52 protein-coding genes (2 of these 52 cut by a window edge) are annotated in these 56,749 nt (G+C 60.9%); 22 read left to right on the top strand and 30 right to left on the bottom strand.

Features of this window, described 5'->3' with window-relative positions:
• The 8 genes from AADW18_RS11165 to AADW18_RS11130 form a co-directional block, all read left to right on the top strand.
• On the top strand, nucleotides 1-275 hold the 3' portion of the coding sequence (locus AADW18_RS11165; RefSeq protein WP_337343462.1) for a helix-turn-helix domain-containing protein. The gene continues 94 nt to the left of window position 1, outside the view; only the last 275 of its 369 coding nucleotides appear in the window; the start codon falls outside the window, past its left edge; its stop codon occupies nucleotides 273-275.
• A 324-nt stretch (nucleotides 276-599) separates the two neighbouring features.
• Nucleotides 600-1,208: a sigma-70 family RNA polymerase sigma factor gene (locus tag AADW18_RS11160; RefSeq protein WP_337343461.1), complete on the top strand. Its 609-nt coding sequence runs from the start codon at nucleotides 600-602 to the stop codon at nucleotides 1,206-1,208.
• Nucleotides 1,171-2,184: a FecR domain-containing protein gene (locus AADW18_RS11155; RefSeq protein WP_337343460.1), complete on the top strand. Its 1,014-nt coding sequence runs from the start codon at nucleotides 1,171-1,173 to the stop codon at nucleotides 2,182-2,184. Before AADW18_RS11160 ends, AADW18_RS11155 begins: the two co-directional genes overlap by 38 nt.
• An 89-nt stretch (nucleotides 2,185-2,273) precedes the next feature.
• Nucleotides 2,274-5,528: an outer membrane beta-barrel protein gene (locus AADW18_RS11150; RefSeq protein WP_337343459.1), complete on the top strand. Its 3,255-nt coding sequence runs from the start codon at nucleotides 2,274-2,276 to the stop codon at nucleotides 5,526-5,528.
• 168 nt (nucleotides 5,529-5,696) lie between these two features.
• Nucleotides 5,697-6,902 (top strand): hypothetical protein, encoded by a 1,206-nt coding sequence (locus AADW18_RS11145; protein WP_337343458.1) that lies wholly within the window; start codon nucleotides 5,697-5,699, stop codon nucleotides 6,900-6,902.
• Nucleotides 6,899-8,542 (top strand): alkaline phosphatase D family protein, encoded by a 1,644-nt coding sequence (locus AADW18_RS11140; protein ID WP_337343457.1) that lies wholly within the window; start codon nucleotides 6,899-6,901, stop codon nucleotides 8,540-8,542. The genes AADW18_RS11145 and AADW18_RS11140 overlap by 4 nt, the downstream gene beginning before the upstream one ends.
• Before the next feature lie 371 nt (nucleotides 8,543-8,913).
• The gene (locus AADW18_RS11135; RefSeq protein WP_337343456.1) at nucleotides 8,914-11,376 is read left to right on the top strand and encodes a TonB-dependent receptor; all 2,463 of its coding nucleotides are present in this window, start codon (nucleotides 8,914-8,916) and stop codon (nucleotides 11,374-11,376) included.
• A complete protein-coding gene (locus tag AADW18_RS11130; RefSeq protein WP_337343455.1) occupies nucleotides 11,376-12,506 on the top strand; it encodes a YdcF family protein in 1,131 nt (376 codons plus the stop codon). Before AADW18_RS11135 ends, AADW18_RS11130 begins: the two co-directional genes overlap by 1 nt.
• 52 nt (nucleotides 12,507-12,558) lie before the next feature.
• On the opposite strand, the gene AADW18_RS11125 is transcribed toward AADW18_RS11130, so the two are convergent.
• The gene (locus tag AADW18_RS11125) at nucleotides 12,559-13,449 is read right to left on the bottom strand and encodes a LysR substrate-binding domain-containing protein (protein WP_337343454.1); all 891 of its coding nucleotides are present in this window, start codon (nucleotides 13,447-13,449) and stop codon (nucleotides 12,559-12,561) included.
• Between the two features lie 99 nt (nucleotides 13,450-13,548).
• Between AADW18_RS11125 and AADW18_RS11120 the strand changes: the two genes are divergently transcribed.
• Nucleotides 13,549-14,418: an NmrA/HSCARG family protein gene (locus tag AADW18_RS11120; RefSeq protein WP_337343453.1), complete on the top strand. Its 870-nt coding sequence runs from the start codon at nucleotides 13,549-13,551 to the stop codon at nucleotides 14,416-14,418.
• Nucleotides 14,419-14,501: 83 nt separating this feature from the next.
• On the opposite strand, the gene AADW18_RS11115 is transcribed toward AADW18_RS11120, so the two are convergent.
• Nucleotides 14,502-15,143 carry a TetR/AcrR family transcriptional regulator gene (locus AADW18_RS11115; RefSeq protein ID WP_337343452.1) on the bottom strand — a complete coding sequence of 214 codons (642 nt, stop codon included), beginning with the start codon at nucleotides 15,141-15,143 and terminating at the stop codon, nucleotides 14,502-14,504.
• Between the two features lie 78 nt (nucleotides 15,144-15,221).
• On the opposite strand from AADW18_RS11115, the gene AADW18_RS11110 reads away from it, so the two are divergent.
• The 3 genes from AADW18_RS11110 (at nucleotide 15,222) to AADW18_RS11100 (ending at nucleotide 17,080) form a co-directional block, all read left to right on the top strand.
• Nucleotides 15,222-15,626 carry an aldehyde dehydrogenase family protein gene (locus AADW18_RS11110; protein ID WP_337343451.1) on the top strand — a complete coding sequence of 135 codons (405 nt, stop codon included), beginning with the start codon at nucleotides 15,222-15,224 and terminating at the stop codon, nucleotides 15,624-15,626.
• Nucleotides 15,627-15,667: 41 nt separating this feature from the next.
• Nucleotides 15,668-16,126, top strand: coding sequence for a GFA family protein (locus AADW18_RS11105; RefSeq protein ID WP_337343450.1), 459 nt, complete (start codon nucleotides 15,668-15,670; stop codon nucleotides 16,124-16,126).
• Nucleotides 16,127-16,216: 90 nt separating this feature from the next.
• On the top strand, nucleotides 16,217-17,080 hold the full coding sequence (locus AADW18_RS11100) for a hypothetical protein (RefSeq protein WP_337343449.1): 864 nt from the start codon (nucleotides 16,217-16,219) through the stop codon (nucleotides 17,078-17,080).
• A 76-nt stretch (nucleotides 17,081-17,156) separates the two neighbouring features.
• Here AADW18_RS11100 and AADW18_RS11095 read toward each other — a convergent pair whose 3' ends face one another.
• On the bottom strand, nucleotides 17,157-17,996 hold the full coding sequence (locus AADW18_RS11095; RefSeq protein WP_337343448.1) for a LysR family transcriptional regulator: 840 nt from the start codon (nucleotides 17,994-17,996) through the stop codon (nucleotides 17,157-17,159).
• Between the two features lie 110 nt (nucleotides 17,997-18,106).
• Here AADW18_RS11095 and AADW18_RS11090 point away from each other — a divergent pair, with 110 nt between their 5' ends.
• Complete coding sequence (locus AADW18_RS11090) at nucleotides 18,107-18,601, top strand: lipocalin-like domain-containing protein (protein WP_337343447.1); 495 nt, start codon at nucleotides 18,107-18,109, stop codon at nucleotides 18,599-18,601.
• A gap of 65 nt (nucleotides 18,602-18,666) precedes the next feature.
• On the top strand, nucleotides 18,667-19,011 hold the full coding sequence (locus AADW18_RS11085; protein ID WP_337343446.1) for a hypothetical protein: 345 nt from the start codon (nucleotides 18,667-18,669) through the stop codon (nucleotides 19,009-19,011).
• An 83-nt stretch (nucleotides 19,012-19,094) separates the two neighbouring features.
• Here the strand turns inward: AADW18_RS11085 and AADW18_RS11080 are convergent, their stop codons facing one another.
• From AADW18_RS11080 to AADW18_RS11035, 10 genes are all read right to left on the bottom strand, one after another.
• A complete protein-coding gene (locus tag AADW18_RS11080) occupies nucleotides 19,095-19,511 on the bottom strand; it encodes an ester cyclase (protein WP_337343445.1) in 417 nt (138 codons plus the stop codon).
• 374 nt (nucleotides 19,512-19,885) lie between these two features.
• Nucleotides 19,886-21,073, bottom strand: coding sequence for an ABC transporter permease (locus AADW18_RS11075; RefSeq protein WP_337343444.1), 1,188 nt, complete (start codon nucleotides 21,071-21,073; stop codon nucleotides 19,886-19,888).
• A gap of 8 nt (nucleotides 21,074-21,081) precedes the next feature.
• Entirely contained in the window at nucleotides 21,082-22,230 is a 1,149-nt protein-coding gene (locus tag AADW18_RS11070; protein WP_337343443.1) for an ABC transporter permease, read from the bottom strand.
• Nucleotides 22,227-22,430, bottom strand: a complete 204-nt coding sequence (locus AADW18_RS11065; RefSeq protein ID WP_337343442.1) for a hypothetical protein — start codon at nucleotides 22,428-22,430, stop codon at nucleotides 22,227-22,229. Before AADW18_RS11065 ends, AADW18_RS11070 begins: the two co-directional genes overlap by 4 nt.
• 334 nt (nucleotides 22,431-22,764) lie before the next feature.
• Complete coding sequence (locus AADW18_RS11060) at nucleotides 22,765-24,165, bottom strand: glycoside hydrolase family 27 protein (protein WP_337343441.1); 1,401 nt, start codon at nucleotides 24,163-24,165, stop codon at nucleotides 22,765-22,767.
• 254 nt (nucleotides 24,166-24,419) lie between these two features.
• Nucleotides 24,420-24,830, bottom strand: a complete 411-nt coding sequence (locus tag AADW18_RS11055; RefSeq protein WP_337343440.1) for a hypothetical protein — start codon at nucleotides 24,828-24,830, stop codon at nucleotides 24,420-24,422.
• A gap of 58 nt (nucleotides 24,831-24,888) precedes the next feature.
• Complete coding sequence (locus AADW18_RS11050; RefSeq protein WP_337343439.1) at nucleotides 24,889-25,281, bottom strand: hypothetical protein; 393 nt, start codon at nucleotides 25,279-25,281, stop codon at nucleotides 24,889-24,891.
• A gap of 364 nt (nucleotides 25,282-25,645) precedes the next feature.
• A complete protein-coding gene (locus AADW18_RS11045) occupies nucleotides 25,646-26,614 on the bottom strand; it encodes an ABC transporter ATP-binding protein (RefSeq protein ID WP_337343438.1) in 969 nt (322 codons plus the stop codon).
• Nucleotide 26,615: 1 nt separating this feature from the next.
• Nucleotides 26,616-27,695: an iron ABC transporter permease gene (locus AADW18_RS11040; protein WP_337343437.1), complete on the bottom strand. Its 1,080-nt coding sequence runs from the start codon at nucleotides 27,693-27,695 to the stop codon at nucleotides 26,616-26,618.
• On the bottom strand, nucleotides 27,692-28,885 hold the full coding sequence (locus AADW18_RS11035; RefSeq protein ID WP_337343436.1) for an ABC transporter substrate-binding protein: 1,194 nt from the start codon (nucleotides 28,883-28,885) through the stop codon (nucleotides 27,692-27,694). The genes AADW18_RS11040 and AADW18_RS11035 overlap by 4 nt, the downstream gene beginning before the upstream one ends.
• 111 nt (nucleotides 28,886-28,996) lie before the next feature.
• Between AADW18_RS11035 and AADW18_RS11030 the strand changes: the two genes are divergently transcribed.
• The gene (locus AADW18_RS11030) at nucleotides 28,997-31,063 is read left to right on the top strand and encodes a TonB-dependent siderophore receptor (RefSeq protein WP_337343435.1); all 2,067 of its coding nucleotides are present in this window, start codon (nucleotides 28,997-28,999) and stop codon (nucleotides 31,061-31,063) included.
• A gap of 115 nt (nucleotides 31,064-31,178) precedes the next feature.
• On the opposite strand, the gene AADW18_RS11025 is transcribed toward AADW18_RS11030, so the two are convergent.
• Nucleotides 31,179-32,135 carry a type II toxin-antitoxin system RelE/ParE family toxin gene (locus AADW18_RS11025; RefSeq protein ID WP_337343434.1) on the bottom strand — a complete coding sequence of 319 codons (957 nt, stop codon included), beginning with the start codon at nucleotides 32,133-32,135 and terminating at the stop codon, nucleotides 31,179-31,181.
• A gap of 379 nt (nucleotides 32,136-32,514) precedes the next feature.
• On the opposite strand from AADW18_RS11025, the gene AADW18_RS11020 reads away from it, so the two are divergent.
• The 3 genes from AADW18_RS11020 to AADW18_RS11010 all read left to right on the top strand — a co-directional run bounded on the left by AADW18_RS11020 (nucleotide 32,515) and on the right by AADW18_RS11010 (nucleotide 35,643).
• A complete protein-coding gene (locus AADW18_RS11020; RefSeq protein WP_337343433.1) occupies nucleotides 32,515-33,156 on the top strand; it encodes a DUF3011 domain-containing protein in 642 nt (213 codons plus the stop codon).
• A 681-nt stretch (nucleotides 33,157-33,837) separates the two neighbouring features.
• Nucleotides 33,838-34,653: a hypothetical protein gene (locus AADW18_RS11015; RefSeq protein ID WP_337343432.1), complete on the top strand. Its 816-nt coding sequence runs from the start codon at nucleotides 33,838-33,840 to the stop codon at nucleotides 34,651-34,653.
• Between the two features lie 228 nt (nucleotides 34,654-34,881).
• On the top strand, nucleotides 34,882-35,643 hold the full coding sequence (locus AADW18_RS11010) for an SIMPL domain-containing protein (RefSeq protein ID WP_337343431.1): 762 nt from the start codon (nucleotides 34,882-34,884) through the stop codon (nucleotides 35,641-35,643).
• Nucleotides 35,644-35,665: 22 nt separating this feature from the next.
• Here the strand turns inward: AADW18_RS11010 and AADW18_RS11005 are convergent, their stop codons facing one another.
• The 3 genes from AADW18_RS11005 to AADW18_RS10995 form a co-directional block, all read right to left on the bottom strand.
• A complete protein-coding gene (locus AADW18_RS11005; protein ID WP_337343430.1) occupies nucleotides 35,666-37,924 on the bottom strand; it encodes a glycoside hydrolase in 2,259 nt (752 codons plus the stop codon).
• 55 nt (nucleotides 37,925-37,979) lie between these two features.
• Nucleotides 37,980-38,318 carry a YciI family protein gene (locus AADW18_RS11000; protein WP_337343429.1) on the bottom strand — a complete coding sequence of 113 codons (339 nt, stop codon included), beginning with the start codon at nucleotides 38,316-38,318 and terminating at the stop codon, nucleotides 37,980-37,982.
• A gap of 82 nt (nucleotides 38,319-38,400) precedes the next feature.
• The gene (locus AADW18_RS10995; RefSeq protein ID WP_337343428.1) at nucleotides 38,401-38,877 is read right to left on the bottom strand and encodes a hypothetical protein; all 477 of its coding nucleotides are present in this window, start codon (nucleotides 38,875-38,877) and stop codon (nucleotides 38,401-38,403) included.
• A 441-nt stretch (nucleotides 38,878-39,318) separates the two neighbouring features.
• Between AADW18_RS10995 and AADW18_RS10990 the strand changes: the two genes are divergently transcribed.
• From AADW18_RS10990 to AADW18_RS10975, 4 genes are all read left to right on the top strand, one after another.
• Nucleotides 39,319-39,900, top strand: coding sequence for a TetR/AcrR family transcriptional regulator (locus tag AADW18_RS10990; RefSeq protein ID WP_337343427.1), 582 nt, complete (start codon nucleotides 39,319-39,321; stop codon nucleotides 39,898-39,900).
• A 145-nt stretch (nucleotides 39,901-40,045) separates the two neighbouring features.
• Nucleotides 40,046-40,912: an oxidoreductase gene (locus tag AADW18_RS10985; protein WP_337343426.1), complete on the top strand. Its 867-nt coding sequence runs from the start codon at nucleotides 40,046-40,048 to the stop codon at nucleotides 40,910-40,912.
• Entirely contained in the window at nucleotides 40,909-41,910 is a 1,002-nt protein-coding gene (locus AADW18_RS10980) for an NADP-dependent oxidoreductase (RefSeq protein WP_337343425.1), read from the top strand. Before AADW18_RS10985 ends, AADW18_RS10980 begins: the two co-directional genes overlap by 4 nt.
• A gap of 43 nt (nucleotides 41,911-41,953) precedes the next feature.
• Complete coding sequence (locus AADW18_RS10975) at nucleotides 41,954-42,742, top strand: SDR family oxidoreductase (protein WP_337343424.1); 789 nt, start codon at nucleotides 41,954-41,956, stop codon at nucleotides 42,740-42,742.
• Between the two features lie 297 nt (nucleotides 42,743-43,039).
• On the opposite strand, the gene AADW18_RS10970 is transcribed toward AADW18_RS10975, so the two are convergent.
• The 13 genes from AADW18_RS10970 to AADW18_RS10910 form a co-directional block, all read right to left on the bottom strand.
• Nucleotides 43,040-43,423 (bottom strand): VOC family protein, encoded by a 384-nt coding sequence (locus AADW18_RS10970; protein ID WP_337343423.1) that lies wholly within the window; start codon nucleotides 43,421-43,423, stop codon nucleotides 43,040-43,042.
• Nucleotides 43,424-43,686: 263 nt separating this feature from the next.
• Nucleotides 43,687-44,712 (bottom strand): diguanylate cyclase, encoded by a 1,026-nt coding sequence (locus AADW18_RS10965; RefSeq protein ID WP_337343422.1) that lies wholly within the window; start codon nucleotides 44,710-44,712, stop codon nucleotides 43,687-43,689.
• Nucleotides 44,709-45,725, bottom strand: a complete 1,017-nt coding sequence (locus AADW18_RS10960; RefSeq protein ID WP_337343421.1) for a chemotaxis response regulator protein-glutamate methylesterase — start codon at nucleotides 45,723-45,725, stop codon at nucleotides 44,709-44,711. Before AADW18_RS10960 ends, AADW18_RS10965 begins: the two co-directional genes overlap by 4 nt.
• Complete coding sequence (locus tag AADW18_RS10955) at nucleotides 45,722-47,950, bottom strand: hybrid sensor histidine kinase/response regulator (RefSeq protein ID WP_337343420.1); 2,229 nt, start codon at nucleotides 47,948-47,950, stop codon at nucleotides 45,722-45,724. The genes AADW18_RS10960 and AADW18_RS10955 overlap by 4 nt, the downstream gene beginning before the upstream one ends.
• Nucleotides 47,947-48,564: a chemotaxis protein CheW gene (locus tag AADW18_RS10950; protein WP_337343419.1), complete on the bottom strand. Its 618-nt coding sequence runs from the start codon at nucleotides 48,562-48,564 to the stop codon at nucleotides 47,947-47,949. The genes AADW18_RS10955 and AADW18_RS10950 overlap by 4 nt, the downstream gene beginning before the upstream one ends.
• Nucleotides 48,545-49,783, bottom strand: coding sequence for a CheR family methyltransferase (locus tag AADW18_RS10945; RefSeq protein ID WP_337343418.1), 1,239 nt, complete (start codon nucleotides 49,781-49,783; stop codon nucleotides 48,545-48,547). The genes AADW18_RS10950 and AADW18_RS10945 overlap by 20 nt, the downstream gene beginning before the upstream one ends.
• Nucleotides 49,783-50,244 (bottom strand): chemotaxis protein CheW, encoded by a 462-nt coding sequence (locus tag AADW18_RS10940; RefSeq protein ID WP_337343417.1) that lies wholly within the window; start codon nucleotides 50,242-50,244, stop codon nucleotides 49,783-49,785. The genes AADW18_RS10945 and AADW18_RS10940 overlap by 1 nt, the downstream gene beginning before the upstream one ends.
• A 56-nt stretch (nucleotides 50,245-50,300) precedes the next feature.
• Nucleotides 50,301-51,920, bottom strand: a complete 1,620-nt coding sequence (locus tag AADW18_RS10935) for a methyl-accepting chemotaxis protein (protein ID WP_337343416.1) — start codon at nucleotides 51,918-51,920, stop codon at nucleotides 50,301-50,303.
• Between the two features lie 571 nt (nucleotides 51,921-52,491).
• On the bottom strand, nucleotides 52,492-53,469 hold the full coding sequence (locus tag AADW18_RS10930) for a VacJ family lipoprotein (protein WP_337343415.1): 978 nt from the start codon (nucleotides 53,467-53,469) through the stop codon (nucleotides 52,492-52,494).
• Nucleotides 53,466-53,681 (bottom strand): hypothetical protein, encoded by a 216-nt coding sequence (locus AADW18_RS10925; RefSeq protein ID WP_337343414.1) that lies wholly within the window; start codon nucleotides 53,679-53,681, stop codon nucleotides 53,466-53,468. The genes AADW18_RS10930 and AADW18_RS10925 overlap by 4 nt, the downstream gene beginning before the upstream one ends.
• Nucleotides 53,682-53,764: 83 nt before the next feature.
• Entirely contained in the window at nucleotides 53,765-54,565 is an 801-nt protein-coding gene (locus AADW18_RS10920) for a MipA/OmpV family protein (protein ID WP_337343413.1), read from the bottom strand.
• A 497-nt stretch (nucleotides 54,566-55,062) separates the two neighbouring features.
• Nucleotides 55,063-56,406 carry a HAMP domain-containing sensor histidine kinase gene (locus tag AADW18_RS10915; protein ID WP_337343412.1) on the bottom strand — a complete coding sequence of 448 codons (1,344 nt, stop codon included), beginning with the start codon at nucleotides 56,404-56,406 and terminating at the stop codon, nucleotides 55,063-55,065.
• A protein-coding gene (locus tag AADW18_RS10910) for a response regulator transcription factor (RefSeq protein ID WP_337343662.1) crosses the window boundary here: on the bottom strand, nucleotides 56,399-56,749 show its 3' portion. Its footprint extends 330 nt past the window's final position; the window shows 351 of its 681 coding nt (coding positions 331-681); its start codon lies off the right edge, out of view; it ends in the stop codon at nucleotides 56,399-56,401. Before AADW18_RS10910 ends, AADW18_RS10915 begins: the two co-directional genes overlap by 8 nt.

Genomic DNA, 56,749 nt, shown 5'->3' with positions numbered 1-56,749 from the left:
TTATTCCGCTATTGGCGGAGCGCCCGGTTCGCAACAATGAATTCCTGCGCCTGATCGACGGCATCTCCCAGAAGATGCTGACACAGACACTGCGCGAGCTCGAGCGGAACGGCCTGGTGAAGCGGATCGACCATCACACCGTCCCGCCTCACGTCGAGTACCGGCTCACCCCACTGGGGCAGTCGTTGAACGAGATACTGGTTCCCGTCGATGATTGGGCGGAAGTGAACCTGGCGAAGTTGCTCGCGGCGCGAGAGGAATTTGATCGGCGGTGAGCTGGCCTTTGTAGGAGCGGCGTCCCGCCGCGAGCTCTTCCTGTGGCGGTTGGATCAAAAGAGCTCGCGCCGGGGACGGCGCTCCTAGATGAGGATTCAGGGGCATCAAGCAGGATTTTCCTTTCCTGCATTCAAGAATCCTGCAAGTTCCCTCGGGCAGAGATGGGCCGCGCGCGACGCAGGCTTTTGTTTGTCCGGCGGAATTTCCAGCCTGGAGTCGCTGCAACATACCTGTCATCCACACCAAATAGCATTTCACGACATTTGCCAAGTGGGCGGTGTTGGGGAACCTGGGTGCCTGATCGAACTGAAGCAAAGGGCGATATGGATGCCGCCTTGGATGATGTCGAAAGGACACGCTGGTTCATGCATCACATCCTGCCGCACGAACCCGCGCTCAGGGGCTGGTTGTCACGCCGGGCGCCAGCCGCATTCGACATCGATGACATCGTGCAGGAAAGCTACGCGGTGCTGGCCGAACGCGAGGTCATCAACGACATCCTGAATCCGCGCGCCTACCTGTTCCAGGTTGCCCACTCGTTGGTGGTTCGCAACATCCGGCGGGCGCGGATCGTGTCGATCCTTGCGGTCGAAGATCTCGGTTTTGCGGACTTCGCCGACGACGCGGCCACGCCGGAACAAAGCGCCATCGCGCATGACGATCTGCGCCAACTGGCCAAGGTGATCGCCAGCATGCCGGGACAGACACGCGAGGCCTTTGTTCTCCGCCGCGTCCGTGGATTGTCCCAGCGGGATATCGCCTCCCGGATGGGGCTTTCTGAGAACACGGTCGAGAAACACATCGTCCGTGGCATCCGCTGGCTGGCGGATTGTTTTGCCAGTGGCGGAAACCCACCCGCTAAAACCTCTAGTCAACTAGAGCGGGAAAAAAGGCGTGCCAGTGGAAGAACGCGAAACCAGCCAGGACATTGACCGGATCGCCGCGCAGTGGGTGGCGAGGATGGATCGTGCGCCTCTGCCCGCCAGCGAAGCCGGTGAACTGAAACAGTGGTTGGCGGGCGATCCGCGGCGGCGCGGCGCATTCATGCGCGCCAAGGCCGTATGGATGCGCAGCGAGTCCGCGCGTGCGTTGGGTCCGCAATACGATCCGGCGGACTTTCAATCCGAAGCAGCAGCACTGCCCTCTCCCCGCGTCAGGCGCCGCCGCCGCGTGATGGAATGGGCGGGTGCCATGGCCGCTTCGCTGGTGCTGGTTGTGACGCTGGCCGTGACGTTGCAGATGCCTACGGCGTACGCGACGGCCAAGGGGGAGATGCGCATGGTGCCCTTGGGCGACGGCGCCATGGTGACGCTCAACACCGACACCCGCATCAAGGTATACGACGACAAAGGGCAGCGACGGATACGTGTCTTGCAAGGCGAGGTGCTGTTTGACGGCGCCGGAACCGCCATGCCGACCGTGGTGGAGATCGATGAAACGCACCTGGAAGCGTCGGCGGCCACCTTCGTCGTACGCAAGCTGCAAGGCCGGCCTACGCAAGTACTGGTGCAGGAGGGACGCGTTGTTCTGGCTGACGCGAGGCGATCCAGCAGGATTCCGTTGACATCGAATACAGGCTTGTCGCTACCGGCAGGAAAAGAGAAGAAGTGGAGTCTGACGTCACTGCCTTCCGGACAGCTGGGGCGAGAGTTGGCGTGGCGAGAAGGAAAGATCGCCTTGCAGGGTGAAACCCTTGCCGAAGCAGCGGCTATCTATGCGCGCTATAGCGAAACGCCGATCGATATCGTCGGCCAGGATCTGGCGCAAATGCAGGTCACCGGATTATTCGCGGCCAACAATCCGCTTGGTTTCAGTCGCGCCGTCGCCGAAGTATTTGGTGCGGAAGTGCGGCAGGAAGATGGCCGGATCATCGTGTCAAAACCCAGGCATGCGGACGCTCCACATTAAATTTTTTTGACAGATAGCGGAAAGCGCGCCCGCCGGGACTCTTGTTTTCAATGCCGCTCTTTTTACGCAGCTCGTTGAGAACATAGACCATGAACCCTTACAAGAAAGTCCTGCTGGCTTGCGCCATTGCCGCCGCGTTGGCGTCCGCTTCCCAGGCAATGGCGCAACAGCGCAAGTTCGAAGTTTCCGCGCAACCTGCGGTCACCGCCATTCCGGAACTGGCCCGGCAGGCACAGCTGCAGATCATCGCGCCGGCAAGATCGTTGGAAGGCATCCATACGCCCGCCATCGTGGGCGAAATGGATGCGCGCAAGGCCTTGCAGATGTTGCTGGAAGGGACCGGCCTGGAAATCAAGTCGGATGAAGGCAACATCATCCTGCTGCAGAAAGCGGGCGGTAACTCCACGCAGCCGGAGCAACGGACCGGCAACGGTGTCGTACGCGGTCGCGTGCTGAATACCGCAACCGGCGAGTACGTGCGCAATGCCGAGATCCGGGTCGAAGGCACGCAGATCGTTACCTACTCCGAGGATGGCGGTAATTTCCGTCTTACCGGCGTACCGGCTGGCGAGGTCACGGTAGTAGCCAAGTACACCGGCCTGCAGGAATCCAAGGCGGTCGCCAACGTCACCGCAGGCCAGGTAGCGCCGCTTGATTTTGAATTGAAGGTGCCTTCCTACGCCGCTCCGGGTTCGAATGGCGATGCGGTTGAAATGGACATGCTGCTGGTCACCGCCAAGCGCGAAGGCCAGGCCAGCGCGATCATGGAGCGCCGCGCTGCGATGAACGCCAAGAACGTGGTCGCCGCCGACAACTACGGCGCGCTCACCATGGGCGACGTGGGTGAATTCATGAAGTCCATGCCGGGCATCTCCCTCGACTACACCGAGGTGGATGCCACCGCCGTGCGCATCGGCGGCCTCGACCCGAAGTACTCCACCTTTACCGTGGACGGCGCCCGCATGGCCACCGCCACCTCCAACAACAACAGCGGCCGGCAGAACTCCTTCGAACAGATGTCCATCACCGGCATCGAGTCGATCGAACTCAACAATACGCTGACGGCCAGCATGGATGCCGACTCTCCCGGCGGTCAGATCAATCTGCGCAGCAAATACGCATTCAATCGGACCGGCCGCCAGATCGTCGCCCAGCTCGGCGCGGTCGGCACGTCGGATTCCACCCTGGCGCGGAAGTACTTCCCCGACGACAGGAAGCACTCGACCATCTATCCCTCCGGCCAGTTCGGTTTCGCCGACGTGTTCCTGGAAGGTCGCCTGGGTGTCGAATTCAACACCAGCTATAACGCCAACTACGTGCAGCAGGATCGCATCCAGACCGATTGGTCCTATCTCGCCGATGGCCGCGTCATGCCGTACCGCGTCATGTGGCGACCGGGCCCGAAGATGACCAGCCGCACAGCCGCCAACCTGAGCACGGACTACCAGCTTACCGACGAGCTCGTGCTCTCACTGCGCAGCACCTATTCGTTCTATGACGTCGAGTACTTCAACCAGTACACCTTTCTTTACTTCGGTACGCCCACGGCGTCCTATGCCACGCCGCAATCCACGCCTACCCACATCGTGGTGAATCCCAACGGGACCAACACCCGTCTGAGAACCGAGTATTCGCATCGCTACGCCGGAACGCCCACCTACACGATTGCGCCGAAGATCGAGTTCAAAAGCGACACCCTGGAAGCGACGCTGCGCGGTAGCTATTCCCGGTCCGAGTTCAACTTCCGCGACAACAGCGAGGGATTCTTCCAGCGCACCGACAGTTGGCTGACCGGCATCGGCTTCACGCTTGATCGTCCCTCCGAGGGTTCGAACGCCTGGACGATCGCGCAGACCGCCGGCCGTCCCTGGGGCGACCCCACCAACTTCAATCGCGACGCGGATATCGGCAACAACGTCCGCACTTCCGAATCCGATGCCGTCAACGACCAGTACGGTGGCTATCTCGACCTGAAGAAGCACCTCACTTTCCAGGAGTTGCCGGTCACGCTGATGGGCGGTTTGGGCAGCCGCAAGAATGACTGGAGGACCAATGAAGGCTCGTTCCAGCAGTTCCAGTACGTCGGCCCCAACCGCGATATGACTCAGCGGGATCCCGCCGCGTTCATTCCGTGGACGCAGAACTACCAGTTCGAGATCAACGGCTTCAATGCCGGCAACATGAACGACCAGAACTGGCGCGCGGACAGCAACTACGCGATGTACGACATCTACAAGGAACACCCCGAGTATTTCGTCGCCGACACCGTGGGCAACCTGAAGCGCAGGCTCGACAACAACAAGCGCATCCAGGAGGAGATCGACGCTGCTTATGTCGAAGCCCAGACGCGCATCGGTGATGCCCGCTTCGACCTGGGCCTGCGCTACGAGAAAACCAAGACAGCATCGCGCGTCGCGAATATCCGCCCGGTAAGCGAAGTGACTGCGGCCGGCCTTTCGGTCAATACCGTCGAAGGCTTGCTATACCAGTACAACAACGGCGCGTATTCCACTCGCAACGGCGAGTATGAAGACTGGTTCCTCAGTGGCGGCATGAAGTACGACTTCACAGAGAAACTGGTCGGGCAGCTCGCCTTCAGCGAATCCATCCTGCGGCCGGACTACGGCAATCTCGGCGGCGTAGTTTCGGTGAACGACGACACCCTGATCGTTTCGGTGCCCAATCCCGAACTGAAGCCCGAGCACTCCACCAAGTATTTCGCGAGTCTGCAGTACTACCTCGAGCCGTCCGGCATCATCGGCCTGTCCTACTACAAGCTCGACATGAAGGACATGCAGGTCACCGGGATCACGGTCGAGCCGGAAGACGTCGGTTTCGATCCCGACGAATATGCCGGCTATACCTTCCGCAGCGCGCAGAACGTCCCCGGCACCAGCACCAACGAAGGCCTGACCTTCGAGTACAGCCAGCAGCTCACCTTCCTGCCGGGTGCGTTCAAGGGCCTCAGCCTGTATGGCTCGATCACCTCGATCAATCCCGACGGCGAACGCCAGAACGTGCCCGAGCAGGTGTCCAACTGGGGGCTCCGCTACAACCACGGCCGCTTCGATTTCCAGATCAATGGCAACCGGCAGGGCAAGTACCGCGTCAGTGCGCTGAGCAACACACCCACCACCGCCAACAACGGCGTTCTCTATCACACCGAACGCGAACTCTGGAACATCAGCGCCAGCTACAAGCTCACCAAGAACATCGAGCTGCAACTCGCAGGCCGCAATATCTTCAACGAGCCGGACATCATCTACTCCAACGTTCCCAGCCGCGTGCAGCAGTACACGATCTATGGCTCGATGTGGAATTTCGGGATCAAGGCGAAATTTTGATGTCTTATCAACGTAGAGCGGAGCTTGCTCCTCTGCTCTTGTTGCCGGTTGCGGAAGAGAAAAGCAGCGGAGCAATCTCCGCTCTACGTAAATCTGTAAGACCAAAAGCAGCGGAGCAAGCTCCGCTCTACGCAAAGCTGTCCGGCTCCCTTCGTACCGACAACAACCATGGCCCTTCCCACTAGTTTCCGGCTCACCGGTGCGCTGTCTACACACGGCGTCTTGCTGATCGTCCCCGCCTTCCTCGCCACGGCAACGCTGCTTGCTTCTTTTTTTTTGGCGGCAGCCCAACCCGCCGCCGCGGCACCATCGCCTCACCTACCTCTCAAGCAAAACGGCGGCACATGGTCCTCGGGTCACGTGCAAGGCATCGCCGTGGACCTGCGGGGTGGCTACATCTACTACTCATTCACCAACCTGCTGGCGAAGTACGACTTCAGCGGAAAGCTCATCGGCACGCTTGTCGGCTGGACGGGTCACCTGGGCGATCTTGATTTCAATCCGGCCGACGGACAGGTCTATGGCTCCCTCGAATACAAAGAGGACGAAGCGTTCTACATCGCCGTGATCGACGTGAACCGGCTCGACCGAGTCGGCGTGGAGGCGAGCAGCATGGAGATATTCCGCACTGTCTATCTTCCGGAAGTGGCCGCGGACTACGCCGCGGACATGGACGGCGATGGAAAGTTCGACGGCAACGTGGCGGATACACGGGATCACCGTTACGGCTGTTCTGGGATCGATGGCGTAGGTTTTGGCCCTGCATTCGGCCGGGCGGACGGCCCGCGTTATCTCACCGTCGCCTATGGCATCTACAGCAACGCCGAGCGCGTCGACAACGACCATCAAGTTCTTCTTCAGTACGACATCAGTGGCTGGGACAAGTACGCCAAACCGCTGACCGAGGCGGCTCCGCACCATAGCGGCCCAGGCACGCCGCAAGGAAAGTACTTCGTCCGCACCGGCAACACGACCTACGGCGTACAGAACCTTTCCTACGACGAAACGCTGCAACGCTGGTTCATGGGGGTCTACCCGGGCAGGAAAGCATCTTTCCCCCACTACTCATTATTCGCGGTCGATGCACGTACTCAGCCGACGAGGAGCGATCTGGTCGGCGTGCCCAGCGTGGAGGGTTGGGAACAAGGCCGGCTGCTCGCACTGGCGGACGACGGCCTGAAGGATGCCGCCACGGGCGTGCGTGGCTGGCATCAGAAAGCCGATGTGGGATTCCAACCAGTCGGGCACGGCTTGTTCTATCTCTCTGTGAACTCCGGCGCCAAGGGCGCGCAAACGTCCGACATCACGTTGATGCGCTGGACAGGAGAAGCGCAGACGCCGTTCGTTCCCGTGAAAGCAGAGGAAGTCCCATGACGGTGAACATCGAACGCCGGCGGCTGGTGGTTGGTGGTGCGCTTGGGTTGGGGGCGCTGGTGCTTCCGATAGGTCGTAGTCTCGCTGCCGAAATCTTGGCGTCCAAGGGTTTCACGCACAACGTCGCCAGCGGCGAACCTGGCCCCGATTCCATGCTGCTGTGGACGCGCTATGTACCTGCTGCCGGCGTCGATGAAGTTCGCTTGGAGGTGGAAGTTGCGCTGGACCGCGATTTCACCCGCGTGGTTTCCGGTGGAAGCATACGTACCGGTGCGCATCGCGATTGGACGGCAAAGATAACTGTCGACGGCCTGCAACCCGGCACGGCCTACTGGTATCGCTTCGTTGCGCCTGATGGCGGCAAATCGCCCGTTGGCCGAACCAAGACATTGCCTGTAGGCGATATCGATCGCTTCGGACTGGGTTTGTTCTCTTGCTCGAATCTGCCAATGGGCTGGTTCAATGCCTACGGTCATGCCGCCGCGCGCGATGATCTCGACCTGTGGTTACACGTGGGCGATTACATCTATGAGTACGGCATCGCTTCGTACAAGGACAACGACCTTGTCGGCGGCCGCGAAGTCATGCCCGCGCATGACCACGAGATGATAAGCCTGGTCGACTATCGCCTTCGCTTTGCCTGCTATCGCGCCGATCCGGATCTTCAGAAGCTGCACCAGATGGCGCCGATGATCGCGCTGTGGGACGACCATGAGATCACCAACGACAGCTGGGAAGGTGGCGCGGCGAATCATCAGCCCAAGTCCGAGGGCGACTGGAACACCCGCCGCGCGGCCGCGATGCAGGCTTATCGCGAGTGGCTTCCCGTGTCGGAGGAACCTTGGAAGGCTTACCGCATAGGCACGCTCGCTACGCTGTACCGCACTGAGTCGCGCCTGCTGGCACGCACGCGGCCGGCATCCTCGGAGTTGGCCAAGGCGCATCAGGCCAGCAATCCGGACGTGGCATTGGCCAATTTCCGGGATGGCGCCTGGCGGGATCCTACGGCCACCATGCTCGGCTCCGAGCAGGAGTCCTGGCTGGCACAGGAACTGAAGCGCAACGCGACGACTTCGACCTGGCAGATGGTCGGCATGGGCACCATCATCGGGCGCACATTGATGCCGGAAGAAACGCCAGGCTGGGTTCGCCCCGAAGCCGGGGAGTCCATCGTCAACAAATTCAAGCGGGATGTGCGCGCCTCCAGACTCGGTTTGCCGATGTGGATGGATCGTTGGGACGGTTATCCCGCCGCCCGTTCGCGCCTGCTGAAATCTGCCCAGCAAGCGGATGCGGACCTGGTGATGTTGTCAGGCGACAGCCATAACGCCTGGGCGTATTCGTTGGTGGAAGACGGACGACCGGCAGGCATCGAGTTCGCCTGTCATGCGGTGACGTCCAATGGCATCGAAGGGCAACTCGGCGCGGATCCTAAAACCATTGCCGCCGCCTTTGTCGCCACGAATCCAGAACTGGTCTGGGGCGACACCCGCCAACGCGGCTACATGATGATCGACGTCACATCGCAACGAGTGACCGGGGAATGGTTGTTCATGCAAACGGTAAAGGCGCGCCGTACTGCCTTGGCAGGCACTCACCGTATGTCGGCCGAGCGGGGAAGACGAAAATTCTCGGTGTGAGCAGTCACGAGTAAAAACGCATTATGGATCTGCCGGCCTGCGGCGGCGCCCGGGGGCAGGACGCGACACTCACGCTCTTGCGCGAAGATGCTGGCCGAATGGCTCATTCGGCCACCTGGCAACGCAGCCGCGGCAGGCATGGGCGCGAACAAAAGGCCGCCCGCGCAAGGCCAGAACGACCCACTGGCGTAAAGGCAGCACACCCCGTTACGCACGCCTGTCATGGAGGCTTCGGATAATGACCGACTGTCGCTTTGACGACACTCGTTTTTTTTCACTTATCGAAGGGTCTATTGCTCATGCGCGGTTCTCGTTCCTACTCATGCACTCGCATTGCGGTCGCCGTTGCGATTGCGTTTTCCGCTCCCGTTGTGGCGATCGCACAAGAGACGGCGGAAACTCAGCCTGAGGCGAAAGAAGCGCCTGCGCCCGTGGAGAACGCCAAGGTCAGCGAACTGGACGCGGTGGTGGTCACGGGTTCGGCAAGGACCCAGCGCCGTTTCGATGCCTCCTATGCGGTCAACTCCCTGACCGCGGAGGAAGTGCAGAAGCTGGCGCCCAAGAGCTATGCGGACCTGCTGGGCAACGTGCCTGGCATCCACGTCGAATCGACCGGCGGCGAAGTACAGAACATTACCCGCCTGCGCGGCATTCCCACCGACCGTGGCTACATCATCTTCCAGCAGGACGGCTTGCCGCTGTTCCATGAAATCGACGGCCACTTCTTCAACTCCGGCGAAGGCATGCATCGCTTCGATGTCATGAACCAGCGTGTCGAAGTGGTGCGCGGCGGCCCGGCGCCGATCTACGCCAGCGGCGGCGCGGCCATCGTCAACAATGTCCTGGTCGAGGGCAGCGACGAGACGAAGGGCAAGGCCCAGCTCACGCTCGGCGATACCGGGCTTTACCGCACCGAGGCGTACCAATCGGGCGCTCTTTCCGAGAATACCTACTACGCAGTCGGCGGCTTCCTGCGCCACCACGACGGCTACCGCGACAACGGCTTTCCCAACGATCAAGGCGGCCAGCTGCGCGCCAACATCAAGCACTACATGGAAGACAGCTGGATAAAATTCAGTGGCACCTTCGTCGACGACCACAACGTTTTCTACCTGCCGATTCCGATTGCCGATCCGCGCGATCCCTCTGTGTCGCTGGATCCGTATCTGGATTACTTCGAGGGCACGATGAACTCGCCTTCGCTGCGCAACGTGAGCCTCAAGTACCTGGATTCCGCGGGCGTGACGCAGAGCCTGCGCCGCGATCTGGCGGATGGCCGCCACATGCGTTTCAGCAACGTCGGCTTCCAGTACGAGAACAGCGCGGGCGACTGGGTGGTCTCTCTGAAGTCCGGCTACACCAAAGGCAAGCTGAGCTTCGATGCGCTTTATTCCACGACCAACCCGGTCGACGGCAACACATTCGCCAACAGCTACCTGGCGCGGGCACGTACCGCTTTCGGCACCGGCGTCGCATCGATGGGCTATGCCCTGGCCGGCACGAACGGCGCGACAGCGTACGACCCATATGCGGCTTCCGGCCTGGTAATCTCGGCGCAATATCGCGCGATCGAGTCGGAGTTCTATTCGGCGCAGGCGGACCTGAGCGCGGCTCGCCGGTTCGAAACCGGTTTCGGCGCGCACGATCTCAATATCGGCGTGTATACCTCGTTCTACGGAACCACCGCGTTCACCGCCTACCAGGACATGCTGCTTGAAGTCTCGGGCAAGCCGCGGACGCTGGACCTGGTGGCCTATTCGGCGCAGGGCGCGCCGCTGGGTTACGTGACCGACAACGGTGTGCTGCGCTATACGACCACGCTCAACGCGGGCGAGGTCGATGCCAAGATGTTCGCGGTGTACGCCAACGACACCTGGGAAATCACCGATAAGTTCAAGCTGGACGCCGCTGTCCGCCATGAACGGTATAGCTACGACGGTTATGCCGAGCAGACCGACGGCGCCAACCTGGGCGATGCCGACACGCTGGCCGACGACACCACGCGGCGCTTCAGCGGCGGCACGCAGACGCACAACCTTGATCCTTCGGTCACCAACTGGACGATCGGTCTTAACTACGACTTCAATTCCAATTTCGGCACCTATGCCCGCGCATCGCATGTGGAAATCGCACCGCAGTCCAGCGTCGCGCGCAGCATCAATCCGACCATTGTCGAGACCAAGACCGATCAGTACGAGTTGGGCATGAAAGCAACGTTCGATCGTTCCTATCTGTACCTGACCGCCTTCTACACCAAGTTCGATCCGTTGAATGCATCGTTTGTGGCTTACAATCCGGTCACCGGCCGCAACGATCAGTCGGTGCCCTTCATCGGCACCGCGGTGTCCAAGGGCGTCGAGATGGACGGCATGTTCAGGGCGTCGGATTGGTTCGCGCTGGCGGGCGCGGTGACATTCAGCGATCCCCAGTACAAGAATCTGCAGAACAGTGCGGGCGCGGATCCAAGCGCGGTTAACGGCAACCAGATCGTCCGCGAGCCGAAGCTCTACGGCAACATCCGACCGACTTTCAGCTTCATGGCCGGCAATAGCGAGATCGAAGCCTATCTTCGCTACGATTTCGTCGGCAAGTCCTATGTCGATCTGTTCAACCGCACGGCGCTGCCTTCCTACCAGACGCTGGGGTTCGGACTATCCTGGAAACGCGGCGCTTGGGGCGTGCAGCTGGTGGGCGACAACCTGACCGAGGAGAAAGGCTTGACCGAGGGCAATACCCGCACCGACGCCTTGGCAGGACAAGGCTCTAGCGAAGCGATCTATGGCCGTCCGTTGTTCGGCCGCAATTTCCGCCTGGTATTGAGCCGGAGTTGGTAATGCGCTTGGCGCTATTGCTGTGTATCGCCGCCGCCGCGATCCAGCCGGCATGCGCGGCAGCGGCGGACGACAAGGCAATCGCCACGCTCGGCAAGCGCCTGTTTCCTGCACTTGCCACGCTGGACGAATCGCAGGCGGACGCAAAGGTTCGCTCGATGCTGGCCGAGCGGGACCGTCGTCTTGCCGCGTGCGCAGATGATGCGGTTTGCAAGATCGGCGCGTCGGCCTGGAAAAAAGACGAGATTGACCTGGTATCAAGGATGGCCGCCGATGAGATGGCTGCCGAAGCCGGTGAACGTCGGGATGCCGTCCGTCGCGAATTGGCGGGACTCAACGCGATTCTTGACATCTATGGCAAGGGCGGCACACCACGCTATCCGGAGATCGACGGGCCAATCGGGAAGAAGGGTAGCCAGCGGCTCGCGTCCGATATTGCTGTAGCCGCTTCCATCAGCGAAGTAGGCCAGCGCGAAGCGATTGCCGCATTCGACGCCAGCATCGGCTTGGCGCTGGCGCTCATCGACGTGAACGATCGCCTGGATGCCATCGCTTTCGAACCCATCCACGAAGGGCTCAATTCGGAGGCCTTCCAGAATGCGCGGAAGCTGGATTGGTCGCGCTACCGCTACACCGCGATCATCGTGCTCGGGGCGGGGCCGGAAGATCTGCTGACACCGCTGAGCGCGCGGGGCAAGCTACACGTCAAGGTCGCCGCCCAACGTTACTTCGATGGCTTGGCGCCGTTTGTCATCGTAAGCGGCGCGGCCGTGCATCCGCGCGAAACGCGCTTCGTCGAAGCCGTCGAAATGCGCCGTGCACTGATCGAACGTTATGGGGTGCCAGCGCATGCGATCGTGATCGAACCTTACGCGCGGCATACCACGACCAACCTGCGCAACGCCGCGCGATTGCTGATGTCGCTGAACGCGCCGATGGATCGCGACGCGCTTGTGCTGAGCGACCCTCGGCACATCGATGCGGTGGAAAGCACCGAGTTCATCGCGCGCAACCAGCGCGAATTGGGTTATCAGCCTGGCAGGATCGGCAAACGCACCTCACCCTTCGATATCGTGTTCCGCCCATCCCCGGATTCTGCCCGGGTCGATCCACTCGACCCACTCGATCCTTGAATCCGGGAGCTATCCTCGGAGCACTAGTAGCGGTCGAGCGAGAGCAACGAAGCTATTCCTTGAGGTAGGCCGACAACTCATCTGGCGTGCCATTGGGAAACGACTTCTTGAAGAAGTCGAGAAATGCGGACACGCGCGCGTTCAATAGTCGGCGTGACGGATACAACGTCCACAGCTCGATATCCGGTCCCTCTACCTCGCCCCACTTGACCAACGTTCCTGCAGCGAGATCGCGGGCCACCAGCGACACCGGAAGGCGCGCAGCACCTATTCCCATGCGGGTTGCGTCGCGAATCATGATGAGCGAAGCAAGCCGAAGCACTGGGTTCACATCGATAAGGGACCGCCCACCGGCCGTGGCGAATTCCCACGTGCTCTGAGCGCTTGATCTTGGCACCACCACGGGAATTGTCAGCCCGTCGGCCGGTTTGCCCAGGGTTGGACTGGCCACGACAACCATCCGGTCCCGCAAGAAGATGCGTCCCACCAGCATTTCGTCCGGGCTGGGGTTGACCCGGATGACCAGGTCGTAGCCCTCCTCGACCATGTCGACGGCGCGGTCCTCTGTCGTCACTTCCAGCTGGACCTCTGGATACTGCATTGCGAACTCCGCGGCCAGCTTGCCCATGGCGATATGCGAGAAAAGCATGGGCGCACTGATCCGCAATTGTCCTCGCGGCGCTCCACCTCCGGAGGCGATGGCGGCTGTTGTCTCGTCCAGTTCGGTAAGCAACGCCGCCGTTCGCTCAAACAGCGCCTTGCCCTCCTCGGTGAGCTTCAAGGCGCGAGCGCCGCGCTCGAACAGCCGGAGATTGAGCGCTGCTTCCAGCTCCGCAACACGGCGAGAGAGTGTTGCCTTTGGTCGGTCCGTAGCCCGGGCGGCCCTGCCGAATCCGCCATGCCGGGCCACCAGGTTGAAGTCGGCAAGCGCCACCAGATCCATATGTTCCACCAATGAGACAGGTGGTCTAAGAATAAGGGCTATCGGGCCACAGGTGAATCACCCAGCATGCTCGCACCCCAACCCATCCGGAGTGTTTCCATGACCATCCTTGTGACCGGTGCCACCGGCAATGTCGGCCGTCAGGTCGTCCAGCAACTCATCAACCGAGGCGCGGATGTGCGCGCCTTGGTCCGCAATCCCGAAACCGCCAACCTGCCGGCAAGCGTCCAGATCGTGCAAGGCGACTTGTTGGATGTGGACTCGCTGCGCGGCGCGCTCAAGGACGTTTCCACGTTATTCCTGCTCAACGCAGTAGTTGCCGATGAGTTCACCCAAGCATTGGTCGCGCTCAACCTGGCCCGCGAAGCAGGCATCGAGCGGATCGTCTACTTGTCGGTGATCCATAGCGATCTGTACGCGAACGTTCCCCACTTCGCGGGCAAATACGGCGTGGAGCGAATGATCGAACAGATGGACCTCAACGCCACCATCCTGCGGCCCGCGTATTTCATGGACAACGAAGTCACGATCAAGGATGTCGTCGTTGGATATGGCGTGTACCCCATGCCGATCGGCAGCAAAGGGTTGGCCATGATCGACGCGCGTGACATCGGCGAGATCGCGGCTATCGAACTGCTTCGCCGCGAGCGTGCTGCCGAACCGTTGCCGCTGCAGACCATCAACCTGGTCGGGCCGGACACGCTGACAGGTGCGGATACCGCCGGCATTTGGTCCGACGTATTGGGTCGCCCGATCGCCTGCGGCGGCGATGACACCCAGCGCTTTGAAGAAAACCTTCGGCAGTTCATGCCTGGCTGGATGGCCTACGACATGCGACTGATGGGTGAGCAATTCCTGAGCAAGGGAATGATCCCGGAGCCAGGCGATGTGGAACGGCTGACCACGTTGCTGGGACGTCCACTGCGCACTTATCGCGACTTCGTGACTGAGATTTCAGCGGCTGCCTGAAGGGCGCTCACGCACTCGCGATTCGGAAGAACCCAGCATGATCCCACCGCTACAGGGCTACATCGTCTGCTACGCGGCCGGCGTCATGCTGTCGGGTTCTCCAACCCTTCCATCAATGTGCTCAAGGCCGCCTCCAACGGGGCCGAGCCCACCTTCTCTGGCACCAGAAGCCCGTCGATCGCAAGCAAGGTCATGCCGTGGACGAGGCCCCAGCAGGCGGCGGCCTGGCCTTCTATCGGCCGCTGGCGAATGCTCCCCGCGGCTTGGCCGCGGTGGAGTATCTCGACGGCAACGTCGAATACCGCCAACGCCCGCTCATTGAGGTGCATCCCCACTGCTTTCCCTTCCTCCGCACTGAACATCAGGCGGTAGAGGGCTGGGTTGTCGATGCCGAACGCCACGTAAGCCCGCGCTATCGAAGCGAATTCTTCGCGCAGCGTTGCCGGCGCCCCTGACTTCGCTGCCGCCAAGGACTCGCGTAGCCGATCAAAACCAATCATCGCCAGCTCCACCAGCAGCGCGGCCTTGTCGGGGAAATGCTTGTAGGGCGCTGCGTGGCTGACGCCAGCCCGGCGCGCGACTTCCCGCAGCGTGAACTGCCAACCCTTCTCCTCCTGAAGCATATCCAGCGCGGTCTCGATAACCGTACGACGGAGATCGCCATGGTGATACCGGCGGCTGGGCGCGTCCTGCTCGATCTCTTTTGAAGTTTCTTCTGGATACATTGTTGACACTGTCTACTTAGGCGCCTATAGTCAAGGCCCCAAGTTTCTCATGTCTACATCGGAGTGGCTATGAATGCCATGGCAAGAACCACCGACACGGATCGGCTATCCGGACTCCTGGCCACCCGACGTGCCGCCTTCATGCGTGAAGGAGCGCCTTCGCTGGCGCAGCGGCGCGCGGACCTGATCAAGTTCAGGGCGACGATCATCGGGCATCGCAAGGAGATAGGAGACGCCGTCCATGCCGATTTCGGGCATCGCTCAAGACACGGGACGGCGGTCACGGAGGTGGGAGGTGTCGCCGAAGGCACCAAGTACCTGATCCGTCACCTTCGCAAGTTCATGGCGCCCACCCGCCGCCACATAGCGCTGCACATGCGCAGCGGCAACGCCCGCGTCGAATACCAACCGCTTGGCGTCATCGGCGTGATGTCGTCGTGGAACTATCCGGTGAACCCCATCCACAACCTGATGCTTCGGTGATCGGAATGCCACTTCCCAATCCTGCCGAGTAGCATCCGCCCATGACCACCGAAACGTTGCCGCTACGCGGCGCTTGCGAATGCGGTGCTTGCTCGTTCGAAGTGCATGCCTCGCCCAAAGCCAGGTTCCGCTGCCACTGTTTGATCTGCCAGGCATACAACGGCAAACCGTACGCCGATGTGGTCGCCGTTCGCGCCCAGGATGTCGTACTGAAAGATGCCGGCCATATCGCGTTCAAGAAGTACCGGCCGCCACCGAACTTCAATCGTGGCGTCTGCCGGACCTGCGGCAAGCCCGTCGTGGAGATTGCAGGCTTCGGACCGTCCAAAGTGACGTTCATCCCCGCCATCAATTTTGAATCGATGGCTCGGCTGCCGCCGGTTCAACTGGACATCTTCTATCACCGCCGCGTGCAGGACATGCGTGACAGCCTGCCGAAGCACAGCGGATATTTTTCCAGCGAGTGGGCCGTCGGAAAACTGATCATGGGCGGGCTGTGAGATAGCGAGGGAAATTCTTGCCTAGCGTGCAGCGGCCGCTCCGTTGGGTTCAGCGCGGGTCTGCCCGCATGCGCCTGGCAGTACTTGTCGATGATCGTCCCCACGGGCATGCTGCCGGCGGGGCAGCACCATGACGATCGGGGATCGCTAATGCATTTCTTGCAACGGATGGCCGGCGGCGGACGCGCGGCTTGCTGGGTTCTGTGTATCACGCTGCTGGCTGGTTGCGGCGGCGGCGGTCCGAAAGGAAACGAGCACGTGCAGTACAAGGGCACGGCGCTCGTGGTCCAAGGCAACGCGTTCGAACGGGAGGCCACCCTGGACTCGCCAGGTACCGACCTTCCCGAGCGCGTCGTGGTGCAGCCCGACGAAAATAATATGGACGACGCGCTGGTGCTCATCGAGCGCTACGGACTTCCGCTCGAGGGCCGCAGCCAAGAAGGCTGGTTACTGGTGAAGGTCCCCGCCGGCTTCGAGATGCAGTGGGCCACGGCCCTCACCGCGGAGCTCGGGGGGCGGAGCACGGCGACCACGGATTCCGCTCAATCACCGACACCCATTGTTTCCACTGCAACCGAAGATGGGAACAATGCAGTGGCCGATGAGCCGATGTCTGACGGTGAGCCCGTGCCTGACGAAGAGCCGTCAGCCGCAGATGTGCGCCGTTTGGCCATCGAGAGATACGAGCGCCTCGAAGACGCCGGTGGCCTGCCAGCAACGTTGAGCGCCACCGGACAGTCGATGGTCCTCCACGCCAAGGTGTTCGACGCGCGCAAGCAATCCTGCCACCAGCTGCCCGGCGCGAAACCTGGCGAATGGGAGTGCGAGGCCGAGCTGATGATGGGCTTGTGCGCGGATGACTGCGACCCCTCCGACGAAGAGCCGCTACCGAAAGGCGAGCGCGTTCATATCCGCTGGGATTCCACGGAAGGGCGCTTCACGCTCGACGACTGACACTCTGCAGGTGGCCTGACAGTCCGCGTTGGTCGGAAGCTGCCGCAGATCCTGGCCGGCTGATATCTCCCATCCGTCACTGAAAGGCCAGCGTGAGGACACGCAACGCATCACGCGTTCGCCGATCGCTGAGGTTGCTGTAGAGCATCACGTCCTGCGAGCGAATCGGCGGTAGCGACAGGAGACCGCTGACGTCAATCGTGCCCGGCGGCACCGCACGCCGCGCCAGCACCGCCACGGCCAGGCCAGCGGCAGCGGCGGCACCCAGGATCGCGGCACCCTTGCCGACGAAGACTTCGCGCCATTCGATGCCGGCGCGATCAAGCGCGCGTACCGCCTCGCTGCGGATGCGGCACGATTCGCCTTGCGTGGCCAGCGGCAACGGCTGGTCGGTACGCGGCTCCCAGTCGGCCGACGCGAACCATGAAAAGGATTCGGCGAACACGATCTTGCCCCGCTTGCCGCGATCCTCCGGGCGCAGCACCAGCACGGCATCCAGCTCTCCCTGCTCCTGTGCTCGCATGAGTTCGTTGGTGCCGGCGATACGCATCTCGACCAGTAGATTCGGATCGTGGTCCCGCATCCGCCGCAGCAGAAACGGGAGTTCGCTGCCGACCAGTTGCTGATTGATGCCGATCGCCAACCGGCGCTGCTCGGTCTCGAAAGCAGCGGCCGCGCGATCGTGGGACGACACCAGTTCGCGCGCCACGCCGAGAAAGGCGAGGCCTTCGGCCGACAAGCGAACATGCCGCGGCGTGCGTTCCAGCAGGCGACGGCCGAGCTGCTCTTCCAGGCGCCGCAGCTTGAGACTGATTGCGGACTGGGTAGTGCCCAGCACGTCGGCAGCACGGGTGAAGCTCTGCAAGTCTGCTGTCAGAAGGAAAGCCCTGACTGCATCCACGTCCATCGCTTTCATCTGGATAGATTCGATTTTTAAATGACAGATATCTTTGTAGATGCATTTTTCGTATCTATCAAGCGGCCTAGTATGGCAGCGGTCGATTCCCAGCCTTGAAGGACTCACCGATGAAACCACTGACCGGCGCACTGGTCGCAATGTTGGCGGGACTGGCGGCGCGCGGCGCGCACGTGCCCACACCTGCATTCCCGCTGCAAGGCACCTGGATGTTGGTCGCCGCAGACAAAGTCTTGCCCGATGGCGAGACGACACGGGACTACGGCGAAAACCCAAAAGGCAGGCTCGTCATCGACGCCAAGGGTCGGTATTCGCTGCAGATCTTCAAGTCAGGACGCCTGCATTTCGCTAGCGACAACAAGGCCGATGGCAGCATCGACGAATTCAAGTCCGCAGTCATGGGCAGCAGCACCCACTACGGCACGATGACCATCGATGATCGGGCAGAAGTACTGGTGTTCTCGATCGTAGGCTCGTCCTTTCCCAACTGGGAAGGCACGATACAAAGGCGCCAGTACACGTTGGATGGTGCCGAGCTGCGCTACAAGGTGCCGCCCCGAGCGGATGGGAGCATCCCGGTCTCAGTGTGGCGCCGGCTTGATTAAGGCTATCTCGCTTCCGCTCGAAGGCAATCACGCCCTCGATTCACGCTTCGTCTTTTGGAGCCATCATGCCGCACTTCGTAGTCGACTGTTCCCAGGAAATACTTCGGATCCATGATGAAGAATCGATCATCACCCGGCTGCATCGCGTGGCGATTTCTTCAGGGCTGTTCGATGAATCCGACATCAAGATCCGTATACGCCCTTTCACAATCCATGCCGTCGGCGGCGGGCGGGAAGATTTCATCCACGTCTTCGCCTGGATCATGCAGGGTCGCAGCGTCGAGCAGCGCGCCGCCTTGTCGAAGGCCATCGTCAGCGATCTGGCTGAGATGTTTCCGCTGCTTCCCCGCATCGCCGCGAACATCGCCGAGTTCGAGCAAGCGGCCTATTTCAACCGCGCGATGATGTGATTTCCTAGTCGGCTTCTGGTGCGGCCGCGCATGTAAGCCTTCTCGAAGGACATCTGCTATCGGTCAGAGGTGGACACTCAAGACTAGGCTGGAATCGCACCGATCTGCTGCAACAGCCCCAGTAAGTCCGGTTGCCCACGTTCTTCGACAAATTTCCCATCTGACAAGCGATAGATGTTCATGGCCTGAACTTGAATCGACTTTCCGGTCGCCGGAACGCCAAAGAAGGGGCCTTTGTGTGTGCCACGCATAATGAAGCGAGCCGCGACCTTGTCGCCTTCGGCGATCGTCTCTTCCAGCGACCATTGGATGTCAGGAAAGCCGGAACGCATCATCGCGATGATCTCTAGGTAACCCTCCGGCCCTTTTACCGGATCGGCGCGCCCCGGCACATGGAAGACGGCATCGGGGGATATGAGTTCATCAGCAAGCGCTTCGCTGGCGGTGTTGATGAATTCCAGAAAACGCGACATTACCTGTTTGTTTGATTCCGTCGTCATGGTGCACCTCGCATTGGGGTGAAGACATTACCGTCCGAAAACATGGAGTAGCTCAGCCCGGGGAATGGTTACTCGGATCCGGAGGCACGTTCAGCGGTCGATGATGGCCATGTTACCTTCCTCGTGGCGTTTTCCGGCGACCGGCATAAGGTTGTTCAACCGCTCGATCTGATCTCCTACCATCCGGGATCACTCAATTAATGAGCCGATAAGCCAATTCTTTCCCTTGATTCTCGCGAATGTCCGCTCCGGGTCGGAAGCGGCCTTTCCTCGACATCGGTATTTGTCGAGAGCCTCAGCCACTATCATCAAACCTCTCGTAACAGCTTTCGCCTGGCTGCAAGCAATGTCGCAGCAATCCGTCTCTTTTTCTCTCAGATGGTCCGCAGATCGGCGACAACCTGGCTCCTGACCGAACGTACCGCTGGAATAAAACCGCCGGCAACCCCAATCACCAACGCCGCTCCCAGTCCTTTCAGTACGACGGCCGGCGTCATCGCCATCTCGAACACCAGCTGACGCAGATCGCCTCCCACCGCCGTGCTGACGGTATTGCCGTTGACGAGCAGCCAAGCCGCGAAGGCGCCCAGCAGCCCGCCGGCCAGTGCCAGCAGCATGGCTTCCGCGACGATCGAACCGACGACGACCAGAGGAGGAAAACCGATGGCGCGCAGCGTGGCAATTTCGCTGCGACGATCATCGATGCTGGAATACATCGCGTTGATGGCTACGAAAACCGCACCCAGCGCCATGATGCCGCCCATGACGTACGCCATGAAACCCAACAGCCCATTCAAACTCTGGGTTTCGCGAAGCAGGAATTCCGGCTCGGTGAATACGTCCACGGCGACGCTTGGGCTGGAGGTCAACGCTTTCTTGAACGAATCGAATGCCGCCGCGTTTGGTAGAACCACAGTGACGTTCTGGAATGCGGGACGCTGGCTGACATTCATGACCACCTCTGCACTGGTCATCAGCTCCGATTCGCGGGCGCTACGATTCGCGGCGAACACACCCACGACCTTCCATTTCGTCCGATACGCCGTTATCTCGCCACCGAGCTCAAGCCCTTCGAACTGTTTCAACGCTTGTTGGCCAACGACCAGCTCCAGCTTTCCTGGTTCGAACATACGGCCGGCCACGATATGGATTTCCGGCCGTATTGCCAGGATCTCGCTGCCGACGCCGCGCAACGTGCCATTGACTTCCATTCCAGTACGTTTTTCGATCAATGTCAGCGGCGCCACGGCCTCGGCGCCTATGAACTGAACGCCATCGGCACCTTTCCGCGCATCCGCAATATTCCGGATGACGGTCAAATCTTCGGGCGAGATCGCGCTGGCGATCTCCACGGTCGAACCCGTTCGCAGGACGACTGCTCGATCAGGGTTGCCCGAATCGCGCATCGCCCCATCCAGGCCGGCGCTCATTGCCAGCACGCCCGAGAACACTGCGACAGCACCGGCAATACTAATGACCATGACCAGTGAGTTCACGCGCCGCCGCGACAGATCTTTCAGATTCATGGCGGTGGCCGCCAGCATCAATTTGATCGAGTTCATGGCGCCTCTCAACGTCCCGCCAAACCTTCGACGATACTTAGCCGCGCCGCGAGAATGGCCGGCAACAACGCGCTCACCAACGCAATCCCTATCGCAATCAAAAAACCGGTCAGGAACACGGCCGGCTGCAGGCGCATGGCGCCGAACAACTCGGCCACGGAGGGAAATGCCAAGGTCGCCAGACCGAAGCCTATCACTGCGGCCAGCAGACTTAGTATCAATGCTTCGCCGACGATCATCGTCGCGATGCGTCCTGGCGTGAACCCTACCGCCATCAACACCGCCAGCTCCGGGAAGCGTTGCCGAACCGACTGCATCATCGTGCTGGCGCTCACAACCAGCAGAGTGAACAACACCGCGCCGGTGATGAAGTTGCCGATCGTCCGCAGATCGTTGATCTGTCGCCACTGCACGGCTGCGTAGGCATTCTCGCTACGGGTCCGGGTCTGGAACGGCGAGTTCTCCGCCATGTCGTCGATGGCTTTGGCGATCTTCCCGCTTTGGCTCTCATCGTCGACACGCGCGATGATGAGATGAACCGCCCCCGCGCCAAAGGCCCGCGCTTCATCGAAGTGATCGAGATTGATGAAGAACAGGTCGTTGAGTGCGGGCGCCGCCTCGGACGGTTCGTAGATGCCGGTGATGTCGAAATACCAGACATCCCCGCCGTCCTTGCGCGGCCAGATGGCTGATTTCACCGGCACGCGGTCGCCTATTTTCCAGCCGAAGCGCTTCGCGAGATGAGTGCTGATGACGGCACCGGACTTGATTCGCGACATCGCTTCTAGTTGGTCGCGCGGAAGACGCAACTCCGGGTACATGCGGAAGATCCGTTCCACATCCGCTGCGACGATGGGCAGTTGGACTGTCGGTTGTTGGTAGTAGCCGACAAAGTAAGCCCAGTACGCGACGTCCGATACGCCCGGTATTTTTTCCACCTGCTGAGCGAACGGCACGATCAGCGGATGGTACATGCTGATGCGATTCATGACGTACAGGCGATCCAGGTGGAACCGTGCGGTGACAGTATCCAGTCCCTGGTTGATCCCGTTGAGCAGTCCGAACAGCAGAAAGGCGATGGTCATCGATGCGAAGGTCAACGCAGTGCGTACGGGCTTTCTCCAGAGCCCTTTCCAGATCAACTGCAGACAACTCATGCTTCGCGCTCCATCGCCGTCATTGATGAATGTGGCGACGTCGCCACGCGTTCCTTGTCGCGGTGCAGCTGGCGCTTGGCCCTGACCGCCGCAAGGGGATCGTGCGTCACCATGATAATGGTCTTGCCGTGATGCTGGTGACTCTGCCTTGCTTCCTGAATATCTCCCACCTGTCCCCACGATATCAAAGCCAGCGGCAACCATCAGTCACCAGGCTCTAGTCAGAGCAAGAGGCAACTTTTCCCTTGCAACCCGCAAAGGCCTCCCGTCGACCAGAAACGGACATCCACTCGACGTCCGCTTTGGGCCAGAAGCAGACATTCGGCGTGCAGGTTCGCGACGACAAATCGAGACGCGCTAGCCGCGTCGCAGCGCCTCCATTGGCACGGCAAACGCGGCGGATGGCTGCGCACAAGCAGTACCAAGAAGCGACGGGACCCATGCGGCAAACGCTACACGCAGTCTTCCCTGCGTCGATGGCGTCCGAGTCAGGTGCAGACTCCGGCCACACGGATCACTAAAGCCGAATCTCTCTTACGGCTTTGATGCCGATGAGGCAGTGCTGGGAGTGAGAAGGAACAGACGGGCGCCATGCGGGACTACTTGCGGCTTGAAGGTACCGCTCACCGGTTCCAGTTGGGTACGGCTCCATAGGTCCCGCACCTGCACCTGTCCCTGCAGCCCGAGCGCCGCGATTTCTACCGGCACCGGGCGAGTGCCGGTGGTCGCGCCGCTGGCGTCGCGAGTATCGAACACTGCCAGGTACTTGCCCTTGCCGTCGGCCGCATCGGCGACCCAGGCGATCAGCCCGTCGTCGCTGCGGAACAGCTGGCGGTTGTGTGCACTTCGCTGATTGACCGCGAGCACCTCATCGTTGGTGAGCAAAGACAGCGTGAACGGATCGGTGCGGGTCAGGTCGCCGCCATGGATCAGCGGCGACCGCGCGATGCTCCACAAGGTCATCAGCGTGATCTGTTCGTCGCGGGTGAAACGGGTCGGCCGATCGAACTCGACGATGCCCAGCGGCAGCATGTCCGCATCCGGCCAAGCGCCGGCGATGCGGTACGGCGTCCACTCATGCAGGCGCTTGAACTGCGCCAGCAGCAGTTCCCAGCGGTCCCAGAAATCGTCGCTGATCCGCCACATGTTGGCGTGCTGGTTGACGTGGTTGCCGGCGGACAAGGGCGTCTCGCCCGGCGAAGTGCTGAACACGATGGGCCGGCCGGTCTTGTCGATCGCCTTGCGTATAGCCTCGATCTCGGCCTGGTGTTCTTGATACGGGCGGCTGAGATCGTCGACCTTGACGAAGTCCACGCCCCAGTCTGCCAACTGCTGCATCAGCGAATCGTAATAGGCCTGCGCACCTGGCTTGGACATGTCCACGCCGTACATATCCGGATTCCAGGAGCAGATGCTGTTGATGTCGGCGATGTCGGCGGCGCGCAGATGAGTGCCCAGCAGCGGCGTGTTCTGCTTGACCGCCTGGCGCGGGATGCCGCGCATCATGTGGATGCCGAATTTCAGTCCCTTGCTGTGCACGTAGTCGGCCAGCGGCTTGAAGCCCTGGCCGCCTGCCGCCGAGGGAAACTTTTCAGGCGCGGGTACAAGCCGGCTGAAGCCGTCCATCGCCAGTACGGCACCTTCCTCATAGATATGACCCTTGGCAGTGGGCTGATACCACTGGATATCCACGGTGATGTATTGCCAGCCATGTGCCTTGAGCTTGGCGGCCATGAAGTCGGCCTGCTGCTTGATCTGCGCTTCGGTCACCGTGGTGCCGAACGCATCCCAGCTATTCCAACCCAAGGGTGGCGTCGGAGCCCATTGATGGAAATCGCGAGACGGCGGCGCGGCGTTGGACGTGGCGGCTGCCAGCAACAGGCTGCCGGCGAGCAACTGGACACGCAGGAACCGCAAGAATCTTGATTGACGCATGGACTACTCCTGTCCCGCTGGACCGCCGTGGGCCGGGACGATAGACGACGCGCAGGGTCGCGTCACTTGGGCAGACTAGGATGCACGTTGATCGTCGGTCCAATGAAAAGATTCGCATCCGCCATACCGAGATGGGCATGGCGGTTCGCGATGCGCGAGTTGCGCCGGCCAGGAGCGGGCACTCCATTCAGAGGCGCCTCCAAAACAATACTTGCATAGCGTCACCACGAACTACCTCTTCTCCAGCAAATCGGTTAGACCGCGCACGAGCTTACGGTTACGGCCATAGTGAAGGGACTTTTCCCCAGGTCATCCAGCCCTTCAAAGTCGAATACGTAGACGCCTCTAACGATAAGCGTCAATTGCCCGTCGCGGGATCTGCTGAAACTAAGCGACGTCACGTCCACGGGGTGATGTGCGTTTTTCAGATGGATTGATCCGTCGATGTAGCCATCATTCGGGCTGGTTGGAAATTCGAACAGCTTCCCAGCCAAGTCTCTGAGCATGTTCGATGGCAAGTCGATGGCGTCGAGGCGAATGGATGTATCTACGATCTCCTGATTCCAAAGAAATGGAGTCATCAAGATACTGATGGATACGTCGCCTGGTACTCCGGAAAGAATGGCGTGACGGGCTTTCAGTTCCCTTGGCGAGAAGTCTTCCATAGCAGTCCAACCCCTAGATTAAGCCAAGCCGCGCAGCGGCTTAGGCTTGAATGAATGCTCAGGTCTCATCTTCTGGCCATACCTTTTCCAAGTTGCCATCCACGAAACCTATGCAAACTGCCTGGGCAGAGCGCAAAGCTTCAGCTTGAGGCGTCGAAGAGCTACGGAGAAACCGGGCGACCTCCCGGGCGACATACATCTGCGCCTGCTCCCAGGTAGCGCCGCCGACAGATCGTGGAATGGTCAGCTGCCCTGGCCTGCTCGTCCATGCTTCCGGGGGGCAACTCCAATCTTCGTCGTCCGGGTCATAACGGGAAGCGCCGATCAGCTCAACGATCCAGTCTCCGCATTCCGCCATGTTGAAGTTAAACGCTACGACATTCGCTGGCAGGGTTGCGGGTGCGACACAAACAAGCCACTTGGAAAAGTCCGGTGCAGGGAATTCGAGCATGAGGCCTGGCTATCTAAGGCCGGATCCAAGAATCCGGTTATACGAGTCCGCAGCGCACCATGTGGCGCGCTATCCGCTTGATACCGCTCGATCTTAGGGTGGCTGGGTTCGGCTAACAAGCTGGGCTTCCGCTTCCGTTGATATCAGAGGACAGAAAGTATTTCGTCGGGATCGAACATAAAGGAACTTGGGTCCGCCCATTTTGCTGATTCCACAGATAACTGGGACTGCAGTAACGCATCGCTTATCGCGCCCTCGCCCATGATATCGCGCACCACTGCGCGGCCATCGGATGCGCTGACATGGAGCGCAGGCTGCACAGCCACGCTCTTGATTGCGGTGGCCAATCGGAAGCAGCGAAGCATCACCGCGCCGCCAGGACCTTCAAAGTCTCCGCGATCGTATTGACCTCTCGCTGTCCATCCACGTTCCATCGGCCCAATGACAAGGAGGCGATGCGATGGTCCGCTTCGGCCGGATCGACAGCCAGGCAATAGCCGCGCCTGCGCAGGGACCGTGTCAGCCAGAGTGTGGCTACGTCGTCGCCTTCAACATAGACGGAACGACTGGCAACCGTGGAACTCTCGAAGCGTCCGGATTCTAGTGAGAACGCCAGGTTCTCCTGATCGAACGCGTCGCCGACCGCACCGGAGAGCGCCACATCTTCAGGCGCACCATCGACGAAACGTCCTTGCCCAGGCAGCAGCCACAGGCGATCGGCGGTCTGCAGCGATAGCTCCAGATCATGGCTCGACAGGATGATCGTCATCCCCTGCTCGGTGGCGATACGACGCAGCATGTTGATGATGGTGACGCGGCTGGGCAGATCGAGAAAAGCAGTGATCTCATCGAGCAGCATCAGATCAGGTTGCTGCGCCAGCGCACGCGCGATCATCACGCGCTGTCGTTCGCCATCGCTGAGGCTATCGACCGTGCGGCCGACAAAATGCGCGCCGCCGACTTGCTCCAGCGACGCGGCGGCGATGCGGCGGTCCTCGTCGGACAGCACGCCAGACCAGCCCGTATAAGGTTGGCGACCCATCTCCACCAAATCCATCACACCCAACGCACCGACTTGCGGGCGTTCGGTCAGCACGACCGCGATCCGGCGCGCTCGCGCGATGCCCTGCAACTCGCGCACTGGCGTACCGTGCAACATGACCTCACCGGAGATGGGCGCGAGGAAGCCGCCCAATGTGCGTAGCAGGGTCGACTTGCCCTGGCCATTGCGGCCCAGCAAGCAGACGAATTCGCCGGCGTCGACCGTGGTCGGCGGCAACGTCGCTAGCGCCTTGCGGTGATAGCCGATACGCAAGTCATTCAATACCAGCATGTCAAACCCCCGCTGCGCGCAGGCTGCGCGACTTCAGCAACAGCACGATCACCACCGGCGCACCGAGAATGGCCAGAATGGCGTTGAGATGCAGGAAGTGCTGGCTCCAAGGCAAGTGCACCACGAAGTCGGCCGCGAGCGCCAACAGCGCGCCCAACAGCAGCGTCGCCGGGATCAATGCGCCGATGCGCGCCGAGCCAATCAATCCGCGCGCCAGATGCGGGGTAATCAAGCCGATGAAGGCCACCGGCCCACAGAATGCAGTGACCGGCGCCGCCAGCAGGATCGTCGCGCCCAGCACCAGCCGACGCAGGCGCGGTACGTCGACGCCGAGGCTTTCGGCGTAGGTCTCGCCCAGCAGCAGTGCGGTCAACGGCTTGGCCAACCAGATCGCCAGCGCCAGCCCGATCAACAGCGGCGGCAACAGCGTGGCGAAATCGGGCCAGACGATCGATGCGAACGTGGCGTCGTTCCACGAAGAAAAAATACGTGCCTGCGTGCGATTGGTGAAATGCAGTAGGACACTGATCAGACCCTGCGCCAGGAAGCCCAGCATCAAGCCAAGTACCAGCAAGGTGACGGTACTTACCCGACGCGCCATTGACACCATCGCCAGCGCGACCCCCAACATGCCCAGTACCGAACCAGCGACGACGCCCAACCCCGACAGTCCGGTAATCAACGCCAACGCGGCAGGGCCAACGACCGCTCCCGCTACCACCACCAGCGCTGCACCGAACTGCCCGCCCGCCATCAATCCCAGCGACCAGGCATCGGCGAGTGGATTGCGGAACAACGTCTGCATCAGTAGTCCAGCCAAGCCGAGCGCACCGCCACCGACCACGGCTGCCAGCACTCTTGGCAAACGCAATTCGACAACGATGCGCGATTCGGTGGAGGTCGAACCGAATTCGGCCAGCGCACTCAGCACCTGCGCCGGCGACAGCACCACTTGGCCGATGGCCAGGCTGGCGATCAGCGCAGCCAGCAGCGCCAGCAGCAGCGCAGCGACAGCCAGTAGAGGCAACGTGGCGCGGCGATCCGCCAACGGCATCGCCATCCGTGATTCGGCGCGGCTCATTGGTACTGCCCCTGCGGCAGCGGCTTCAAGAACCGGAACGGCTCGTCGACCAGTTCGGGATGTAGCGCCTTGACGAAGTCGGACAGCACCCAATCGGGCCGAACCAAAGCGGTCTGATACCAGTCGTAGGCGTTTTCGTTTGCAGCGATACGTCCGGTGTTGCCGAACAGGCGCTGCTCGCGCCAGGCACGGAAGCCGCGCTCGATCGCCGGGTTGCGCGGCGCTACCGCGTGGATGTCACCGATCAGCCAGACATCGGCTTGATCGCCGAAAGGCAGGACCGCCTCCGTGGATACGGTCTCCGCGGAATATTGATCCGGATCTTCCGGGCGCGCCATCAGGTTGATGCCACCGGCATCGGTGATAAAGCTGGCCTCGGCGCCGCGCACGGTGGCAATCCAGCGATCTGCCCCATTTGGATAGGCCCACAGCACTTTGGTCTTCGGGAGATTCGCGACCTGCGCTTTCAGTTCGGAAACACGGGCCTCCACTTCGGCGAATATCTGCTCGGCACGCGCTTCGGTGCCGGTGAGAATGCCGTAGAGACGAATCCATTCGGCGCGGGCGAGATAGCTTTGCTCTTCTTCGGCCAAGGTCGGCAACACCGCCAAGCCCAGCGCTTGCGCGCGTTTCAATTCCGGCGTGTGGGCTGGGTCGCTCAACCGCATCAGGAACACATCGGGCCGAGTCGCCAGCAACACGTCCAGATTGGGTGGCGAGTGCCAGTTGTAACCCACTTGGCCAATTTTTCCGGCCTTGGCTTTGCGACGGATCTCATCGTCATAAGAAGCCAGTCCACCTACGGCCACCAAACGGTCCTTGATGCCCAGCTGGCCCAGGAAGGCTTCGTCGGAGGAAGCGTTGGTCGCGACGCGGTGCACCGGCGTGCGGATCACGGTGGCGTCGGCCAGGTCGCCGTGCAGCTTCGGCGCGGGACCTTTGGCCGGAGCCAGCACGATAGTGGCCGACCATTCCTGCTTGGCGCCTTCTTCGTTGGCCATCGGCCCTTTCAGGCGCGCCACCACAAAGCCATCGCGACGCTCGAGTTTCAGGTACTGCGCGTGCCGTAGTGGAATCGGCTGGCCGATATCAGCGACCTCCGCGGCACCAGCAGCTGGCTCGACTCGATCGCAACCTGAAAGCGCCAGGCCCGCAAGCGCCACGATCAGGAACAACGAGCGGTAGTTCATCGGGTACCCCCAAAGAGAGAGCTGGAAAACGTGACCGGCGGTGAGTGAGCCGATTATGTGATCATAATGTTATATCGTATCATTCAATCTCCGATACCTCCTGAGCTCTTCATGCGAAAACACCTGCCGGCCGCCCTCGCACTTGCACTCGTCACCACCCCAGCAGCGGCCCAGGAAACAGCCCGCATCGATACCGCGACGGAACTGGACGCAATCACTGTCTACGGCCGTCCGCTGGGCCGCATCCCCGGCGAGACAGCTACCAAGTCCGGTGCGCCGGTGCTGGAAACCCCGTTCACGGTGAATATCGTTCCCCGCGAACTGCTTGATCTGCGCAACGTTTCCAACATCGGCCAGGCTGCGGAGACCATCAGCGGCGTCCAACGCACGATCGGGTTCTCAGGTAATCAACGCTTTCGCATACGTGGCTTCCAGGCCATCAGCACGCTGCGCGATGGCTTCCGGCAAAGCGTCTCCCAACCTGAAATCGATCTGCAGGGCATCGAAAGCATCGAGGTGCTGAAAGGACCGGCATCGGCCCTGTATGGCCGCTTCGAACCCGGTGGCGTGATCAACTTCGTGTCCAAGCGACCGGAGGAAGGTTTCGGCGCCACGGCATCCATTACTGCCGGCTCCGACGACTACAAGCGGCTCGGTGTGGACCTGACCGGGCCGCTGAACGCCGACGGCTCGCTGCTGGGCCGAATCAATCTGGCCCACGAGGATGCCGGGAGCTTCCGCGACGGCATCGACAACCGGCAGACCTTTGTTTCGCCGGTCGTGGAGTGGCGGCCCGACAGCGACACCAGTGTGGTGGCGCGATTGGAATACCTGGCCCGCGACGCCGCCTTCGACCGCGGACTGGGCAACAACCGCCTGTTTCTGCAGGTGCCGTCCAACCGCAACTACGGCGAGGACTTCATGCGCATCCGCAAGGAACAGTGGACCGGTAGTCTGGAATTCAATCGCTCGCTCAACGCCGATTGGCGGCTGCGCCTGGGCGCATTCTGGTCCGACGTCACCGTGCCCGAGGAGGAGTTCTTCAACTATGGATTTCCCACGCTGAGCGGAACTACCGTCAATCGCAATTTCGTCAGCTATCGCGAGCGGCAGAAGGATGCCACCGTACAGGCCGAACTCTACGGAAACGTAAGCACCGGGTCACTCCAACACCGTTTGCTTGTCGGTACGGAACGCAGCATCGATCGACTGGCCTACATCGACGGAAAGATTTCTTTCGGCAATCCGATCGACCTGTACCAGCCCATTCGCAGCGGCCGACCGAACAACTACGTCTCCACCGGCGACAGTCGCTACGAGTTCGAAACCACGGCGCTTTATGTGCAAGACGAGATCGCGTGGAATCGCTGGCGCCTGTTGCTGGGCGGACGCTACGAACAGACAGACACCTTGTCGTTCTACACCGGCGGGATCGATCCGGCGATCACTCGCCGCGACCATCCCTTTTCACCGCGCGCGGGCCTGACCTTTCTCGCCACGCCGGATCTTTCCTTTTACGCCAGCTGGGCACGTTCGTTCCGCAACGAAGCCGACGCGGGCACATTGGAAAGCGGGATTACCCCCAAGCCTACGCGCGGCGATCAGATCGAGGTCGGCATGAAGTCGATCCTGCTTGAAGGCCGCATGGAAGCGACCTTGGCCGCGTTCGACCTGCGCAAGACCGATGCGGTGGTGGCCGATCCGGTGGACTGGAATCTGGTTATCCAAACCGGCGAACTGCGCTCGCGCGGTATCGAAACCGAGGTTTCGATGCGGCCGGTAGATGCCTGGACGCTGGTGGCGTCGTACGCCTACGCCGATGCCACCATCATCGAAGACACGAACGCCGTGATCGTCGGCAACCGGTTGGCCGGTGTGCCCCGCCATCAGGCCAGCGTGTGGACCTCATGGACTTTCGGCGGCGTTCTTTCCGGCCTGACGGTGGGTGGCGGCATCTTCCACGGCAGCGAGCAGGCAGCAACCACCGCGAACAATTTCTTTCTGCCGTCGTACACACGGCTGGACCTCAACGCGCGGTACGCCTTTGGAAATCAAATGGAGCTGTTGCTTAACCTCGACAACGTCACCGACAAGACCTACTACATCACCGGCGGCTTCTCGCAGATTTATCCGCAGCCGCCGCGCTCGATCCGGCTTACCTTGACTAAACGCTGGTAGAGCAGCGTCAGAGTGACGCAACCCCTTTTTCTGAAGTGCTCATCACTTCGCAGTCGGAATGTGCCGAGACGGTCGTTCGTTCGCGACGACAATCACGCGACAGCGCGCCGGGGACTCATTTGTACGGCCCCGGGCCGCGCCAGACCAGTTCGCCTTGCTTGTAGACCTGCAGCATGGTGACGACCTTGCGCGCGTCGCCAATGCCCTCCATCTCCGGCGAGTTCGGCTCGAGCGCTCGGCACTTGCCGGAACCGCGCTTCAGCGCGATCTCCAGAGAGCAGATCATGTAGTACCGCGTTCCCGGCAGGGGAATGAAGAGTTCCTTGATGCCCTGGTCCGCCCAGGCGCGCAGCTTGTCTTCGCTCAGCACCTCGTAATAGACCAGGTAGCCGCCCAGTTCCATGCTGGGCCCCGCGGCGGTGACGTCGCGTCCGCGGCCGTTATTAACGGCGGGGCTGTCGGCCAGCCCTGCGTTCTCGGGAGCGGCATCTTCTTCCAGCATGCCCGGCGGCCGCCCGGTCCAGGTCTCGGGACGGCGCCGCGCCGAAGGTGGCGGACTGGTGGCGGGCTGCTGCGCCTGACTCGGTGCAGGGTCGTCCTGTGGACTGGGGGGCTGCGGCTGTGGTTCGCTCGGACGCGGGACAGGGTCCGGCAAGTGGGGCGCGTCGGGCGGTACCGGGTTGTCGGCGTGCTCGACCAGCGTGGACTGCACGCGTGAGGCCGCAGGTGGTCGCGGGAGGGGCGCTTGCTTGGGCGGCGGATTTTGCGGCGCCTGTATGGGCTGCTCGGACTGGCGCGGCTCACCGATGAAGTCCACTTTCACCCGACTGCCGCCCGCGGCGCTTTGCGATGTCGTCACGATCGGCTTGGAGGCATACAGCAGGAGCAGCAACATCAGCAGATGCAGCAACGCGCTAATCAGCCCGGCGATCCACGGCTGCAAGCGTTCGATCCTGGGTTCGGGCCAGGTCTCTATACGGATCGAGGCGATGCTCATGCCGCCGGAGGTGCGTCGGGGGTGCGGGCCTTCATGCGGGGGAATCGACAACGTGCGGCGTGAGGAGTTCCGCATCGTAACGCGTCAGCGCCCGGGTGTAGTTCTCCTCAAGCCACCTACAGCCACGTAACTGGGCGCGGCAGCCAAATGCGCGCTGGACACGGCGCCAAGCTGGACAGTGAAATCAAAGAAGGCTTGCGCTCGACCGGTAGGCGGTCGCCAGTGCGCCTTACGCCAATGCAATTTGGCTCTCTCCGCAGCTCTGCGACTCCGTGCGAATGGCAGGCAGGAGATTTTCACAAGCCTGAATGAAACAAGCCCGAGGCGACTAATTGCCTAGGCCGGGAAGGGCATTGCATTGAATCCGGCCGGGATGCAGGATTGCCGCACAGGGAGCGCAAACAAAGCGACACGACTGCAAAGTACCGTCTTACAACCAACAAGGAGAAGTGGGATGACAGGTCTTGGGCGTAGTGTCTTCGCGGCGGCCTGTCTGGCGCTAACGTACCTACCTTCTTCTGCGGTGTTGGCGCAAAGCGGCACTGTTACCGTCGAGTGTCACTCGGTCAGCTATCAATACAGTGAGTGCCGCGCTCCCTTACGCGCTCCACAGCTGATCCATCAGATATCCAGCAGCTCCTGCATCCTGAATCGTACGTGGGGATTCGATCGTCGTAGCCAGCGCCTATGGGTCGATCAAGGTTGTTCGGGGGTGTTTGCTGATGTGGGCGGCTATCACCACGGCCGCAATGGCACCTATGATCCCGGCAGCCGACGTTATGACGACCGTGGCCGTGACGTTGGGCTGCTTATATTGGGTTCCATTGCCGGTGCCGCGCTTGCCTCTTCCGACCGGCATGAGCATCACTCGAATTACCGATCCGACACCCATTCCTACGCGCACGGCGGATACGACGGTTGCCATGGGGTCGGCTGTTTGGTGGATGCGCCGAAGAATGAAGGTGGCTCCGGTGCCATCGACACCAGGCCTTCTTTCGACAAGCAGGGCAATCCGAATTTCGATACGCAAGGCAATTGGATTGGATGCCACGGCGTAGGCTGCGACGTTGATCCTCCATCTGAAGAGAACAACTAAACGGGAGCCGCCGGCATGCACAGATTTATCCTCTTCGCGGCAACCTTCACGCTCACTGGCGCAACGTTCGCCCAAGAAAATACAGGTTCCCTAAGCCAGAGCACGCAGAGTGAGTGGTCCAGTTCCACGACAACGACCACTTCAAGCTCGGACGATGATTCCACTAAAACGAGCGATGACTCTGATAGCCAAAGCTCCCCTGAGATGAAGGCGTGGATCAAAAGCAACGCCAGCAGCAACAGCGGGTTCGGGGCTGGGTTCGGCCGCGACAATGATGAGCGCGAAGACGATCGGCCTTCGTGGTCGAAGCATCGACCTTCTCGACCTAAGCCTGAGCAGATCGACGGGACGTACAAGATCACGGCCAGCACTGGTGAGTTTCTTTGCACCGTCCGCCTGAAAGCTAGCCCATTCTTCGATGGATACTGGGCGAACACGTCTTCAGGATGTCCAGAACTGTGGAAGGTCTCCCGATGGGATTTCCAAGGACCTACCATCGTGCTGACGAATTCGTCGGGAGATGTCTTTGCATCGTTTTGGCCCCGTGCACGCGATTTGTGGGTCGGCAGTGCGACGGCATCGGGCCAACGTCTGTCACTTAGTCGCTGAGCGCTGGGTAGCTGCCTTGCACGGGCCGCCCATCGCGCAAATGGAAATCAAACATAAGAGCAGGGAGCCGCTATGAAATCACCCAAACTTGTTGTAGCGATTGCCAGTGTCGCGCTGGGCATCTCCAGCAGCGCGATAGCCATCGAGCCTGTCGATCGGTTCAAAGTCTCCGTCGGATCCTACGTAATCGATCACGATGTGGATCTACGATGGGATTCGCCCGACATCGGGGCGGGCAGCGACGTCAACTTTCACCGCGATTTGGGGTTTGACGACTCCAAGACCGATATCTTCTGGTCTCTCGATGGCGTATTAGGCGAACACCACAAGATCTCTGCTTTCGGCTACAACTACGACAGCGAAGGCCAGCGCCTGCTGGACCGGAATTTCAGCATCGACGACTCCGAATTTCCGGTGGATGCAGCCTTTGCCGGCGACATGGACGTAAAGATGGCGGGGGTGGCCTACACCTGGTTGTTCCATCGCAACGAGCAAAGTGCCGCGGGTGTGGGTATCGGCGCGGTGCGCTATGACGTAAGCGCGGATCTGGCCGCCGCATTGGAAACGGGCGCGGGTCTGGTCACCGTGGAAGAGCGGCTTAACGAAGATGCATGGGCTCCTATGCTTCGCGTGGAATACCACCACTCCCTGGGTGAGCGTTGGCGCATGGGTGGACAAGTCTCTTACGTCAAGAAGTCTGGCGGCGACACGTCAGGTGATGCAGTGGATGTCAATGTGCATCTGGAATACTTTCCCTGGGATCACTTTGGACTGGGTCTGCGTTACAACTACAACGATGTGGACCTGGATTTTGATCGTAGCCGCTTTACTGGCAACTTGAACCTCAAGAACCAAGGCCCACAGGTTGTAGCCACGCTCCGATTCTGATGTCGCCAGCTGTCCGCGCGTTTCAGGTGCGCCGATCGAGTGCGGAGTTTCATGGCAAGGATGGCTACTGATGAATGCTTGCGGTTCTTCGTTGAGCGAGTGCTCCAAACTTTTTCAACTCCACGGTCGACAACTGGCTATACCCGGATCAACGGATGACGGCAGCGTTTGACCCCACTCCGACCATCCCTGCGTTGACGATGAGGTGCGCCCCTATTCGGAAGTCCAATGACAATCCAACGCCCGCTTCATTTCTTCTCCCATGCCGCTGCAGCGCTTCTGCTGGGACTCGCCGTTGTCGGCGTCACAGCATGCAATCGCCAAGGCACAGCCGTGGATGGGTCTGACCCGGAAGCCACGCTCGTGACCGTGTCGGCCTACGCCGAGGCACGTCGCCCGCCCGACACCGCTACACTGTCGACCGGAGTGGTTTCACTTGATTCCGACGCGAACGGCGCGATCCGCCGCAACGCCGAGCAGATGTCCCGCGTGGTGGCTGCCATCCAGGCTGCGGGCATCGCCGACAAGGATGTTCAGACCAGCGGCGTCAGTCTCAATCCGGACTATCAGCACCTGCCAAACCAGCCGCCTCGCATCAAGGGCTACTACGCTTCCAACACCATCAGTGTGACGGTGCGCGACATTGGGCGTCTCGGCGGAATCCTGGATGCGCTCGTCGCGACAGGTGCCAATCAGATCAATGGCCCTACGTTTGACATCGAAGACAAGGAGGCCGTGCTGGATGAGGCTCGGACACAAGCACTCGCCAAAGCCCGTGCACGTGCCGAAGGATATGCAAAGCGCCTCGGTCTTCGCGTGAGGCGCGTCATCAGCATCGACGAAACGGGCGGGCGAGGTGCTCCGAACCCTATGCGCATGCGTACCGTCGCGGTGGCACAAGCGGCCGACGCCTACGCCGCATCGCCGATCTCGCCGGGCGAGAATGTCCTCGGACTGGGCCTTGACGTGGTTTACGAACTGGGGGAATAGCGCTTACTGGCGACGTTCTCTGTCAGTCAATCTCGATATGGAACGTCGTCATTTTTCCGTCTGGCCCAAATGCCGCGATGCTGTTCCCTGCGATTGCCTTGCCAGCCGCTTCACGGACTTTTGAATCAAAGTTCGCGATCAGCCGCGTGCCGTCGCTGAACACCGTTTGTTGCACTTGCCGGTCGTCGCTCAGCCAGCGAAAGTCGATCAATGCGCCCATCGCCAAACGCTGATGCAACGGGCGGAAGAACGCATCTTGATGCTGGATCGCCGGTAGTCGCTGTTTCAGCGTCGCTACACTCAAGTGATAAAGCGGCGGCACGTTATACAGCAGTTGCGTCAGCTCATTATGGGCTCGCACGTTGCTCAGTTTCAGACTGTCGAACAGCCAATGGTGAGTCGTGATAACCGAGCCATGGAATACGGCTTGATACAGCGGCAAACGCGTAGCAGGATCAAAATGGACGGTCCGATATGGCTGCTTGAGCGGCACGGCCTTGAAGAACACGCTCGGTTGCTCTGGCGGATACCAGTCACCCAGGTAGTACGGCGAGGTCCGATTCTTCCTCAGGTCATCGTCCCAACCCACCACCGGGGTTTGCATGCCATGGGCAAACAGGATTCCTTCGGCCGCGACTGCGTTGCCACTTTCAGAGCCCATGGGTAGCCTCATTACTTCGTTGATCCATCGACCGGCCGCAGCGTTCTCGGCCGCGTTCTGGTCCTGCGTCATCGTGTTGCCGGTGCGATAACTGTCAAACAGCATGCCCGTTGCGGTGACATCCAGAAACCAACTGTTGAATCCCGCCTTGGCCTGTACTGCCCTGATACGTGCTTCGAGCAAGGGACGAATGCAACGGGGATCGGTGTAGTAGCCCGTTTCCTGGAATCCGCTTTTCAGGTCACCATTCTTGAGGACGATTGCACAATTTTGATGAGCATTCTTTCCGAGATGGCCCGTGGCCCAGTCCGGATCGTCGGTAGGCGCCAGCGCGGTGTCGTAAGAGTCATAAGGCGCCAGGAGGTAACCGGCCGCAACCCCGGCCTGCACCGCTTCGGGATGCCAAAGCCCGCCTTCCCAACCGTCGCCCAGGCCAAGCCATAGACGCGGTAGATTCGCCGCTCGCAGCTGGTTAAGGGTTGCAAGCGACAACGCACCGCCCCATTGGGCAGGGTCGGCGATGAGCGCGCCGCGAAAGACTTCCGCCACCTGGTCGCGAATTTCACCATAACGACGTGCCAGCAGCTGCATATCTGGCTGGGCGCTGATTTGCCAACTCTGCCTGGCCTTGTCGTTCAGTGCACTGTTGAGGCTCCGAAGCAAAGCCTCCTTTTGATAATCGTTGAGTGGCGGCGTCGCCGAGTCGAGCATTGCCAGGGTTTCCGCGCCGAGCAAACCACGGAGCTCGACGGCCAGCGGCTGCTTGCTCCGCAGTTGCTCCAATAGCGTGGACCAGTTCTGAACGTCGCCTCGACCCAGCAGCCCATTACCCCATAGATATACATGGGGAGCGCCGAGCAGCTTGGCAGCTTCAGGCGTTTTGAGCAGCTTCTCGTCAAGCGATTCATAACGATGGTTGTCGATGAGCCATTGGCGGTAGCGCTTGGCTCCTGCCAGCAGGTCCGCTTCGCTGAAAACCAGCATGAAGGTCAGCGGCGAAGTGGGATCCAGGGAGGTAAATTCATGGCTGGCCGCCAGTCCCAGGGTTCTTCCGTCAGCACCGAAAGTGAGGCGATTGTTGTATGGATTAACCATGAGCCAACTCAAAGCAAATTCGCCGTGATCGACGCCCCACATTGGCAGGCTCAAATCCTGGGTGGTGTTGATCTTGCCGCGACGAAGCAGGAATTCTTGCCATAGCGCATCGCCGGCAGGTACGTAGTGCCCTTCGGCCAACGGCCAGATCAAGCCTCTGCCCATGGCGCTACCAGGCTGCTTGAGAAACTCAAGCTCACCCAGGGCTCGGGCCTTGATCGATACCACAAGGTCGCGCTGACTGAGCTCGGCGCTGACGGTCCAAGCGCCGTCGTCCCATTGCCAATCGACACGATGGGCGGTTTCCCGGAGGTCAGCGACGACGTGGGCCGCGACGCCTGTGGAGACTTGCACGGTCGGACGTAGAGCGGGGGTGACGCGGATCGCCAGCGTGGCAGGCTCCAGTTCGACGCGCCATAAGTGGTTTTCAAGGACGGTGTTAGCCGTTGCCCAGGGGCATACGGACAACGCACTGAGCAGCAGCATGCTGCACGCGACGAGTAGCCCAGCCTTTTGATTCACCATGCATCTCCCGTCCGCTGGATAAAGAAGGCTTCGGTTCGAACACAATCTAGCGCGATCAGGACTCTGGGTCGTACATGATCTCGCGCACTTCCTGGGCGCAGCGGCAGGACGAGGCGATCTTTGCCGCCCATATCAGCGCTTCGTCTCGGGATGCCACCTCGATGATCGAGAAGCCGCCGATGACCGCTTTGGTCTCCGGGTATGGCCCATCGGAGACCGATCCATCGGTAGCGACGATGCTCGCCTGCTGGCTCAGGATGCCGCCGCCGAAGATCCAGACTCCCGCCGCCTTGGCTTCGCGCACAACGGCATGCGACGCCTCGGCCACCGCGGGCAGATCCTCCTCGGGGAACGTCATCGATCCATCATCGAACGAAATCAGGTATCGCGCCATCTCTCTACTCTCCTCTGCTTAATGGCCAGTTGGTCTTGAATCAGGCGTTTCAGTTGACGACAGGTCTGGTCCACATACAGGTTCAACTTTCTGGAATCGTTGCAGCAGCGAATGGCGCGAGCACTGTCCAACCGAGGTTCGCGTAAAGGTGGCGGCCATCCACCGTAGCGACTAGAAGCTGCGGACGTGCGGGGGATTTTCTCGCGGTTGCAAGAGCGATCATCACCGCGACACCCAATCCCTTCCGCCTATGATCCTGCGCCGTTTCGATTCGGTCATAGATGAAGACATCCGCGGTTTCCGCCGCGCATCCGCTTGCGGCCAGATCGCCATTCGGCGCGATGACGCAAGCTCGGGTGACAGGCCCGGCCCGGTGACACTCCATCTTGTATCCATGCGGCAGAGGCTTTGCGTCGAAAGTTGCCGCCGTCGCCGTCATGAAGTAGTTCGCTGGCTGGACTTCCCAGCGATTGGGCAGCGCACTTCGCAGCTCCTCGTCAGAGCCGCATAGCTTCAGGTAATGCCGCGGAGCGGTAATCTCGTTTGCGATTGCGCGCAACCCATCACATGGCTGTGGAAATACCCAGCGCTTTACTTCCTTTTCCGAGTGAGTGTCTACTCGGAAACCCCCGCGATCGCGAACAGGCGGCGGGGAACTCCGGGCAATGGAATGTGCTGCTTGCCAAGCGAATATCAGCTTTGGATCGACGTGGGGTATGGTCATAGCTGATGGGTGCTCGGATAAGGGTGGATTTTTCCGGCAACCGCCCGGGTTGCGCCATGTTGGCTCCCCGCCGCGATGCCTTGGTGACTTTTAATAGAGCACTGCCCGGTCTCATGAGCCAAGACGACAGCCTCAGGTCGGCGTGAGGGCGAAGCTTAAGCACGGAAGACGAGCGCCTAGGCAGTCGCTGCCCCAAAACTCGCCATCCCACGCGCTACCTACCGTTCGTCGCCTGCCGCTTGTGTAGGTCGTCAATCTGTATATGATGCACATCATATGAAGAAGACAGCCACCCGATCCAAGGAAGCCACCCACGACCGCATCGTCGATGCGGCGGCGCGCGCGATCCGGCGTAGCGGCTATAACGGCGCTGGCGTCGCGGACATCATGAAGGACGCCGGCCTGACCCACGGCGGCTTCTATGCCCATTTCGCTTCGCGCGAGGCGATGTTGGCCGAGGCGGCGGATCGTGCGGGTGGCGAAGCCGTTCAGTCGATGGAGAGCATCGCTGCGGCCGTTCCTCCCGAGCAGACGTTCCAGGCGATGGTACAGGCCTACCTGTCTGAAGAGCACGTAAAAAGCATCGAAAATGGCTGCGCCGTGGCCGCGCTTGGCTCGGAAATGCCTCGCCAGGCACCGGAAGTCAGACGAGCTGCGACACGTCGCATCAAGGAGATGATCGACCTTATCGCACGCCAGTTTCCCAACTGGGGAGAGCCCGGCGTACACGAACGTGCCATGGTGACCACTTCCACTATCGTCGGAGCGTTGATATTGGCACGCGCGGTCGATGATCCACGGCTCTCTGATGCGCTGCGCGAATCGGCGCTGGAACATCTCATCCGGACTCAGGACTGACCCCGCTTCCGCATCGGAGCCCGCTCCATGCGTTCGATTTTTAATATGACGATCATCATATAAATCGCAAGGATGCGCCTCTCTCGTTCTACCCGACGAACGCCATCGCGCCGGCGTTCGTCACCCATCCACTAAAGGCACTCTCATGAAAACCCAAGCATCCATCGCCCTCGTAACAGGCGCCTCATCCGGCATTGGCGAAGCCACCGCACAACGCCTCGCAATGGCGGGCTACAAGGTCTATGGCACTAGCAGACGCGCCACTCCAGCGGGCCAGCGGTCTTTTGCGATGCTGCCGCTGGACGTGACCAGCGACGAATCGGTCGAAGCCGCCGTCGCTCAGCTGATTCGGCTGGAGGGCCGCATCGACGTGTTGGTGAACAATGCTGGCTTCGGCGTCGCGCCCGGTGGAGCGGAAGAGAGTTCGATCGATCAGGCCAAGGCGATTTTCGAGACCAACTTCTTCGGGCTTATCCGCGTGACCCGTGCCGTCGTGCCGCACATGCGACGCCAGGGCAATGGCCGCATCATCAACATCGGATCGGTACTGGGTTTCCTTCCGATGCCCTACGGAGCGCTCTATGCCGCGACCAAGCATGCGGTAGAAGGCTACTCGGAGTCGCTCGACCACGAGCTACGTACACGCGGCATCCGGGTCTCGGTGATCGAGCCCGCCTACACGAAGACCCAGTTCGACGCGAACTTTCTGGCTCCCGACTCGAAGCTTGACGAGTATCGCGACGCTCGCGCGCACCTGGACGAAGTGCTGAAGGAAGTGATGGCGGCTGCCGACGATCCGGCCGTGGTGGCCGATGTGGTGCTGAAGGCAGCTGGGGCCGCGCACCCGAAGCTCCGATATACGGCCGGCAAGCTTGCCGGGCGCCTGCGATTGCTACGCAGGTTCGCGCCTGCCGCACTGGTGGATGACGGGGTCAGAAAGAGTCTGCGACTTGGCAGCAGGCCAGAGACAGGCACTCACAAGCTCCAGCAGGCATCGGAGAAAACATCATGAAGGCATTCTTCATTGATCGGTACGGCAAGAAGGAACCGATGCGGTTCGGCGAAGTACCCCAGCCCGTGCTTCGGGACGACGAAGTACTGATCCAGGTCCACGCGGCAGGCTTGAACGTGCTGGATTCCAAGATCAAGAGCGGTGAGTTCAAGCTCCTCCTGCCCTATCCGATGCCACTCGTCCTGGGCCATGACGTGGCGGGTGTCGTGACGCGTATTGGGCCGCGCGTTCGGCAGTTCAAAGTAGGCGACGAAGTCTATTCGCGGCCTTCGGATCACCGCATCGGCACCTTCGCGGAGTTCGTCGCCGTGAACGAGAACGACGTTGCGCCAAAACCAAACAACATCACCATGGAAGAAGCCGCATCGCTTCCGTTGGTGAGCTTGACGGCCTGGCAGGCGCTGGTTGAACGAGCCCGCCTGCAAGCCGGACAAAAAATCTTCATCCAGGCGGGGTCTGGCGGTGTCGGTACCTTCGCTATCCAACTGGCGAAGCAGATCGGCGCCACGGTCGCCACAACGACCAGCAGTGCCAACGTCGACCTGGTGAAGCGCCTGGGCGCGGACGTCGTCATCGACTACAAGGCCGAGGATTTCGAGAAAATCCTGCGGGACTACGACGTGGTTCTGCATAGCCAGGACGCCGGCGCACTGGAGAAGTCCCTGCGTGTTCTGAAACCAGGCGGGACGCTCGTTTCGATCACCGGTCCAGCCGACCCTGCATTCGCCGCCAACGCCGGAGCCCCGTGGTTTGTGCGCCTCATCATCCGCCTGCTGAGTGCTGGCGTTAGAAGAAGAGCAAAACGCGGATCCCTGAAGTACACCTTCTTGTTCATGCGCGCCAGCGGGCAACAACTGCGAGAAATAACTCGCCTCGTTGAGGCGGGTGCTCTTCGTCCGGTGATCGATCGCAGCTTCGCCTTCGAATCAGCCAACGAGGCGTTGGCCTACGTCGAATCCGGCCGCGCGAAGGGAAAAGTCGTGCTCAAACTCAAATAGCCGAAACACCGCTTCATCCTTCCCCTAATCAAGAGAACCCGCCATGACCACTCCTTCTACTGTCCTCATTACCGGCGCGTCTACCGGCATCGGCGCCGTTTACGCCGAGCGTTTCGCACGCCGCGGCCATGATCTCGTGTTGGTTGCACGCGACAAAGCACGATTGGAAACCCTTGCAGCTCGACTGCGCGGAGAACACAACGTCGCCGTCGACGTTCTCCAAGCCGATCTCACCCAGTCCAACGATCTGGCCGTCGTCGAGACCCGCCTGCGTGATGACTCCCGCATTGGGACCCTTATCAACAACGCCGGAGCAACCCAGTCCGGTAGCTTCATTGACCAGGCTACCGACGATGTCGCTCGGATAGTCGCCCTCAACACCACCGCGCTTGTCCGACTTGCCAGTGCAATCGCTCCGCGGCTCGCGAAAGCGGGCCAAGGCGCGATCGTCAACATTGGCTCGGTGGTGGGATTGGCGCCGGAATTCGGCATGTCGGTTTACGGCGCGACCAAGGCCTTCGCGCTGTTCCTCTCCCAGGGTTTGAGCCTGGAGCTTTCGCCCAAGGGCGTCTACGTGCAAGCGGTCCTCCCCGCAGGTACCCGCACCGAAATCTGGGAGCGTGCAGGCATCGATGTCATTGCGCTTCCCGAGTTGATGGAAGTCGGTGATCTGGTGGATGCCGCGCTGGCTGGTTTCGATCGCCGCGAGCTCGTGACCATTCCACCGCTGCACGATGGCACCCGTTGGGATGCCCTGGACGCAGCACGGTTGGCCCTCATTTCCGACATCCGGCAGGCGGATGTTGCTGAGCGATATCGCGTAGCCGCATAAGGCACTCCCTAACCACTCAAACCTCGTGATCGGCCTTGCCCAAGTGCGAGGGAACGCCGGCCGCGTACTGGAAAGGAACGCGCCATCGCCGATGTGAAGGCGCGACTCCGATCTGAGCGCCCCGCTACCACGAGTTTTCGACCCACACGAGATACATGGAATAGATGATGACCCATTCCGATAAATACTCAGGACCGGGCACGCCCTACGTGAACGCTCCGCCGATTTCGTATCGAAAGCCCTTTCCTTTCTTGATGGCTGATATGGCCGAGTCAATTTCCTGCGACGCAGCCTTCGTCAGAGTTCCGGCGCATTGAGGGTCGCCTCGATCCTGTAACCGTCGGGATCGATCAGGAAAGCTGCGTAATAATCCTCCCCATACTCCAGGCGCAGGCCAGGCTCACCATTGTCTTGACCCCCAACTCGCAATGCCGATTCATGGAAATCGTGAATCGCCAACCGCGACGGCGCCGAAAACGACAAGTGGAATCCTGAGCCGGGCGGTGTGGCGTCGGCGCGCAGTTTCAAGCAAAACAGATCCTCCTCGTCGTCCTCGAGTCCGTATCCGATGGCGGTGTCGTCCTGGAATACGCGCCGATAACCAAGCGCACCGAGAGCAGCGTCATAGAACGCTCCCGACAAGGTTAGGTTCCGGACACCGATCGAGATGTGATGGATCATGGGTAAAGGTGGCGCTCATATGGAAGGGGCGCCATTATAGATTTGCGGTCTGCGCGTCAGCAGGCCGAAAGCAGTCAACGGTGCGAGTGGGTGCCGCGATACTGCGCTTGGCTTGCGCTGGCGGTGGCGATGGATAGGCCGCGATGCTGGGGTTTCACCGCAACCTGTTAGCTCACGACCGACAGCGAGCGCGGCATTCGCATCTCAAGCACGCAAGCTGGATCGGACCGGCGCCACAAAGCCAGTCCAAGCCTCCGAAAAAATCAACGGACTTCACGGAGCACCGCGCGGTTCTTGCCGGCATGCTTTGCGTCGTAGAGCGCGATATCGGCCGCCTCAAGCAGCGGAGCATAAGAGCTGCCCCGGCTTGGCACCGTGGCCGCGGCGCCGACACTGACGGTGACGCAGACGGCCTTGGCAGTGCGGCTCGGGATGGCCAGGCCTCGCACATCTGCGCAGATCTGCTCGGCGACGCGCAACGCACCTTCGGGATGCGTGGACGGCAAGACCATGGTGAACTCCTCGCCACCGTAACGGGCGGCGATGTCGGCCGGCCGTTTCGCACAATCCTGGATTATCTTGGCGACCATCTTCAGCACTTCATCGCCAGCAAGATGTCCGTAGGCGTCGTTATAGCTTTTGAAATCGTCCACGTCGACCATCAGGATGGACAGGCTCTCCTGGTCGCGAATCGCGCGGGCCCACTCCGTTTCCAGGTACGAATTCAGATATCGGCGATTGTTCAATCCGGTCAGGCCGTCGACTTCGCTCAACCGTTGCAACGCTTCGTTCAGCTCCATCAACTCCCGCTGATTTTCGCTCAAAGCCCGGTAGGCGGCATCGCGCTCGATCAGATTCAGATACGAACGGGAGTGATGGCGTATGCGCGCGATCAGTTCGATACTGTCCGGCAGTTTGACCAGATAGTCGGCGGCGCCGGTGGAGAACGCCAGGCTTTTCACCGCGGCGTCTTCCTTGCTCGACAGCACGATGATGGGCACATGCCGCAACGCCGGATGCATCTGGTAAAGATGCACCAAGGTCATGCCGTCGGTTCCTGGCATGACGAGATCCTGCATGATCACGCTTGGCTGAAGTGCCGAAGCCATCGCGACGGCTTCCTCGGCGAGGCTGCAATAGTGGAACTCGATGTCGGGTTCGCCAGCCACTGCGCGGCGTACGGCCTCGCCAATGATCGGTTGGTCGTCCACCAGGAATACAACGGTTCGGCGCTCGCTGGCGAATCCCGGCGCGGCGGTGTGGAGGTTTTCCGAAGTGGATGTGCTCATCTGGACATACTCCTGATAGGTCTGAAAATGTCCTGCAGCCGCGGTGCGATGCGTTTGAGCGGCAGGATATCGACCGCCGCATCGAGCTCGGCGGCGGCCTTGGGCATCCCGTAGACAGTGCAGCTCGCCTGATCCTGGGCAATGGTGTGATGGCCCTTCTGTCGCATGGCTTTGAGACCGGCCGCACCGTCGCGCCCCATGCCGGTGAGCAGCACTCCGACGGCTTGTCCTGGCCATGCGACGTTGATGCTGTCGAAGAACACATCGACCGAAGGACGATAAGGCTCGTCGAAAGGCTCGCAGGTATAGTCCAGTCGGCCGTCGAGATTGAGTACAAGATGTTGGTTCGTCCCGGCCAGCAGCACCGTACCTGCCATCGGCCTGTCGCCCGGCCGCGCCAACCGCACCGGACTCTTCGCGTAGCGGTGCAACCAGTCGCCCATGCTCTTGGCGAATTTCTCGTCGATATGCTGGACGATCACGATTGCCGCCGGGAACCTCGCCGGCAATCCGCTCAGCACCTGCGCCAGCGCCGCCGGCCCACCTGCCGATGCGCCAATGGCGACCAAGCGCTCCTCCACCGGTCGCGAAGGCTTTTGCTTCTGCACCGCCCTGACCGGACGCACTGCCGCCAAGCGGCCAACCAACTCGATCTTCGCAAGCAACGCCGCTATTCCTTCTTCGTCCGCCACGAGCGCGGGCACATCGACGGCGTCAATGGCGCCGTAACCCATGGCTTGGAATACCAGCGGAGCGTTGCTGCCGACGCTGGCCGTCACGATCAATATCGCGCAAGGACTACGCGCCATGATCTGCCGGGTGGCTTCGACGCCATCCATGTCGGGCATCAGCAGATCCATCAGCACCACATCGGGAGGATCTTGTGCGCATCGCATGACGGCTTCGCCACCATCCGCGGCAGTCCATATGATGGTGTGCTCGGGATGCCCTCTCAGCGCACGCCGCAAGGCTTCCACCGCCAGCGCCAGATCGTTGACGATGCCGATCTTCATGCCGTGGTCTCTCCGATAAGATCGATGACCGCCTGGAGCAGGACCTCGTCATGAAAACTGCCTTTGGTCAGATAGAAGTCGGCGCCGGCGTCGAGCCCGCGGCGGCGGTCTTCTTCCCGATCCTTGTAGGACACGATCATCACCGGCAACGCATGCAGCCGCGCATCCTTCTTGATCAACGTAACCAGTTCGATGCCATCCATGCGCGGCATGTCGATATCGGTGACCACCAGATCGAAATGGCCGGTCCGCACTGCATTCCAGCCATCAATGCCGTCTACCGCGACTTCAACGCCGTAGCCTCCACTCTCGAGCAGCTTGCGCTCGAGTTCGCGCACGGTAAGCGAGTCGTCCACGACCAACACCCGCTTGCGCGCGGTGCTTGAGACACTCTCGTCGTACCGCATTGTTGCCAGACGGCCGGTCGATACCAGCCTTTCGACAGAACGGATCAGGTCTTCTACATCGACGATAAGCAATGGACTGCCGTCGTCGAGAATGGCTCCCGCTTCGATGTCCTTGATCTTGCCGAGCCGCCGGTCCAGTGGTTGGACCACCAGTTCCTGGATGCCGCGGAAGCGATCGACCGCAAGCCCGTATTCATGGCCACGAATGCGATCGCCAACCACGACCACGCTCATTCGCTCGGGGGCGCTTTTCGCGTCGGCTCCGCCCAGCACCTGTTGAGCGGCGACCAATCCAATCTGGCGATCGTGCAACCGGAAATGCTGGCGGCCTTCCAGCGATTCCATTTCAGCGCGCGGCACCATCGCCGTACTGACGATGTGCGCCAGCGGAAAGGCATAGGGTTCGCCGCCGATTTCCACCACCAGCGCCTTCACCACCGAGGTGGTGAGCGGCAGGTACAGCTGGAAGCACATGCCCTGTCCAGGCTGGGAAGATAGCCGAATGGTTCCTCTCAGCTGCTTGATCACGTTCTGCACGATATCCAGTCCGACTCCCCGGCCGGATATCTCGGTCACTACTTCCTTGATGGTGAAGCCGGGCAGGAACAGGAATTCCAGAAGTTCCGCATCGGTAAAGCGCTGAGCGGTTTGCTCATCAGCCAGACCTCGGGCAACCGTTGCCTTGCGGACGCTTTCGACGTCGATGCCGCTGCCGTCGTCAGTCACGATGATTTCCAGCAAACCCGCAACATGATGAGCCGTGAGGGTTATCAGTCCTTCGCTCGGTTTGCCTGCCGCTATTCGTTCCAGCGGCGATTCCATGCCGTGATCGACCGCATTGCGCAGCAAGTGGCCGAGTGGTGCTTCCAGCTTGGCAAGCACGTCGCGATCGACCTGGGTCGCCTCGCCCGTGATCTCCAGCTGTGCCTGCTTACCCAGTTCCTGTGCCAGGTCGCGAACCATGCGCTTGAAGCCGCGGGTACCGTCGGCGAACGGGCGCATCTGGCTTGCCAGCGCTTCGTCATAGAGGCGATGCGCTACTTCCGCCGCGCGTCGATCGAATGTTTCGAGTTGCTCCACCTGCTCGGCGAACACACGCTGGCATTCGAGGATCTTGCTGCGAGCTTCGGCCAGGGTGGCGGTCGTCGCGTAGTCCTGGGAGCGTACCGGCCAGGCATCGTTGAGCCGTTCCAACGCCCGTGCGGTATCCTGCTGCAGTCGCTTGAGCCGGCCCATCGACCGGATGAAGGGATCCAGCCGGCGCGACTCCACCAGCGATTCGCCTGCCAGCCCCAGCACACGATTGAGACTGCGTGCGGTAACCCGTAGTACGCGCTCTTCGGCTTCGGCCATGCTGGGGTTCTTGGCGTCGGCAGCAGGTACCGCAACGCCTGGTTCCGCGCCGCCGCCAATACCCAGCACCGCCGCCAGCGCGGTCCGGAACAGGCTTACTTCCGGCGTATCGTCCCGGGTCCATTCCGAGCTTTCTTCGGCGGCCGTATCGGCGATCTTGCTGAGCAGATCGACACCGCGCAGAAGCACATCGATTGCGTCCTTGCCCAACGTGATGCGCCCGTGTATCGCCTCCACCAGGCAGTCTTCCATCATATGCGCTACGCCGACGGCGGCGGTCAGTCCGACGATGCGCGCCGCACCCTTGAGCGAGTGCGCACCGCGCATGCAGACCTCCAGCTCACTGGCGGCGGTCGGGGTGCGCTCGAGCACCAACAGCCCATCGATCAGTACCTGCCGCTGCCCTTCCACTTCCATCCGGAACAGATCGTGCAGCGAATAATCGCGGAGATCTTCGCCGCTCATGCCAGCTGCCGGTTGATGGCGTGAAGCAGCAGTTCGGCATCGAGCTGTCCCAGCGTGTAATCGCCCCAGGGCAGCACGCCGGTAGTGAAGCTGGCCATCGCGTGGGCCACCGTGGCGGGCACGTCGCGCGACGTTTCGGGGTCGAATCGGTTCGCGCCATGGACTTCATCGGCTTCGAAGACCACACGTTGGCCTCGCGACATCAGCACCACCAGTCGAGGTCCAAGCCGCTGATTGCTTGCGCGTCCAGCCTTGGCGGCGGCAACGTTGAGCTGGAGGAGCTGTTCGAGCTTTACGCAGACAGTGAGCTGTCCGCGCACGTTGACCAGCCCGCGAACGATGCCTCCGTGACGGTGCGGCAATGAATGAACTGCCCGAGGCACCAACACTTCATCGACCACTTCGTTGGGCAAGGCCAGCCATTCCGGTCCCAGGCGAAAGACAAAGTGTGTCTGCGTCAGCGCTTGGCGGCTGACGTCGCGGCTCGCGATCCGCTCGGTGGCTTCACGCAGGTCGGCTGGATCGAGCGGGCGATCCAGCAGCGCCGCCACGGCGGAAGGTCCGGCACTGCGAGAGGGCGGCGGCAGGGCCATATCAGTTGGTCGTCTCGCCATGGCGTTTCGCCCGCAGGCGCAGCAAGTGCCCGCTGTGCAGATCACCCTTGCTTTCCAGCACGAGCGCCAGGTGCATCAGTGCCTCCTCATGATCGGGTTGCAGATACAGCACCTTGCGGAAACAGCGTTCGGCCTGAGTGGAATCACCGCTTGCGCCGCGTACCAACCCCATCAGGTGCAGTACCTCCGCAGTGGGGCCATGCAGCTTCAGCAGCGCTTCGCACGCCAGCGCCGCGTCGGCGAAGCGGCCACTGTCGGCAAGCTCTTGTGCCAACTGCAGAGGCGATGGCTCCGCGCCGGCCGGAGCGAAGAGGGATGGTGCTGCCAGACGCGCCTGCGGTGGCTTGAACGCGACTGGCGGCGCAGCGACCGCGCGGCGTGCGGTCGGCAGCGCGACCGGTTCAATCGGTAGCGCGGACTTCGCTTGCGGCTTGCGAAATGCGAAAGCCATCGGCATCTGTGCGGAGACGAACCCCAGATGCAGCATCAATCCGCTTTCGGCCGGACCGACGAAGATCAGCCCCTGCGGCCGCAGAAGCCGGGATAGCACATCGACGGTTTGCCGCTGCGTTTGCGGGCCGAAATAGATCAGCAGGTTGCGGCAGAAGATGACGTCATAGACCGCCTCGCCCGGCAGGGTGTCGATGTCCATCACGTTGTTCCAGCGAAACTGAACCTGCCCGCGTACTCTCTCCGACAATTGCCAATGGCCGTCGCTGGCCGGCTCGAAATGGCGATCGCGAAACCGCAGATCACGGCCGCGAAACGAGTAGTGCCCATACAGGCCACGGCTCGCCCTGGCCAGCGAACGCTCGCTGATGTCGGTGGCGTCGATGCTCATGCGCTCGCCAGGCACCCCTGCGTCCAGCAAGGCCATTGCCATGGAATAGGGTTCTTCCCCGGATGAACATGGCAGGCTCAGCAAACGCAGCGGGACATCGGGGTGCGTAGCCGCCCATTGAGCGTTGTAGAACGAGGCCAGTGCGGCGAACGCATCGGTGTCACGAAAGAACCATGTCTCGGGCACGATCACCGCTTCAATCAATTCTTGCTGCTCAACCAAGGACCCTTGGGCGAAGTGCCAGTACGCCTCCATGTCGATGTGACCGCTCACCGCCATCCGCGACGTGACGGCACGGTCGATCACCGGAGCTCCCACCGTGGACGCGTCCAGACCTATGGTCTGTTTGAACCATTGCTCGAAGCCGTCGCGTAGCATCAGCTGTCGACCTGCTCTTTGAACAACAGGTCGCGTACAGACTCCGGCAACAGATGTTCGATCCGCACCCACTGCAGCAATCCGCGCGGATGGGAAGTAACCGGCCCCAGATAGCGGACGTCGTCCTGAGTGACACCGCTGGCGTCGAACTCATCGGGATCGCAGGCCATCGTCTCCACGGCGTGTTCGGCGATCAGTCCAAGATAGCGAACGTCTCCGTCGGCCATCGGATAGTTCACCACCAGGACTCGGGTGCTGTGCCGCGGTCGCGCGGAACGGCCCAAAGCCAGCTGGCTGAGGTCGATCAACGGCACAGCTTCGCCGCCATAGTCGAAAACGCCCGCGACCGCCGCCGGCGCTTGCGGCAGCAACTTTGGCGATATCAAGGGCAGCACAGCGACGATCTTTGTCGCCTCTATCGCGTACCGATCCTCGCCCAGCTGGAATAGCAGGAAAAGCACTCTGCCGCTCTCCTTGTCGGAACTGCCGCTTTGATTCTGTCCTGTCTGCCTGGGTACTACGCTTGCAACTTGAACTTCGAAACACCGTCGCGCAGTCCCGCACTGACCTGATGCAGTTCGTCAATGGCCTGATTGGACTGGCGCAATGCATCCACGGTCTGTTGCGCGGCCTCGCTCAGTTGCGACAATGCCTCGGTAATCTGTTCCGCGCCGGTTGATTGCGCCTGTACACCTTCGCTGACCGCTTCGAACCTCGGCACCATCGCCTGCACGTGCGCTATCACTTGCGAGAGTTGGCTGCCGACCTGTTGCACGTCGCTGGTGCCGCGACGCACCTCCTCGGAAAACTTGTCCATGCCCATCACGCCGGCCGACACCGCCGATTGGATCTCCCGCACCATCTGCTCGATATCCAGCGTTGCGACCGCGGTCTGATCGGCGAGGCGGCGGATCTCCGTGGCCACCACCGAAAACCCACGGCCGTACTCGCCTGCCTTCTCCGCTTCGATAGCGGCATTGAGCGACAGCAGATTGGTTTGGTCCGCCACCTTGGTGATGGTGGTAACCACCTGGCTTATGTTGTCGGCTTTGCTGGTGAGCACCGAAAGCTTGGCGCTGATCGATGCCGTGGCTTCGATCACCCGGCGCATGGTGTCTTCCATCTGCACCAGTCCGGCCTGTCCGCTGCTGGCAAGCGTCGCCGTCTGCTCCGCACCCGAGGCGACAGCCACCATGGTCCTGGCCAGCTCCTTGGAGGTCGCGGTGATTTCGCGCGAGGTGGCGCCGATCTGCGTCGTGGTCGTGGCGATCTGGGCAGCGGTGGCTTGTTGTTCGCGAAGGGTCGCCGTGATCTCGTTGATCGAAGAATTGACCTGGATACCGGAGGTCTGAATTTGGCCCACCAGCGATGAAAGATCAGACCCCATGCGATCGTAGCCTTCCGCCAACACACCGAACTCATCGGCGCGAGCCAGCGCCAGCCGCTGGCTGAAGTCGCCCTTGGCCATGGCCTCCACCGCTCCCGCGAGTCGATGCAACGGTTGGCTGATCGCCCTCAGCAGGTAGAAACCGGCAAGGCTCGCCAGCACGAGCGCGCCGAGGAAGCTGATCCCGATCCCCGTCTTGGCCGCCGATACCGCGGCATCGATATCTTTGCCGGACTCTATGGCCTTCTCGTAGTTGTAGCTGAGCAGGTTTGCGAGAGCCTTTTCGGTTTGTGCGAATGCCGGGTTCAAGCGGGCCTGCCGTAGATTTGCCAGTGCTTCGCGATTGGTCGCACTCAGTCGGATGGCTTCCTCCTGAAGGGCGAAGAATGCGGTACTGCCACGCTTTACCGTTTCCAGGTTTTGGCGGTCTTGAGCCGTAGTAACACTGGTTTCATAGTCGCGGACCACATCGTCGAAAGCAGTGCGCTTGACCCGCAGGCGTTCCACCACCCGGGGAATCTCAGCCGTGTCGACGAATGCCAGCTGCTGCTGCACCAGATAGTTCGCGTACCACTCCGACTCCATCCTCCCGCCGAAATGCAGTCCCGGAATAGAGTCGCGGCGCAGCAAGTCTTCCCTGTCTTCAATGACGGATAGCCGCTGCATGGCAAACCCGCCCATCAGCAACATCACGGTAATGATGACGGCGAAGCTCAGCAGTATTCGCTGGCGGATCGTTACGTTGTTCATGGCAGGCCCCATCGTGATCCCCACGCACTATGTTGCACAGGAACTGCAGAAGGGCCCACGCCGTTAGCTGTCGTGAACGGATGAGGGTAATGAAAGCGATCGTCCGCCTCACCGGCTTCGATATACCGGCCCTGTGCAAGCGACTGGATTGGCCGTCCTTATCCTATTCAAGGCGCATATGGTCTGATGCCCTCACCCTTGCTATCAGCCAAACCACTCATTGTCAGCGAATGTGCCTGCGTGGCCAGATGCCGCGGCAAAGATCATTCGTAGCGTCTACATACCACGTTGGGGCGGAGATGCAAGTGGCAATGCGAGGTGTTTACCAGTTTCCGGCACAAGCGGCGTTGATACAGGACCCGCACCGCTAGTGGATAGGCCCCCGTCCGGTTCAGGGGTGCGAACTTCCGCTGGTCCGAACCTCCGCAACTCGCCCGTCGTGGTCGGCCGGTAATCGCGATTTCGCAGACTATCGTCTCACCGTACTAGTGCCGCAAGGCTGCTCAATGACGGAAGAAGATGCATATCTCGGCCGACTCCTGAGATTGATCTCTCTTCGCGGAATGGATGTTCATTCCTTCAGGTAATCCGGAAGAGGCGCGCCTTGCTTCGCATCTTCGTGTATCTGGAAGTCGCGTCGCTGGCTCCAGGAATCTCTCACCAGCATGTAGTCATCCTGGGCTCCGTCCCTGAGGGTATCGAGATTCATCAGGCGCGCCCGGCTGTCCACCAGGGCGAGTGCCTGGAGGCCCACCCGTACTTTGTCTGACTCAGCGTGGGCCAAAGGTTGCAATGGCGAATCCCCTACCCGGCCAAGAACATCCCGAACGGTACTGGGGCCGAGAAAAGGCAACTCCAGATAACGAGACCGCTTCCATCCCCAATTGGCCAGGGTCTGGCCAAAATCTTCGTCTCGCTCTCGCATCTTCAGATGCGCGGCAGGATCAAACAGTCCGGCCACGCCGACGGTGCTGTTCAATAGAAACCGCCCCAGTGCCTCGGCCGAATGCCTGACTCTGCCCTGGAGCAGCGCATTCACTGCAGTGGCGGGCTGGCTCAGGTTGTCGAAGAAGTTGCCTATCCCGGTGCGTACAGGCGTGGGCACCACCGCCACGTAGGTTTTGGCAACCGGCCGCGCTACTGCCCTGTCGATAACCGCATTGAATCTATGAACTCTGCGATTGAATGGCTCCCATGGATCATGGGCCGGCGATGGTTCTGGCGATTGCGCCGCCATGTCGGCAGGCTCTTCGAGCTCTGGCAGGCCGATAGCAGCGGTTTCAGCTACAGCGGCGCTGTCCTGTTCCGGTAGGATTTCACTCGGCGTCGGTTCCGCACCATCAGGGAATGCTTCGACGATTTCTCGCGGGAACGCTTGCGGGTCGGGAAAACTTTCGTTATCCGGCGACATGGCTGCAGGCAACGCGGAATCTCCTACGACATCGCCGTCGCCAACGGATGCGAAGCGCTGCTCCGGAGCGGATGCGCACCCCGTCAGCGTGGCGATGAGCACCAGGCAAAGACAGCGGAGATGGCTGCGCTGGCTCACAGCGAAGCCATCCCCGGATGCGCCCATGCAGCACGAATAATCAACATCACCGTGATCAGTACGGAAAACGCCGCCACCCGCCGCAACCAGACGTTGTGCCTACGCTTCTTGCGTTTTCGATCGAGTGGCGGCAGATCCGGAAGATCTCTCAGGGCAAGGTATCCCTTGCTCTTGCTGTAGCTGCTTTGGTTCTTGGAGTTGTCGGCGTGCATCGTCGTTCCTGCGGAAGTGATGTATCGCGGCCAATGCTGTTGTGCTGCCCGTCGCGTCGTTGCCGATCTCGGCCACCAGCGGATCAGAATCCGCGGGCGAATCCGATGAACAACGACGCCGTGCCGTCGGTGTCCGGTTCGATGAACGGGCTATCGGATATCTCGTCGGGCAAGGCGCTGTACTTGACGAAGCCAAGCACCGACCAGTTCTCTCCGATCGGTCGGAAGTACGACAGGCCCACGTGCGGGATGGTCACCGAACCGGGCTTGTGGTCCACCACGCCTCGGGCAACCTCTTCATCGAGCGTGCCGTAGTAATAGTTGGCCATGTCCTTCGAAAGCCAGGTGACGCCCACATTCGGGGTCAGCCGACCTTTGCCGATATGGAACGGATAGCCGTATTCGAGCGATACCTCCTGGCCGCCACTGGCATCGATCACATCGGCCAGAACTTCCGCTTCGATCTCACCTGCCGCACCGCTCCACTTTGCCGCCAGCCCCAGATCCAGTCCGTCATCGCGGTCCTCGAGCAGCCGATAGTCGAGGCCATTGGCGGCCAGTTCCGCCCTGCCCAGATCGTCGACATCGAACCCGTCGAATCGGAACTTGGCGATGGCCGAGAGTTCGAACGATTCGTTATCGATAAACGTCCATCCGGCGGTCAGTCCCCGGAAGTAGAATTTCTCGCCCTGATAGGTGATCAGCGGGATAGGCCTTACCCGTGTTCCCTCGCCAGCGTAGGGACTGTCCTTGACCACCGCCGCCACGCCCAGGCCCCAGCGGGGCGGACCATCTTCCGGCACTGCATCATCCGCATCCGCCGTCTGCGCCATCGCATTGAATGACAGAGCGGACAACAACAAGGGCAACAGGAGTTTCTTCATGGGACGCCGTACCTCATCAATGTGGTGGGGGATTCATCTGCGAAGCTCGTTCTACAGCGTGCTGCCATGGAGACGGGCTGTTGCAAACAACCAACACAGAATGACTTGGCTATGTCGCCAAAATGTCGCGCGCAACCCCAAGCGACTGAACGAACGCTGTATCCGTAGAGCCTAGCTCGCTCGGCTGCCCTTTCGCCCCTCGTAGAGCCGAGCTCGCTCGGCTGCTCTTTCGCCTCTCGTAGAGCCGAGCTCGCTCGGCTGCTCTTATCGCCTCTCGTAGAGCCGAGCTTGCTCGGCTGCTCTTATCGCCATGTGCTAAGAGCTACAGCAGCGGAGCAAGCTCCGCTCTACATAGCTTGAGTGTGCTAAGAGCTAAAGCAGCGGAGCAAGCTCCGCTCTACATAGCTTGCGTGCGCAAAGAGCGAAAGCAGCGGAGCCCCCAAGGGGATGCAAGCACAAGCTCCGCTCTACATCGCTCTATAGATCGTGTGTAGGTTCTAAGGCTCGATGATGCTGGATGCGACATCCAACGCGGCGCGCGTACCACCGCCGGGCACCGGTTCGATAGAGAGCTTCCAACCGAATCGATCGCATATCCGGCCGATCAGGAACAGACCCAGCCCCTGTCCCCGGATCGGAGCGGATTGCTGCAAGCTTTCACGATACCGCCGAGCCGCTTCGACAGGATTGAAACCACTGCCGGAGTCGGCGACCGAAATTACGCCACCGCGAAGCCTCAACTCCACATGGCCGTCGTCGGTGCTTTCAATCGCATTACGTATCAAGTTGCTCACCGCTATGCGGACCATTGCCTCGGGCGCTGCGATGAAGGTCGGTTCGATTTCTCCCATTCTCAGTTGCGCCGTTTTTCCGCCAAGCAGATGTTCATGATCGGCCACCAGGCGCGGCAGCAGGTCGTGAAGCACCGTAACGTCGACGGGATCGGTTCCGGGCGCTGCTTCCCTGGACAGATACAGCAATGCGACCATCGTTTCCGAAAGGTCATTGACCGCATGTTCGATGCGGCCGAGCACAGGCTTTGAAGCATCGGGAAGCGAGAACCGCTTGAGCACATCCACTGCGCCCGAGATAACCGCGATGGGAGTCCTGAACTCATGACTGGCTTGGTCCAGCAGACTTCTTTCCCGTTCGACGAACTGCTCCACGCGTTCCAAGTGCGCGTTGCTGGCTTGCGCTATCACCTGTATTTCCTCACGCCGGTAGGTCGTGGGAAGACGCGCGCCGGCCATGCCGGGAACGATGGCCTGCATGCGGTCGGCCAGGTCTCTTACCGGCCGAACGAGATTGGCATGCAGCCAGACAATAACCCCGCCGATGAAGATCACGAGGAAACCTGCCCAGATGCCGCTTTGCATGGCGTCTCGGTTCTGTTGGATGTCAAGTTGTCGTATGTCGATAGTCGTTATGAGCCTACCCGGCGGAAGATCGACTACCCGTGCATGAAAGCCGTCCAGACCGTCGAAAAGATCGCCTTCCGTAAACACTCCTCCATACATCGTCTCTGTCGAATAGAGCCCTGGCGGGAGATCGACCAGATAACCAGGCGCCTGCGAAGTTCCACGCCCGCTCTCGACGTACCACGATCGTATGATTCCGGTGCTGGGGAGCGAATTCACCTGACCTGCCCGCACCCGCGCCGCATGGTCGGCGGATGTGGACCTGAGCAGGTCCACCCAGAACTTATGCTCGATCAATTGCTGGCTACTGAAGGCTTGTACGCTCAATGCGACGATCATCGCCAGTCCAAACACGACCAACGCCACGCTGATCCACCAGTGGACGCTGCGAGGCTTGCATATCAGCGTCGCGAGCCTACTCATTTTCGCTGATCCTGTAGCCAGTGCCCGGTACCGTGTGCAGGAGCGGCTTCTCCGATTCCAACTCGACTGCCCGCCTCAGCACATACATGTGCGAGCGCAGAAGGTCCGTCCCCGGAACGATATCTCCCCACGCCGCCCGCTCCAGGCGAGCTCGGCTCACCACGTTCGGGCTCTCCCGCATCAGGAGCTCCAGCAGCCGGCGCCCGATCCGGGTGAGTGCAATGCTTCTTTCGGCGCGCCGGACCTGCATCGTACGGAGATCGAAGCGCAGATCGCTCACGACCAGGACATCGTCGATGACGGCGGATTGCTTGAGGCGGGCAACCAGGGATCGCAACCGCAC

It is taken from the genome of Pseudoxanthomonas sp. CCNWLY206-1, from assembly GCF_039710385.1.
GTDB lineage: Bacteria > Pseudomonadota > Gammaproteobacteria > Xanthomonadales > Xanthomonadaceae > Pseudoxanthomonas_A.
The sequence above is the reverse complement of the archived record's forward strand: the minus strand, read 5'-3'. Positions and strand labels throughout refer to the sequence as shown.

What these genes read in the sequence shown, in the direction of transcription:
- AADW18_RS11090 (WP_337343447.1), top strand. Translation starts at nt 18,107, where the DNA reads ATGAAACCACTGACCGGCGCACTGGTCGCAATGTTGGCGGGACTGGCG.
- AADW18_RS11000 (WP_337343429.1), bottom strand. Translation starts at nt 38,318, where the DNA reads ATGGCGCGATACCTGATTTCGTTCGATGATGGATCGATGACGTTCCCC.
- AADW18_RS10925 (WP_337343414.1), bottom strand. Translation starts at nt 53,681, where the DNA reads ATGCACGCCGACAACTCCAAGAACCAAAGCAGCTACAGCAAGAGCAAG.
- AADW18_RS11100 (WP_337343449.1), top strand. Translation starts at nt 16,217, where the DNA reads ATGATCGTCCCCACGGGCATGCTGCCGGCGGGGCAGCACCATGACGAT.
- AADW18_RS11105 (WP_337343450.1), top strand. Translation starts at nt 15,668, where the DNA reads ATGACCACCGAAACGTTGCCGCTACGCGGCGCTTGCGAATGCGGTGCT.
- AADW18_RS11010 (WP_337343431.1), top strand. Translation starts at nt 34,882, where the DNA reads ATGACAATCCAACGCCCGCTTCATTTCTTCTCCCATGCCGCTGCAGCG.
- AADW18_RS10985 (WP_337343426.1), top strand. Translation starts at nt 40,046, where the DNA reads ATGAAAACCCAAGCATCCATCGCCCTCGTAACAGGCGCCTCATCCGGC.
- AADW18_RS11120 (WP_337343453.1), top strand. Translation starts at nt 13,549, where the DNA reads ATGACCATCCTTGTGACCGGTGCCACCGGCAATGTCGGCCGTCAGGTC.
- AADW18_RS11055 (WP_337343440.1), bottom strand. Translation starts at nt 24,830, where the DNA reads ATGGAAGACTTCTCGCCAAGGGAACTGAAAGCCCGTCACGCCATTCTT.
- AADW18_RS11025 (WP_337343434.1), bottom strand. Translation starts at nt 32,135, where the DNA reads ATGCGGAACTCCTCACGCCGCACGTTGTCGATTCCCCCGCATGAAGGC.
- AADW18_RS10970 (WP_337343423.1), bottom strand. Translation starts at nt 43,423, where the DNA reads ATGATCCATCACATCTCGATCGGTGTCCGGAACCTAACCTTGTCGGGA.
- AADW18_RS11125 (WP_337343454.1), bottom strand. Translation starts at nt 13,449, where the DNA reads ATGGATCTGGTGGCGCTTGCCGACTTCAACCTGGTGGCCCGGCATGGC.
- AADW18_RS10920 (WP_337343413.1), bottom strand. Translation starts at nt 54,565, where the DNA reads ATGAAGAAACTCCTGTTGCCCTTGTTGTTGTCCGCTCTGTCATTCAAT.
- AADW18_RS11005 (WP_337343430.1), bottom strand. Translation starts at nt 37,924, where the DNA reads ATGGTGAATCAAAAGGCTGGGCTACTCGTCGCGTGCAGCATGCTGCTG.
- AADW18_RS11150 (WP_337343459.1), top strand. Translation starts at nt 2,274, where the DNA reads ATGAACCCTTACAAGAAAGTCCTGCTGGCTTGCGCCATTGCCGCCGCG.
- AADW18_RS11110 (WP_337343451.1), top strand. Translation starts at nt 15,222, where the DNA reads ATGGCAAGAACCACCGACACGGATCGGCTATCCGGACTCCTGGCCACC.
- AADW18_RS11130 (WP_337343455.1), top strand. Translation starts at nt 11,376, where the DNA reads ATGCGCTTGGCGCTATTGCTGTGTATCGCCGCCGCCGCGATCCAGCCG.
- AADW18_RS10915 (WP_337343412.1), bottom strand. Translation starts at nt 56,406, where the DNA reads ATGAGTAGGCTCGCGACGCTGATATGCAAGCCTCGCAGCGTCCACTGG.
- AADW18_RS11140 (WP_337343457.1), top strand. Translation starts at nt 6,899, where the DNA reads ATGACGGTGAACATCGAACGCCGGCGGCTGGTGGTTGGTGGTGCGCTT.
- AADW18_RS11050 (WP_337343439.1), bottom strand. Translation starts at nt 25,281, where the DNA reads ATGCTCGAATTCCCTGCACCGGACTTTTCCAAGTGGCTTGTTTGTGTC.
- AADW18_RS10980 (WP_337343425.1), top strand. Translation starts at nt 40,909, where the DNA reads ATGAAGGCATTCTTCATTGATCGGTACGGCAAGAAGGAACCGATGCGG.
- AADW18_RS11080 (WP_337343445.1), bottom strand. Translation starts at nt 19,511, where the DNA reads ATGACGACGGAATCAAACAAACAGGTAATGTCGCGTTTTCTGGAATTC.
- AADW18_RS11095 (WP_337343448.1), bottom strand. Translation starts at nt 17,996, where the DNA reads ATGAAAGCGATGGACGTGGATGCAGTCAGGGCTTTCCTTCTGACAGCA.
- AADW18_RS11115 (WP_337343452.1), bottom strand. Translation starts at nt 15,143, where the DNA reads ATGTATCCAGAAGAAACTTCAAAAGAGATCGAGCAGGACGCGCCCAGC.
- AADW18_RS11085 (WP_337343446.1), top strand. Translation starts at nt 18,667, where the DNA reads ATGCCGCACTTCGTAGTCGACTGTTCCCAGGAAATACTTCGGATCCAT.
- AADW18_RS11075 (WP_337343444.1), bottom strand. Translation starts at nt 21,073, where the DNA reads ATGAACTCGATCAAATTGATGCTGGCGGCCACCGCCATGAATCTGAAA.
- AADW18_RS10990 (WP_337343427.1), top strand. Translation starts at nt 39,319, where the DNA reads ATGAAGAAGACAGCCACCCGATCCAAGGAAGCCACCCACGACCGCATC.
- AADW18_RS11060 (WP_337343441.1), bottom strand. Translation starts at nt 24,165, where the DNA reads ATGCGTCAATCAAGATTCTTGCGGTTCCTGCGTGTCCAGTTGCTCGCC.
- AADW18_RS11070 (WP_337343443.1), bottom strand. Translation starts at nt 22,230, where the DNA reads ATGAGTTGTCTGCAGTTGATCTGGAAAGGGCTCTGGAGAAAGCCCGTA.
- AADW18_RS11035 (WP_337343436.1), bottom strand. Translation starts at nt 28,885, where the DNA reads ATGAACTACCGCTCGTTGTTCCTGATCGTGGCGCTTGCGGGCCTGGCG.
- AADW18_RS11015 (WP_337343432.1), top strand. Translation starts at nt 33,838, where the DNA reads ATGAAATCACCCAAACTTGTTGTAGCGATTGCCAGTGTCGCGCTGGGC.
- AADW18_RS10935 (WP_337343416.1), bottom strand. Translation starts at nt 51,920, where the DNA reads ATGAACAACGTAACGATCCGCCAGCGAATACTGCTGAGCTTCGCCGTC.
- AADW18_RS10955 (WP_337343420.1), bottom strand. Translation starts at nt 47,950, where the DNA reads ATGAGCGGCGAAGATCTCCGCGATTATTCGCTGCACGATCTGTTCCGG.
- AADW18_RS11030 (WP_337343435.1), top strand. Translation starts at nt 28,997, where the DNA reads ATGCGAAAACACCTGCCGGCCGCCCTCGCACTTGCACTCGTCACCACC.
- AADW18_RS11040 (WP_337343437.1), bottom strand. Translation starts at nt 27,695, where the DNA reads ATGAGCCGCGCCGAATCACGGATGGCGATGCCGTTGGCGGATCGCCGC.
- AADW18_RS10975 (WP_337343424.1), top strand. Translation starts at nt 41,954, where the DNA reads ATGACCACTCCTTCTACTGTCCTCATTACCGGCGCGTCTACCGGCATC.
- AADW18_RS11045 (WP_337343438.1), bottom strand. Translation starts at nt 26,614, where the DNA reads ATGCTGGTATTGAATGACTTGCGTATCGGCTATCACCGCAAGGCGCTA.
- AADW18_RS10950 (WP_337343419.1), bottom strand. Translation starts at nt 48,564, where the DNA reads ATGGCGAGACGACCAACTGATATGGCCCTGCCGCCGCCCTCTCGCAGT.
- AADW18_RS11145 (WP_337343458.1), top strand. Translation starts at nt 5,697, where the DNA reads ATGGCCCTTCCCACTAGTTTCCGGCTCACCGGTGCGCTGTCTACACAC.
- AADW18_RS11020 (WP_337343433.1), top strand. Translation starts at nt 32,515, where the DNA reads ATGACAGGTCTTGGGCGTAGTGTCTTCGCGGCGGCCTGTCTGGCGCTA.
- AADW18_RS10960 (WP_337343421.1), bottom strand. Translation starts at nt 45,725, where the DNA reads ATGAAGATCGGCATCGTCAACGATCTGGCGCTGGCGGTGGAAGCCTTG.
- AADW18_RS11160 (WP_337343461.1), top strand. Translation starts at nt 600, where the DNA reads ATGGATGCCGCCTTGGATGATGTCGAAAGGACACGCTGGTTCATGCAT.
- AADW18_RS10965 (WP_337343422.1), bottom strand. Translation starts at nt 44,712, where the DNA reads ATGAGCACATCCACTTCGGAAAACCTCCACACCGCCGCGCCGGGATTC.
- AADW18_RS10945 (WP_337343418.1), bottom strand. Translation starts at nt 49,783, where the DNA reads ATGCTACGCGACGGCTTCGAGCAATGGTTCAAACAGACCATAGGTCTG.